At 62.6% G+C, this 56,347-nt stretch carries 54 protein-coding genes (1 of these 54 cut by a window edge); 39 read left to right on the top strand and 15 right to left on the bottom strand.

Annotated elements, in window-relative coordinates:
- The 3 genes in view from C8348_RS06565 to C8348_RS06555 are tightly spaced (at most 26 nt apart) and all read left to right on the top strand, a layout consistent with a single transcriptional unit that may run on beyond the window.
- Positions 1–647: the 3' portion of a Gfo/Idh/MocA family protein gene (locus C8348_RS06565; RefSeq protein WP_106752516.1), read on the top strand. The gene continues 394 nt to the left of window position 1, outside the view; only the last 647 of its 1,041 coding nucleotides appear in the window; its start codon lies beyond the left edge, outside the window; the stop codon is at positions 645–647.
- A 10-nt stretch (positions 648–657) separates the two neighbouring features.
- Positions 658–1,422, top strand: a complete 765-nt coding sequence (locus C8348_RS06560) for an HpcH/HpaI aldolase family protein (RefSeq protein WP_106752515.1) — start codon at positions 658–660, stop codon at positions 1,420–1,422.
- 26 nt (positions 1,423–1,448) lie between these two features.
- Positions 1,449–3,329, top strand: coding sequence for a bifunctional sugar phosphate isomerase/epimerase/4-hydroxyphenylpyruvate dioxygenase family protein (locus C8348_RS06555; RefSeq protein WP_106752514.1), 1,881 nt, complete (start codon positions 1,449–1,451; stop codon positions 3,327–3,329).
- Positions 3,330–3,359: 30 nt separating this feature from the next.
- Here the strand turns inward: C8348_RS06555 and C8348_RS06550 are convergent, their stop codons facing one another.
- From C8348_RS06550 to C8348_RS06540, 3 genes are all read right to left on the bottom strand, one after another.
- Positions 3,360–4,406 (bottom strand): YeeE/YedE family protein, encoded by a 1,047-nt coding sequence (locus tag C8348_RS06550; RefSeq protein WP_106752513.1) that lies wholly within the window; start codon positions 4,404–4,406, stop codon positions 3,360–3,362.
- Between the two features lie 61 nt (positions 4,407–4,467).
- The gene (locus tag C8348_RS06545) at positions 4,468–4,809 is read right to left on the bottom strand and encodes an ArsR/SmtB family transcription factor (protein WP_244293949.1); all 342 of its coding nucleotides are present in this window, start codon (positions 4,807–4,809) and stop codon (positions 4,468–4,470) included.
- A 114-nt stretch (positions 4,810–4,923) separates the two neighbouring features.
- Complete coding sequence (locus C8348_RS06540; protein WP_106752512.1) at positions 4,924–5,280, bottom strand: thioredoxin domain-containing protein; 357 nt, start codon at positions 5,278–5,280, stop codon at positions 4,924–4,926.
- A 77-nt stretch (positions 5,281–5,357) separates the two neighbouring features.
- Here C8348_RS06540 and C8348_RS06535 point away from each other — a divergent pair, with 77 nt between their 5' ends.
- The 12 genes from C8348_RS06535 (at position 5,358) to C8348_RS06480 (ending at position 16,220) form a co-directional block, all read left to right on the top strand.
- Positions 5,358–6,095, top strand: a complete 738-nt coding sequence (locus C8348_RS06535) for a cytochrome c biogenesis CcdA family protein (RefSeq protein ID WP_106752511.1) — start codon at positions 5,358–5,360, stop codon at positions 6,093–6,095.
- Between the two features lie 15 nt (positions 6,096–6,110).
- Entirely contained in the window at positions 6,111–6,671 is a 561-nt protein-coding gene (locus C8348_RS06530; RefSeq protein ID WP_106752508.1) for a thioredoxin family protein, read from the top strand.
- Positions 6,672–6,799: 128 nt separating this feature from the next.
- On the top strand, positions 6,800–7,273 hold the full coding sequence (gene soxX, locus C8348_RS06525; protein ID WP_106752507.1) for a sulfur oxidation c-type cytochrome SoxX: 474 nt from the start codon (positions 6,800–6,802) through the stop codon (positions 7,271–7,273).
- A 28-nt stretch (positions 7,274–7,301) separates the two neighbouring features.
- Entirely contained in the window at positions 7,302–7,721 is a 420-nt protein-coding gene (soxY, locus tag C8348_RS06520; protein WP_106752842.1) for a thiosulfate oxidation carrier protein SoxY, read from the top strand.
- A gap of 16 nt (positions 7,722–7,737) precedes the next feature.
- Entirely contained in the window at positions 7,738–8,067 is a 330-nt protein-coding gene (gene soxZ / locus C8348_RS06515; protein WP_106752506.1) for a thiosulfate oxidation carrier complex protein SoxZ, read from the top strand.
- A gap of 35 nt (positions 8,068–8,102) precedes the next feature.
- Complete coding sequence (gene soxA, locus C8348_RS06510; protein WP_106752503.1) at positions 8,103–8,972, top strand: sulfur oxidation c-type cytochrome SoxA; 870 nt, start codon at positions 8,103–8,105, stop codon at positions 8,970–8,972.
- Between the two features lie 120 nt (positions 8,973–9,092).
- Positions 9,093–10,784: a thiosulfohydrolase SoxB gene (soxB, locus tag C8348_RS06505; protein WP_106752502.1), complete on the top strand. Its 1,692-nt coding sequence runs from the start codon at positions 9,093–9,095 to the stop codon at positions 10,782–10,784.
- 22 nt (positions 10,785–10,806) lie between these two features.
- Positions 10,807–12,075 (top strand): sulfite dehydrogenase, encoded by a 1,269-nt coding sequence (gene soxC / locus C8348_RS06500; protein WP_106752500.1) that lies wholly within the window; start codon positions 10,807–10,809, stop codon positions 12,073–12,075.
- Entirely contained in the window at positions 12,059–13,210 is a 1,152-nt protein-coding gene (locus C8348_RS06495; protein WP_106752498.1) for a c-type cytochrome, read from the top strand. The genes soxC and C8348_RS06495 overlap by 17 nt, the downstream gene beginning before the upstream one ends.
- 3 nt (positions 13,211–13,213) lie before the next feature.
- Positions 13,214–13,921: a c-type cytochrome gene (locus C8348_RS06490; RefSeq protein WP_106752496.1), complete on the top strand. Its 708-nt coding sequence runs from the start codon at positions 13,214–13,216 to the stop codon at positions 13,919–13,921.
- Positions 13,922–13,983: 62 nt separating this feature from the next.
- Entirely contained in the window at positions 13,984–15,246 is a 1,263-nt protein-coding gene (locus C8348_RS06485) for an NAD(P)/FAD-dependent oxidoreductase (RefSeq protein ID WP_106752841.1), read from the top strand.
- Between the two features lie 62 nt (positions 15,247–15,308).
- A complete protein-coding gene (locus tag C8348_RS06480) occupies positions 15,309–16,220 on the top strand; it encodes an MBL fold metallo-hydrolase (RefSeq protein ID WP_106752495.1) in 912 nt (303 codons plus the stop codon).
- 27 nt (positions 16,221–16,247) lie between these two features.
- Here the strand turns inward: C8348_RS06480 and C8348_RS06475 are convergent, their stop codons facing one another.
- Positions 16,248–17,321 carry a YeeE/YedE family protein gene (locus C8348_RS06475; RefSeq protein WP_106752493.1) on the bottom strand — a complete coding sequence of 358 codons (1,074 nt, stop codon included), beginning with the start codon at positions 17,319–17,321 and terminating at the stop codon, positions 16,248–16,250.
- Between the two features lie 148 nt (positions 17,322–17,469).
- Between C8348_RS06475 and C8348_RS06470 the strand changes: the two genes are divergently transcribed.
- The gene (locus tag C8348_RS06470) at positions 17,470–18,858 is read left to right on the top strand and encodes an HD-GYP domain-containing protein (protein WP_106752492.1); all 1,389 of its coding nucleotides are present in this window, start codon (positions 17,470–17,472) and stop codon (positions 18,856–18,858) included.
- A gap of 73 nt (positions 18,859–18,931) precedes the next feature.
- Here C8348_RS06470 and C8348_RS06465 read toward each other — a convergent pair whose 3' ends face one another.
- Complete coding sequence (locus C8348_RS06465) at positions 18,932–19,939, bottom strand: LacI family DNA-binding transcriptional regulator (protein ID WP_106752840.1); 1,008 nt, start codon at positions 19,937–19,939, stop codon at positions 18,932–18,934.
- A 131-nt stretch (positions 19,940–20,070) separates the two neighbouring features.
- On the opposite strand from C8348_RS06465, the gene C8348_RS06460 reads away from it, so the two are divergent.
- The 5 genes from C8348_RS06460 (at position 20,071) to C8348_RS06440 (ending at position 24,932) form a co-directional block, all read left to right on the top strand.
- Complete coding sequence (locus tag C8348_RS06460) at positions 20,071–21,105, top strand: ABC transporter ATP-binding protein (protein ID WP_106752490.1); 1,035 nt, start codon at positions 20,071–20,073, stop codon at positions 21,103–21,105.
- Between the two features lie 33 nt (positions 21,106–21,138).
- Entirely contained in the window at positions 21,139–22,272 is a 1,134-nt protein-coding gene (locus C8348_RS06455) for an ABC transporter substrate-binding protein (protein WP_106752488.1), read from the top strand.
- 104 nt (positions 22,273–22,376) lie between these two features.
- Positions 22,377–23,279 carry an ABC transporter permease gene (locus C8348_RS06450; protein WP_106752487.1) on the top strand — a complete coding sequence of 301 codons (903 nt, stop codon included), beginning with the start codon at positions 22,377–22,379 and terminating at the stop codon, positions 23,277–23,279.
- A complete protein-coding gene (locus C8348_RS06445) occupies positions 23,276–24,103 on the top strand; it encodes an ABC transporter permease (protein WP_106752485.1) in 828 nt (275 codons plus the stop codon). The genes C8348_RS06450 and C8348_RS06445 overlap by 4 nt, the downstream gene beginning before the upstream one ends.
- A gap of 19 nt (positions 24,104–24,122) precedes the next feature.
- The gene (locus tag C8348_RS06440) at positions 24,123–24,932 is read left to right on the top strand and encodes a metallophosphoesterase (protein ID WP_157950395.1); all 810 of its coding nucleotides are present in this window, start codon (positions 24,123–24,125) and stop codon (positions 24,930–24,932) included.
- Between the two features lie 39 nt (positions 24,933–24,971).
- Here the strand turns inward: C8348_RS06440 and C8348_RS06435 are convergent, their stop codons facing one another.
- On the bottom strand, positions 24,972–25,643 hold the full coding sequence (locus C8348_RS06435) for a helix-turn-helix domain-containing protein (RefSeq protein WP_106752483.1): 672 nt from the start codon (positions 25,641–25,643) through the stop codon (positions 24,972–24,974).
- A gap of 276 nt (positions 25,644–25,919) precedes the next feature.
- Between C8348_RS06435 and C8348_RS06430 the strand changes: the two genes are divergently transcribed.
- The 6 genes from C8348_RS06430 (at position 25,920) to C8348_RS06405 (ending at position 33,219) form a co-directional block, all read left to right on the top strand.
- Positions 25,920–27,512: an ABC transporter substrate-binding protein gene (locus C8348_RS06430; RefSeq protein ID WP_106752481.1), complete on the top strand. Its 1,593-nt coding sequence runs from the start codon at positions 25,920–25,922 to the stop codon at positions 27,510–27,512.
- Positions 27,513–27,593: 81 nt separating this feature from the next.
- Positions 27,594–28,535 carry an ABC transporter permease gene (locus C8348_RS06425; RefSeq protein WP_106752480.1) on the top strand — a complete coding sequence of 314 codons (942 nt, stop codon included), beginning with the start codon at positions 27,594–27,596 and terminating at the stop codon, positions 28,533–28,535.
- On the top strand, positions 28,532–29,410 hold the full coding sequence (locus C8348_RS06420) for an ABC transporter permease (protein WP_106752477.1): 879 nt from the start codon (positions 28,532–28,534) through the stop codon (positions 29,408–29,410). Before C8348_RS06425 ends, C8348_RS06420 begins: the two co-directional genes overlap by 4 nt.
- 2 nt (positions 29,411–29,412) lie before the next feature.
- Complete coding sequence (locus C8348_RS06415) at positions 29,413–30,414, top strand: ABC transporter ATP-binding protein (RefSeq protein ID WP_208983605.1); 1,002 nt, start codon at positions 29,413–29,415, stop codon at positions 30,412–30,414.
- Positions 30,411–31,412 carry an ABC transporter ATP-binding protein gene (locus tag C8348_RS06410; RefSeq protein ID WP_106752474.1) on the top strand — a complete coding sequence of 334 codons (1,002 nt, stop codon included), beginning with the start codon at positions 30,411–30,413 and terminating at the stop codon, positions 31,410–31,412. The genes C8348_RS06415 and C8348_RS06410 overlap by 4 nt, the downstream gene beginning before the upstream one ends.
- Entirely contained in the window at positions 31,399–33,219 is a 1,821-nt protein-coding gene (locus C8348_RS06405) for an aminopeptidase P family protein (protein WP_106752473.1), read from the top strand. Before C8348_RS06410 ends, C8348_RS06405 begins: the two co-directional genes overlap by 14 nt.
- Before the next feature lie 93 nt (positions 33,220–33,312).
- On the opposite strand, the gene C8348_RS06400 is transcribed toward C8348_RS06405, so the two are convergent.
- From C8348_RS06400 to C8348_RS06360, 9 genes are all read right to left on the bottom strand, one after another.
- A complete protein-coding gene (locus tag C8348_RS06400; protein ID WP_106752472.1) occupies positions 33,313–34,761 on the bottom strand; it encodes an alkaline phosphatase family protein in 1,449 nt (482 codons plus the stop codon).
- Positions 34,758–35,714, bottom strand: coding sequence for a sugar phosphate isomerase/epimerase family protein (locus C8348_RS06395; RefSeq protein WP_106752471.1), 957 nt, complete (start codon positions 35,712–35,714; stop codon positions 34,758–34,760). The genes C8348_RS06400 and C8348_RS06395 overlap by 4 nt, the downstream gene beginning before the upstream one ends.
- On the bottom strand, positions 35,711–36,658 hold the full coding sequence (locus C8348_RS06390; protein ID WP_106752470.1) for a sugar phosphate isomerase/epimerase family protein: 948 nt from the start codon (positions 36,656–36,658) through the stop codon (positions 35,711–35,713). Before C8348_RS06390 ends, C8348_RS06395 begins: the two co-directional genes overlap by 4 nt.
- A 3-nt stretch (positions 36,659–36,661) precedes the next feature.
- Entirely contained in the window at positions 36,662–37,537 is an 876-nt protein-coding gene (locus C8348_RS06385) for an ABC transporter permease (RefSeq protein ID WP_106752469.1), read from the bottom strand.
- On the bottom strand, positions 37,534–38,487 hold the full coding sequence (locus C8348_RS06380) for an ABC transporter permease (protein WP_208983635.1): 954 nt from the start codon (positions 38,485–38,487) through the stop codon (positions 37,534–37,536). Before C8348_RS06380 ends, C8348_RS06385 begins: the two co-directional genes overlap by 4 nt.
- Positions 38,484–39,497: an ABC transporter ATP-binding protein gene (locus C8348_RS06375; RefSeq protein ID WP_106752467.1), complete on the bottom strand. Its 1,014-nt coding sequence runs from the start codon at positions 39,495–39,497 to the stop codon at positions 38,484–38,486. The genes C8348_RS06380 and C8348_RS06375 overlap by 4 nt, the downstream gene beginning before the upstream one ends.
- A complete protein-coding gene (locus C8348_RS06370; RefSeq protein ID WP_198646951.1) occupies positions 39,494–40,474 on the bottom strand; it encodes an ABC transporter ATP-binding protein in 981 nt (326 codons plus the stop codon). Before C8348_RS06370 ends, C8348_RS06375 begins: the two co-directional genes overlap by 4 nt.
- A 63-nt stretch (positions 40,475–40,537) precedes the next feature.
- Positions 40,538–42,115: an ABC transporter substrate-binding protein gene (locus C8348_RS06365; protein WP_106752465.1), complete on the bottom strand. Its 1,578-nt coding sequence runs from the start codon at positions 42,113–42,115 to the stop codon at positions 40,538–40,540.
- A 600-nt stretch (positions 42,116–42,715) separates the two neighbouring features.
- On the bottom strand, positions 42,716–43,798 hold the full coding sequence (locus C8348_RS06360; RefSeq protein ID WP_244293948.1) for a nuclear transport factor 2 family protein: 1,083 nt from the start codon (positions 43,796–43,798) through the stop codon (positions 42,716–42,718).
- 227 nt (positions 43,799–44,025) lie between these two features.
- Between C8348_RS06360 and C8348_RS06355 the strand changes: the two genes are divergently transcribed.
- From C8348_RS06355 to C8348_RS06300, 12 genes are all read left to right on the top strand, one after another.
- Positions 44,026–45,282 carry an ABC transporter substrate-binding protein gene (locus C8348_RS06355; protein WP_106752464.1) on the top strand — a complete coding sequence of 419 codons (1,257 nt, stop codon included), beginning with the start codon at positions 44,026–44,028 and terminating at the stop codon, positions 45,280–45,282.
- A 156-nt stretch (positions 45,283–45,438) separates the two neighbouring features.
- The gene (locus C8348_RS06350; protein WP_106752463.1) at positions 45,439–46,467 is read left to right on the top strand and encodes a carbohydrate ABC transporter permease; all 1,029 of its coding nucleotides are present in this window, start codon (positions 45,439–45,441) and stop codon (positions 46,465–46,467) included.
- Complete coding sequence (locus C8348_RS06345; protein ID WP_106752462.1) at positions 46,464–47,348, top strand: carbohydrate ABC transporter permease; 885 nt, start codon at positions 46,464–46,466, stop codon at positions 47,346–47,348. Before C8348_RS06350 ends, C8348_RS06345 begins: the two co-directional genes overlap by 4 nt.
- A gap of 4 nt (positions 47,349–47,352) precedes the next feature.
- Complete coding sequence (locus C8348_RS06340) at positions 47,353–48,399, top strand: ABC transporter ATP-binding protein (protein ID WP_106752461.1); 1,047 nt, start codon at positions 47,353–47,355, stop codon at positions 48,397–48,399.
- A gap of 39 nt (positions 48,400–48,438) precedes the next feature.
- On the top strand, positions 48,439–49,749 hold the full coding sequence (gene hisD / locus C8348_RS06335) for a histidinol dehydrogenase (RefSeq protein WP_106752460.1): 1,311 nt from the start codon (positions 48,439–48,441) through the stop codon (positions 49,747–49,749).
- Between the two features lie 4 nt (positions 49,750–49,753).
- Entirely contained in the window at positions 49,754–50,797 is a 1,044-nt protein-coding gene (locus C8348_RS06330) for an ester cyclase (RefSeq protein ID WP_106752459.1), read from the top strand.
- Positions 50,794–51,561: an SDR family NAD(P)-dependent oxidoreductase gene (locus C8348_RS06325; protein WP_208983604.1), complete on the top strand. Its 768-nt coding sequence runs from the start codon at positions 50,794–50,796 to the stop codon at positions 51,559–51,561. Before C8348_RS06330 ends, C8348_RS06325 begins: the two co-directional genes overlap by 4 nt.
- On the top strand, positions 51,558–52,583 hold the full coding sequence (locus C8348_RS06320; RefSeq protein ID WP_106752458.1) for a LacI family DNA-binding transcriptional regulator: 1,026 nt from the start codon (positions 51,558–51,560) through the stop codon (positions 52,581–52,583). Before C8348_RS06325 ends, C8348_RS06320 begins: the two co-directional genes overlap by 4 nt.
- Positions 52,580–53,554: a nuclear transport factor 2 family protein gene (locus C8348_RS06315; RefSeq protein WP_106752457.1), complete on the top strand. Its 975-nt coding sequence runs from the start codon at positions 52,580–52,582 to the stop codon at positions 53,552–53,554. The genes C8348_RS06320 and C8348_RS06315 overlap by 4 nt, the downstream gene beginning before the upstream one ends.
- A 42-nt stretch (positions 53,555–53,596) precedes the next feature.
- The gene (locus C8348_RS06310; RefSeq protein WP_106752456.1) at positions 53,597–54,565 is read left to right on the top strand and encodes a cupin domain-containing protein; all 969 of its coding nucleotides are present in this window, start codon (positions 53,597–53,599) and stop codon (positions 54,563–54,565) included.
- A gap of 26 nt (positions 54,566–54,591) precedes the next feature.
- Positions 54,592–55,290 carry an alpha/beta fold hydrolase gene (locus C8348_RS06305; RefSeq protein ID WP_106752455.1) on the top strand — a complete coding sequence of 233 codons (699 nt, stop codon included), beginning with the start codon at positions 54,592–54,594 and terminating at the stop codon, positions 55,288–55,290.
- Entirely contained in the window at positions 55,290–55,982 is a 693-nt protein-coding gene (locus tag C8348_RS06300; RefSeq protein WP_106752837.1) for an RraA family protein, read from the top strand. Before C8348_RS06305 ends, C8348_RS06300 begins: the two co-directional genes overlap by 1 nt.
- The last annotated feature ends 365 nt before the right edge of the window (positions 55,983–56,347 follow it).

Raw genomic sequence — 56,347 nt, 5'->3', positions numbered from 1 at the left:
CGAAGCGCCTCATTCAAGAAGGTGCTCTCGGCCGTCCCGTGTCGGCGCACGGGATGTTCTGGCTCGCCAAGCCGGACGATTATTTCGACGTGCCCTGGCGCCGCGAGCCCGGGGCTGGCCCCATCCTGACCAATCTGATCCATGACATCGACCTGATGCGTTTCCTGCTTGGAGACGTTGTCTCGGTCCAGGCCGTCCTGACCAATGCCGTTCGCGGTCACGCGGTCGAGGATGCCTGTTCTGTTGTCATGGAATTCGCCTCCGGGCTGCTCGCGACCATGAGCGCAGCCGATTGTGTTCCGGCTCCCTGGAGCTGGGAGTTCGCATCAGGTGAAAACCCCGCTTATCCGCCAGCGGGAGCAGCCTGTTACATGATCGGTGGCACGGAAGCATCTCTGGAACTGCCGTCGCTCCGCCTTTGGCGGCATGAGGGCAAGCGCAGCTGGTGGTCGCCCTTGTCGGCGACCGTGCCGCCACGCCCACAGGGCGATCCACTGGTCTTGCAGGTCGAGCAGTTCGCCCGCGTCATCCGGGGCGAGGAAGCGCCGTTGGTCTCCGGGCGCGAGGGGCTCAACACGCTCGCAGTCACCGAAGCCATTCGGCAGGCAGCGCTGGAAAACCGGCGGGTGTCTGTCGCCATTCATTGAGGAGACTGAAATGGAACTGCCGCGCAATCCGTTCAAGGCTGCTTTGAAAGAGGGCCGCCAGCAGATCGGGATCTGGTGTTCGATCCCCGAACCCGGTCATGCCGAAGCGCTGGCTGGCTGCGGCTTCGACTGGATGCTGATCGACAGCGAGCATTCGACGGTCAGCCTGGGCACGGTGCAATCGATGCTGCAGGCAGCCGAACCCTATCCGACCCATGCCATCGTCCGGCCTGGCTGGAACGATGCCGTCGAGATCAAGCGCATCCTGGATGCGGGGGCGCAGAGCATTCTGGTGCCCTATGTGCAGTCGGCGGCAGAGGCAAAAAAGGCGGTTGAAGCGGTGCTCTATCCGCCGAAAGGACGTCGGGGCGTGGCCGGAATCACCCGGGCCAGCCGCTATGGACTGGTGCCGGACTACATCGCCCGGGCCAATGACGAGATCTGCCTTCTGGTGCAGGTCGAGACTGCCGAGGCTTTGACGCAAATCGAGGCAATTGCGGCGGTCGATGGCGTCGACGGCGTCTTCATCGGTCCGGCCGATCTGGCCGCCAGCATGGGGCATCCGGGCAATCCTGGCCATCCGGACGTGCGGGCCGCCGTACTTGATGGCCTGCGCCGCATCCGCGCGGCTGGACTGCCTGCAGGGCTTCTCTCGCTCGACAAGGCCTTCCTCAAGGACGCGGTTGCCGCAGGCAGCCTGTTTACCGCCGTCGATGTGGACACGGCCATTCTCTACCGCGAGGCCCGTGCGCTCGCCCGCGACTGGAAAGGCTGAAACACCCAGCCGGCCAGGAGGTCCTGATGAAGACATCGATTGCCACTGTCTCGATCTCCGGAACGCTGCCGGAAAAGCTGGCGGCCATTGCAGCTGCCGGCTTCAGCGGGATCGAGATATTTGAACAGGATTTTCTCGCCACCGATATTCCGCCTCGAGATGTCGGCCAGATGGTCCGCGACCATGGACTGGAGATCACGCTTTTCCAGCCTTTCCGCGATTTCGAGGGCCTTCCGGAACCGCTCCGGGCCAGGGCTTTTGCCAGAGCTCGGCGGAAGTTCCAGCTCATGAACCAGCTTGGAACCGATCTCGTTCTGGTTTGTTCCTCTGTTCATCCCGCCTGTCTCGGTGGCATCGACCGCATGGCTACCGACTTTCATGCCCTCGGCGATGTGGCTGCGGAATACGGCGTCCGCGTCGGCTTCGAGGCGCTTGCCTGGGGCCGGCATGTCAATGACCACCGGGACGCATGGGAAGTGGTGCGCCGCGCGGATCATGCGCGGATCGGGCTAACTCTCGACAGCTTCCATACGCTTGGGCGCGGCATTGCGCCCGATACGATCCGCTCCATACCCGGTGACCGCATTTTCTTCATCCAGCTCGCTGATGCGCCGGCCATTCCGATGGATCCTCTCTATTGGTCGCGTCACTTCCGAAACATGCCGGGGGAAGGGGATCTCGATGTGGTTGGCTTCATGCGCGCGGTTGTGGCAACAGGCTATGATGGTCCCTTGTCGCTGGAGATCTTCAACGATCACTTCCGCTCCGGGCTTCCGCGCCTCGTGGCGCAGGACGGCTATCGCAGCCTCATCGATCTGATGGACCGGGTTCGGCGCACTGAGCCGTGCTTGCCCAGCCCACTGCCGGATTTCCCTGCACCGTCAGAAGTGGAAGGGGTCGAGTTTGTCGAGATCGTCTCGTCACCGTCCGAGGCACCGGAACTTGAAATGTTCCTGTCATCCGCCGGCTTTGCGCCCGTTCAACATCATGTCAGCAAGCAGGTTACGCGCTGGGCGCAAGGCTCGATCAACATTTTGGTCAACACAGAGCTGAAGGGCTTTGCGCATAGCGTCTATTCGGCGAAGGGAACATCCGTTTCCGAAATTGCGTTGATGCTTGACGATGCAAAGGCGGCGGCCGCACGCGCAAAGGGGATCGGCGTCTCGGGTTTTGCCGAAAGTCCTGGCCCCGGAGAACTGGCCATTCCCGCCATCCGGGGTGTCGGTGGCAGTCTCTTGCGCTTCCTTGATGCAAGGACAGATCTCGGCCGCCTTTGGAGCATCGATTTTACCGGCGAGGCAGTTCCGAACGAGGGAGTTGGGCTGACGCGGATCGATCATATCGCGCAGACGATGGCCTATGACGAGATGCTGAGCTGGTCCCTGTTCTATCATGCGCTGTTTGACGCCCGGAAAGCGCCGATGGTCGACGTGGCGGATCCGGACGGGCTGGTCCAGAGCCAGGCGATCGAGGCAGGTGCATTGCGCGTCACACTGAACGGATCGCAGGCGCGACGCACTTTGGCCGGGCGCTTCGTCGAGGCGAATTTCGGCTCGTCGGTCCAGCACATCGCCTTTGCGACGGACGACATATTCCTCACCGCTGATCGGCTTGCGGCGAGAGATTTTCCGGTCTTGAAGATCGGTACGAACTACTATGACGACGTGGAGGCCCGTTTTGGCCTGCCTGAGGATCTGGTGGCAAGGATGCGCAGCCTGAACATCCTCTATGACGAAGACGCGGGCGGTGCCTTCTTCCAGCTCTATTCGCGGACCCGGTCGGAAGGTCTGTTCTTCGAGATCATCCAGCGGAGCGCGTCCTACCGGGGTTATGGCGCACCGAACGCGCCCTTCCGCATTGCCGCACAGAAACGCCTGAGCCGTCCGAGTGGAATGCCGGAACGATAGGCCGGAACGATAGGTTGGTGCTTCAGCGGCTCACTCGACCTGATAGCCGCCAATCAGTTGCCGCAGCCCAAGAAGGCAGCCGGCGCTGATGGCCAAGAGCGTGACAGGCCCGGACCAGGACAGGGTGGCAAAGGCCGTGACGCCCTGTCCGACGGAACAGCCCATGGCGACAACACCGCCGACGCCCATCAACATGGCTCCGACAATGGCGCGGCCCAGTTCGCGGGGATCTTCACACGCCTCCCACTGGAACAGGCCCCGCACCATCGAGCCAATAAAACCGCCGAGGATCACACCAACAACGATACCGACCGAGAAGGAAATTCCGCCTGCTGTCGATGTCATGAGAAACAACAGCGCCCTGCCAACCGGTGCGGTAAAGGACGGACCTTCGACGTCGATTGCGCCAAGACTGGTGTCAGAAAGCCAGGACGTTCCGGCAAGGCATCCGGCAACCGCAAGCCCGGCAGCGACGCCCCAGAACAGCATGTGCGGTTCGCGGCGCAGCGGGCTGTAGGACAGGCCCCAGAAGCCGAGGCCACAGGCAATGACGGAAATGACCAGCGCGGGCGGCAGTCCGGCGTAGGTTTGCAGGTCGTGCAGGATGCCCTGCGGGCCGCTGGCGTCCTCTTGCGGAAACAGGGCTATGCGAAGGGGCGCAAGCGGGCCGGACAGGGTCACATAGGCGGCAATGGCGATAACCACCACGATCACCAACGCGCGGATGTCGCCGCCGCCCATGCGGGTCAGCGCGCCAAATCCGCAGTTGCCGGACATCGCCATGCCATAACCGAACATCAGGCCACCAACGATCGATGCCACCGGGTTCCAGGCCAGTTCGTGGTAGAATGTCATATCGAGATGGACATAGCCGGCCAGCGCGCCGAATTGCGTCGCCAGAACGGCCACCGCCAGCACGATGCCCCACAGCCGAAGCTTGCGCGCGTCCTTGCCGTAGACGGCCATCTCGAGTGCAGAAACCGTACAAAAATTTCCGAGCCGCCCGGCCAGTCCCAGCACGGTTCCACCGGCAAGGCCAATCAAAGCTGCGAGGAGGCCATAGGGCATGGCATCCATAGTGTTCTCCTCCCGTCTAGTCGCGCATCGGCCCAGTCGGCGACCAGTTCCGCGGCAGATCTCAGGCCTGCCTGCCGAACAGTCTCGCAAGGACTTCGATCATCGGGCTGACTCGAGGGTCCAGCAGCGAATAGTAGATCGTTTGTCCATCGCGCCGTGCGCTCACCATTCCCTCGAGCCTGAGGCGTGCGAGTTGCTGGCTGACGACAGCCTGACGCGATGAGAGCAGGTTTTCAAGCTCGGTGACACTCTTGGGGCCACTGGAAAGATGGGCGAGTATGGTCAGGCGCCCATCGTGACCCATCGCCTTTAGAAAGGCAGCAGCCTCGTTCGACTGCTCGACCAGTCCGGAAAGTTCGGATGATGGTGACCGGCCATCAATGTTTTCCTCGATTGCGGACACGTGGCGACCCCGATGCTTGAGCGCCCTAGATAAAACGTCAGCTTCGCACCTGCAACGCAAACCCCGCAGTTTCCCTGTTGAAGTTTGTTTTGCAGGGCTTTCCGGCCACTCGCGTTAGGGCACCTTCGCCTTTTCGATCAGTTCTGCCAGCATCGGCCAAAAGAAATCTTCGCCAGGGTATCCTTCGATCCGTCCCATCTCCCGCCCGTTGCGGAGGAGAACAAAGGTCGGGGTAAAGGCTGCTCGCGAGACGAGGTGAATATCCTCAGGCAGGGGAGACCGCAGTTGCAGGAGGCGCAGCGGCGCCGCCTTGCCCTCGTCGGTGAGTGCGAATTTCGGTCCGATCTCCTCGTGCCAGCGCAGGCAGTAAACGCAGCCTGGCTGCTCAAACATCAGCAGTTCCAGGCCATTGGCCAGCGCAGGGCGCAGAAGGCCGACAAGGAGGAGGAGACTGAGAAGCAGGCGGATCATGTTGACAGGCCTATATTTACATAGGAATATCCTAATGTATTAAAATAAAAGGCGCAAGCGAGCTCAGGGAGGAGCGGATGCTTGAAGTCAGCTTTGGAGGCGCGGCGCTGGCTGGCCTCCTGTCGTTCCTGTCTCCCTGTGTCCTGCCGATGGTGCCTTTCTACCTGTCCTACATGGCCGGGCAGTCGATCAACGAGATTGCAGGCGATGGGGAAGTGAGAAGGGGCGCGCGCCACCGGCTTGTCGTCCAGGCGATTGCGTTTGCCTTCGGTGTCACCACGATCTTTGTCCTGCTCGGCATGGGGGCGACGGCCCTGGGCGGGCTTTTTCTGCAGTGGAAAGAGGTTCTGAGCTGGGTTGCCGGGGCTGTGCTCGTCCTGTTTGGCCTGCACTTTCTCGGCGTGCTGCGGATCGGATTGCTGTACCGCGAGGCCAGGGTGCAAAGTAACGCGGCGGCGACGTCCCTGGCCGGTTCCTATGTGCTGGGGCTCGCCTTCGGTTTTGGCTGGACGCCCTGTGTCGGCCCGGCTCTCGCGGCAATCCTGTTTGTCGCAAGCGGCATGGGCGAAGTCTGGCGTGGCGGCGCCCTGCTTCTGGTCTATGGCATTGCCATGACGTTTCCCTTCGTGATCGCGGCCATGTTCGCCGGACCGTTCCTGGGCTTCTTCAGCCGTCACCGGCAGGCCATGCGCCATATCGAGAAGGTCATGGGTGTGATGCTGATCATCTTCGGCCTCCTGATTGCAACCAATTCGGTCAACCTCATTGCTGAATGGATGATCCAGAATTTTGATTGGTCCGCGACCGTTCTTTGACCAAGGGGAGACATCATGAGACGCATTCTGATCGTGATTGCAGCCATCCTGTTCAGTGGCCTTTCAAGTGCCGCGGCACAATTGGGGGATGACGGCCTGCATAAGCCGGACTGGCTGCGCGAGACCTTCAAGGATCTGCGCGAAGACCTTGCGGAAGCCACCGCGCAATCCAAGCGCCTGCTGATCATGATTGAGCAGCGGGGCTGCATTTATTGCACCAAGATGCATGAGGAGGTGCTGGTTGACCCGACCATCGACCGGTTGATCCGGGACCATTATTTCGTCGTTCAGATCAATCTCTTCGGTGATGTCGAAGTCACTGATCTGGATGGAACGGTGTTGCCGGAAAAGGCCATGGTCACCCGCTGGGGCGTGATGTTCACGCCGACATTGGTCTTCCTGCCGGAACAGGTCGAGCCCGGTATCTCCGTTAGCAAGGCTGCAGTTGCCCAGATGCCCGGTGCTTTCGGAAAGGGCACGACCGAAGCACTGCTGACCTGGGTCAGAGACCATGGCTACGAGAATGGCGAACACTTCCAGAAGTTTCTCGCCAGCCGGGTCAACAGCCAGCCCTAACGGCGACGGGATGATAAGTCTCTGATTGTACTCATAAATTAAAATATTCAAAAATACATATTCTTATATTGCATGAAGGATGAAATTGGGTCTATCGTTGCGATGAGGAAGCACTCTGGGAGGAGAGCATGACACGTCGGCTATTGCTGGCGGCAGCGGTGACTATGGTCACGGTGATGCCTGCCATGTCAGAAACAGCGCCCAAGGACCTTGTCTTCGACGGGGGCGCGATCGCGACATCCTTGTCGGGTGTTCCCGGGGATCCAAAGAACGGCGTGAAGGTCATGACGACCAACGCGCTTGGAAATTGTGTCGCCTGCCACATGATCGAGGCCCTGCCCGATGTGCAGTTTCCAGGCACAATTGCTCCCCCGCTGGACGGCGTTGCGGACCGCTACTCCGAGCCGGAACTGCGCGGGATCGTCGCCAACGCCAAAATGACCTTCGAGGGCAGCTTCATGCCTGCCTTCTACAAGACCGACGGCTTCATTCGCCCGGGTGACGGCTATTCTGGCAAGGCCGCTAGTGGCGAGTTGCCGCCAGTCCTGACGGCGCAACAAATCGAAGATGTCGTCGCCTACCTGATGACTCTGAAGGACTGAGGCTCTGCCTGGTCGCATGGAGATGAAGATGGAACTCTCAAGACGTGACGCACTCTTGTTCGGGCTCGGTGGGCTGGTGGTAATTGCGCTGCCCGGCGCAGCTCTGGCAGCCAACGCTGAGGAACTAGCGGCAGCTTTCGCCGGTGGCGTCGCTCCACAGACCGGCGGCATTACGCTGACGGCACCCGAGATTGCGGAAAACGGCAACACCGTGCCGATCGAGTTCGACGCCCCGGGTGCTGTTGCCGTGATGCTCCTGGCTGCCGGGAACCCCGAGCCTTCAGTTGCAACCTTCAAGTTTGGCCCCGCCGCCGGTTCGCATCGGGCCGCCACGCGCATCCGGCTGGCAAAGACGCAGGATGTCATCGCTCTGGCCAAGATGGCGGATGGCTCGGTCCGGCAGGCACAGGCAACGGTAAAGGTCACCATCGGCGGCTGTGGCGGCTGACGCAAGGAGAAGCAAGATGGCAAAAGATGCAAAGCCCCGCGTGAAGGTTCCGAAGTCGGCCAACGCTGGCGAAGTGGTCACGATCAAGGCACTGATCAGTCACACCATGGAATCCGGCCAGCGCAAGGACAAGGATGGCAAGCTCATCCCGCGGTCCATCATCAACCGGTTTACTTGCGATCTGAACGGCGAGAACATCGTCGATGTGACAATCGAGCCGGCAGTATCGACCAACCCCTATTTCGAGTTTGACGCCAAGGTTGCGGCAGCCGGTGAGTTCAAGTTCACCTGGTATGATGATGACGGTGCGGTCTACGAGGACGTGAAGCCGATCGCCATCGCCTGATCGCGACGCGCCACAGAACTCTGGGAGGAGAGCTTATGCAGCCGCGCAAGATCACTGTACTGGCCGCGACGGCCGTCCTTGGGCTTACAGTCCTCGGCACCGCGCTGGCAGATCCTGTCGATGACAAACTGACCGTCGAGACGGAGGAGGGCGTCATGGAGTTCGTTACGACGGCTCCAGCCCCTGAGCATCTCAAGGGTTCGGTGGATACTATCTATTCCGGGTGGCTTTTCCGCGAAACCGAAACCCGCGATCTCCAGAAGGACGATTTCGACAACCCGGCCATGGTCTTCGTCGACCGTGGGACGGATGCCTGGAACCAGGCCATGGGCAAGAACGGCGAGTCTTGTGCTGGCTGTCACCAGGGGCCGGAGTCCATGGCAGGTCTGCGCGCCGTGACGCCGCGGGTTGACGAGAAGTCCGGGAAGCTGATGCTGGTCGAGGACTACATCAATGGCTGCGTGACAGAGCGCATGGGCCTTGAAGCCTGGGGCATGACGTCGGACAAGATGAAGGACATGCTCAGCCTCATCTCGATGCAGTCCCGAGGCCATGTCGTCAACATTGCGATCGATGGGCTGGCCCAGTCGTTCTGGGAAAAGGGCAAGGAAATCTACTACACCCGCTATGGTCAGCTTGAGATGTCCTGTGCGAACTGCCACGAAGACAACTATGGACGGATGATCCGCGCCGACCACTTGTCTCAGGGGCAGGTCAACGGGTTTCCGACCTATCGTCTGAAGGATGCTGGCATGCTGAGTGCCCAGCAGCGCTTTGTCGGTTGCGTCAGGGATACAAGGGCCGAGACCTTCAAGGCTGGGTCTGACGAGTTCAAGGCTCTCGAGCTCTATGTCGCCTCGCGCGGCAACGGGCTCTCGGTCGAAGGCGTTTCGGTCCGCCACTAAGACAGCGTGGCTGCCATGTTAGCGGCAGCCATCGCAACCATACCACACTGATTAATGCGGGAGCCTGCTCACGCGCTGCGGCGCGATGGTATCGCCTTGCCCGCAAACCTGGAGATCGGGATGATCACCCGCCGAGAATTCCTGCAGGCCTCCATGGCCCTCGCTGCGATCACGGGAACCGACGCCTTTGGTTCCTGGTCGCGTCTTGCTGCGCAACAGACGCTGACACAGGACGATCTCCTGCGTTTCGATGACTTCGGCAATGTGACTCTGATCCACGTCACCGACATCCATGCCCAGCTCAAGCCGATCTGGTTCCGCGAACCGGAGATCAACATCGGTGTCGGTGAGGCAAAGGGCGTCGTGCCGCATCTGACTGGAACGGACTTCCTGTCGAAGTTCGGCATCTCAAAAGGGTCAGCCGATGCCTACGCGCTGACCTATGACGACTATGTCGCCCTGGCCCGCAGCTATGGGCGCATGGGCGGCATGGACCGGGTTGCGACGGTCGTGAAATCCATCCGCGCCGCGCGTCCGGACTCCCTGCTGCTGGACGGCGGCGATACCTGGCACGGGTCCATGACCAGCTTCCTGACCAAGGGCCAGGACATGGTCAATGTCATGAACGCGCTGGGCGTTGAGGCCATGACCAGCCACTGGGAATGGACCTACGGCACCGACCGGGTGAAGGAAATCGTCGAAACGCTGCCGTTCCCGTTCCTCGGCGCGAACATCTTTGATGTCGAGTGGGATGAACCGGCGTTCGAGCCCTACAAGATCTTTGAACGCGGCGGGGTGACGGTGGCCGTCATCGGGCAAGCTTTCCCATACATGCCGATTGCCAATCCGAGATGGATGTTCCCGGAATACTCCTTCGGCATCCGCGAGGAGCGCATGCAGGAAGTGGTCAACGAGGTCCGGGCTGCTGGCGCCGACCTGGTCGTCTGTTTGTCGCACAACGGGTTCGATGTCGACCGCAAGATGGCGAGCCGCGTCAAGGGTATCGATGTCGTCCTGACAGGCCACACCCACGACGCGGTGCCGGAGCCGGTCCTGATCGGTGAAACAATCCTGATCGCCTCGGGATCGAACGGCAAGTTCGTCTCCCGCATCGACCTCGACGTGCGCGACGGCCGCATGATGGGATACCGCCACAAGCTCATCCCGATCTTCTCCGATGTCATCAAGCCGGATGCCGACATGGCGGCCCTGATCGACAAGGAGCGCGAGCCCTTCAAGGCGCAGCTGGAAGAGAAAATCGGCACCACAGACAGCCTTCTGTACCGGCGCGGCAACTTCAACGGCACCTGGGACGACCTGATCTGCGATGCCATCCGCTCCGAGCGGGACGCGCAGATCGCCATGTCGCCTGGCGTACGCTGGGGCACAACGCTGCTGCCGGGCGACGCCATCACGCGTGAGGACATCCACAACGTCACCTCGATGACCTATGGCGCCTGCTACCGCACAGAGATGTCTGGCGAGACGATCAAGACGATCCTGGAGGATGTCGCCGACAACATCTTCAATCCGGATCCCTATTACCAGCAGGGCGGCGACATGGTTCGAGTGGGCGGGCTTGCCTATGCGGTCGACGTGTCGAAGCCGATTGGCGAACGCATCTCCAGCATTGCTCTTGCGGACAGCGGCGAGGCCATCGAAGCGGGCAAGACCTACACGGTGGCCGGCTGGGCGAGTGTCAACGAAGGCACGGAAGGGCCGCAGATCTGGGACGTGATCGAAACCCACGTGCGCAAGATCGGCACCGTGCAGCTGAAACCCAATACATCGGTCACCGTGACCGGCATCTGAGATGACCCAAGGAGAGTTCGCCATGACCGACGAACCTGTCAGCCAATCGCGCCGCGGCTTTCTGCGTTCAACGGCTCTCGCCGGCGCAGGACTTGTCGCCGGGGCCGCGTCCGCCCGTGCCGCAGGGCCGGATCCCAAGATCACGGAAGTCCAGGACTGGGCATCAAGCTTTGGCGATGCTGTTGATGCCGCGCCGTATGGTTCGCCGATCCGGTTTGAATCACACGTCGTCCGCCGCAACGTCGAATGGCTGACGGAAAGCCCGGTCTCGTCGATCAACTTCACGCCCATCCATGCGCTGGAAGGCACGATCACACCACAGGGCTGTGCCTTTGAACGGCATCACTCCGGCGCGATCGAACTGAGCAAGCAGGACTTCCGGCTGATGATCAACGGGCTGGTCGAAAAGCCGCTCGTCTTCACCTTCGAGGATCTGCTGCGCTTCCCTCGCAGCGTGACCACCGCCTTCTGCGAATGCGCTGCCAATGGCGGCATGGAGTGGGGTGGGGCACAGCTGGAGGGCTGCCAGTACACCCAGGGCATGATCCACAACATGGAATACACCGGCGTCCCGCTCCGGCTTCTGCTCGAGGAAGCGGGCGTCAAGCCGGAAGGCAAGTGGGTCTATGCCGAAGGCGCGGACGCCAGCTCCAATGGCCGTTCGATGCCGCTGGAAAAGGCCATGGATGACGTGATGGTCGCCTTCTTCGCCAACGGCGAGGCGCTGCGCAAGGAACATGGCTATCCGGCCCGTCTGGTTGTTCCCGGCTGGGAGGGCAACATGTGGGTCAAGTGGCTGCGCCGCATCGCGGTCTACGACCAGGCTGTCGAAAGCCGCGAGGAGACCTCGAAATACACCGACCTGATGCCAGACGGCCGGGCCCGCAAGTGGACCTGGGTCATGGACGCAAAGTCCGTCATCACCTCGCCCTCACCGCAGGTGCCAGTCCGTCATGGCAAGGGGCCTTTGGTCATCACCGGCCTCGCTTGGTCCGGCAACGGCCGCATTACCCGCGTGGATGTCTCGCTGGACGGTGGGGTGAACTGGCAGCCGGCGCGCATATCGGGCGATGCAAAGCCGAAGGCGTTGACCCGTTTCCACCTCGATATCGACTGGAACGGCGAGGAAATGCTGCTTCAGTCTCGGGCCATGGATGACACCGGATACCTCCAGCCGACCAAGGACGAGCTGCGCAAGATCCGGGGGCTGAACAACGTCTATCACAACAACGGTATCCAGACCTGGTGGGTCAAGGCTGATGGGGAGGTCGAGAATGTCGAAGTTGCCTGAGTTCCGCCTGACCGCAGCGCTGGTTGCTTCGGGCCTCATGCTCGGCAGCCTTGTCACCCCGGCCATCGCCGGCAAGCTGGGCCTTGGCCGCGAGGCCTTGCCCGAGGAAATTGCGGCCTGGGACCTCTCCGTTCTGCCGGACGGGACGGGACTTCGGCCCGGTTCCGGCGATGTCGCCACCGGTGAGGAGGTATTCGCCGAAAAATGCGCCGCGTGCCATGGCGAGTTCGCCGAGGGTCTCGACAGTTGGCCCGTGCTGGCCGGCGGTGAGGGCAGTCTGACAGACCGCCGCCCGGTCAAGACCATCGGCAGCTACTGGCCTTATCTCTCGACTGTCTGGGATTACGTCCACCGGTCGATGCCCTTTGGTGCTGCGCAGACGGTCTCCATCGATGAAACCTACGCGATCACCGCGTTCCTGCTCTATTCGAACGGGCTCGTCGAAGATGATTTTGTCCTGTCGCATGAGAACTTCACCGACGTGAAGCTGCCGAATGCCGACGGTTTCTATCCCGACGACCGGCCACAGACCGAGTATCCGCTGTTCACCAAAGAGCCCTGCATGTCCAACTGTGTGGCTCCAGTGAAAGTCACCAAGCGGGCCATCGAGCTGAACGTCACCCCCCAAGACCCGGACGGACGCCCGGCTGGCAGCCTGCCGCCCATCGGAGCGCAGCCTGACAGGGCGCAAGCGCCAGCTGTTGTTCCCCCTCCCGCGGAAACTCAGGTTGCTGCGGCTTCACCCGCTCCTGCCGCCGCGCCAGCAGAAGCCCCGGCCGCACCGTCTGCACCGGCCGCCGTCGCCACGGCTGATCCGGCCCTGATCGAAAAAGGCAAGACCGTCTTCAAGAAATGCGCCGCCTGTCACAAGGTCGGCGAGGGAGCCAAGAATGGTACCGGACCGCTGCTGAACGGCGTTGTCGGGGCAAAGGCCGGCATTGTCGAGGGTTTCAAGTACTCCAAGGTGCTTCTGGATGCCGGGGCGGGTGGCATGGTCTGGGATGCCTCAACGCTGGATGCCTACCTGACCGATCCCAAGGGCTTCCTGCCCAAGAACAAGATGGCCTTTGCCGGGATCAAGAAGGAAGACGAGCGTGCGGCGGTGATTGCCTATCTGGCAAGTGTAGGAAAGTAAGCGATGAAGCCGCGCCTTCTCCTCACGCTTGCGACGGTTCTTGGTTTTTCGGCCGGGACCGTCCAGGCGGACACAATCGGAGATCCGGTTCGTGGGGAGCAGTTGTTCAAGCGCGATTGCGCTGCCTGTCACCAACTGGGGGAGGGCGCGGTCAACCGGGTCGGGCCGCAACTGAATGGCGTGTTCGACCGAAGGGCAGGATCCCTGGCGAGTTTCTCCTACTCCAAAGGCATGTCTCGGATGGGGGCGGATGGCCTGACCTGGACACTCGAGACCCTGGACGCCTATCTGGCCAATCCGCGCAGCCTCGTATCGGGCACGCGCATGAGCTATCGCGGCATGAAGGAGCAGCAGGACCGATCCGCCTTGATGGCTTATTTGCGGACCTGGTCGGACAAGCCGCAGAACATCCCGGAGGCATCGCCAACGGCCCGGCCGACGGTCCCGGAACTCGACCCGAAGATCCTCGCGATCCAGGGCGATCCTGCCTATGGCGAATACCTGTCCTCGGAATGCACCACCTGCCATCAGCGCGACGGTTCGGATCAGGGCATTCCCGCCATCACCCGCTGGCCACAGGATGATTTCGTGGCCGCGATGCACGCCTACAAACAGAAACTCAGGCCCCATCCGGTCATGCAGATGATGGCAAGCCGGCTAACAGACGAGGAAATCGCGTCGCTGGCAGCCTATTTCGCGGCGCTGGACTGAGCACAAGGCGAGGCGCGGAGAGCACCGCGCCCGGAATGGAACAAAACCCGGAGGAACAGCCCATGACACTGAATCGCAGAAGCTTTCTTGCATCGAGTGTGGCCGCAGCCGGGGTGCTCTATGCGCCCATGGTGTTCGGTCAGGCAAAGCCGAAGGTTGTCATCATCGGCGGTGGTGCCGGAGGCGCAACCGCCGCCCGCTATCTCGCGAAGGACAGCAAGGGCGCCATCGACGTCACGCTGGTCGAAGCCAATCCGATCTACACAACCTGCTTCTTTTCCAACCTCTACATCGGCGGGTTCCGGGATTTCGAAAGCCTCCAGCATGGCTACGACAAGCTGGCGGGTGGCGGCGTGACTGTCATCAACGACCGTGCAACGGCCGTCGACAGAGACGCCCGCACCGTCACCCTGGCCGGCGGCACGGTGCTCTCCTATGACAAGCTCGTTCTGTCGCCTGGGATCGACTTCAAGGAAGGTGCCGTTCCTGGCTGGAGCGTTGCCGACGCCGAGGTCATACCGCATGCCTACAAGGCCGGCCCGCAGACGCAGTTGCTGAAAAAGATGATCGAGGCAATGCCAGCCGGCGGCACCTTCGCAATGGTGGCCCCGCCGAACCCGTATCGTTGCCCTCCTGGCCCCTATGAGCGCATCAGCATGGTGGCTCATCTCTTGTCGCAGAAGAACCCGACCGCCAAGATCCTGATCTTCGACCCCAAGGACAAGTACTCGAAGCAGGCCCTGTTCGAGGAAGGCTGGGCAAAGCACTATGACGGCATGGTCCAATGGATCGGACCGGAGTTCGGCGGCGACAAGGTCGAGGTGCGGCCGAAGACCATGGAGGTCGTCGTTGACGGTGAAGTCCAGAAGGTCGACGTCTGCAACGTGATCCCCGCCCAGATGGCCGGTGCCATCGCCAAGGTGGCAGGCGTCACCAATGACGCTGGCTGGGCGCCTGTCGATCCCGCGACGATGCAGTCCAAAATGGACAAGAACATCTGGGTGCTGGGCGACAGTACGGCCCAGGGCGACATGCCCAAGTCCGGCTTCTCGGCCAACTCGCAGGCCAAGGTCGCATCGATGGTCATCCGCGCCGAGCTGACTGGCTCGAAGGTCTTCCCGGCCAAATACTCCAACACCTGCTGGTCGCTGATCGCGCCTGACGATGGCGTCAAGGTTGGTGCTTCCTACGAACCGACGCCGGAAAAGATCGCCTCGGTGACGAGCTTCATCAGCCAGACCGGCGAGGATGCCGCTCTGCGCAAGGCAACCTACGAGGAGTCGCTTGGCTGGTATGCGGGCATCACCGCCGACATGTTCGGCTGACCGTTCCTCCCCACTGCCGGGCACCCTCGCAAAGGTGCCCGGTTTCTTTTTTGGAGTTCCAGATGCTGACTCGCCGCCACTTCATCCTGTCTGCCACAGCGTCCTGCCTGTCGCTGCCCGCCTGGAGAACTTGGGCGACCACGACCTTGAAGGCCGGCAACATCACGCTCGACACGGTTTCTGACGGAAATCTGGTTCTCCCCCAGGGCTTCATCTTCTCAGAACTGCCTGCCGCCGACGTTGAAAGGCTCAAGAAAGAGTTCAACCTCGCTGGCGACACGCTTGCACCGCCCTGCAACGTCACCCTGCTGCGCGATGGAACCAACACTGTTCTGTTCGATGTCGGAGCCGGGCAGGACTTCCAGTCGACGGCCGGCAAGCTGCCGGAAGCGCTCGGAACGCTTGGCCTGTCTGTCGAGGACGTCACCCACGTGGTGTTCACGCATGGCCATCCCGATCATCTGTGGGGGCTGCTCGATGAGTTCGATGAACCGCTGTTCCCCAATGCCAACTTCCTGATGGGCGAACAGGAATTCGCCTACTGGACCAATCCCGAGACGGTGAACAGCATCGGCGCAGAGCGCAGCACGTTCGCAGTTGGTGCCGCGCGCCGCCTCGCCGTCATCGCCGACAGCATCAAGCTGCTTGGCAACGACGACAAGCCGGTCGACGGCGTGACCGCCCGGCTCACCCCAGGACACACGCCCGGCCACCTTGCCTTCGAGATCGACACGCCGGAGGGCCCGGTGCTGGTCGTCGGTGATGCCATCGGCAACCATCACATGGCCTTTGCTTTTCCCGGCAGCCTGTCCGGCTCGGATCAGGATCCGGCGCTGGCGGCAAAAACACGCCTTGCTCTGATGGATCAGCTTGCCTCGGCGAACACCCGGCTCATCGGCTTCCACCTTCCGGAGGGCGGGATTGGCCGCGTCGTCCGGGACGGGGCTGCCTATCGCTTTGAACCACAGGCCTGACCACAGGCGGTCAACCGCAACGCCAGCCTATTGCGCGGCGACGCCAGCTTGCCGGATCGCACGTTGATCGACCAGCGCATCGGTGATCACGGCACCGACCCACATGGCGGTCAGCGCCAGCCAGGCGGTGGCCACGAAGATTGAGCCGCCCGTCACGCCTGCCCCGATGGCGCAACCGCCTGCGAGCATCGCGCCAAAGCCCATCAGCGCTGCTCCGGTCAGGGAGCGGCGCATCTGGCTCTCGCCCTCGAAGCCCTGGAACTGGAACTGCCGCCCGACGAGCGAGGACAGGAAGGCCCCGATGAAGACGCCGGGCACCAGTCCGACGTCGAACCCCAAGACAGAGGAATCCTCCAGGAAGAACATCAGCGTATTGGCCGAAGGACCGGAGAATGTCGCAGATGTCACGGTTTGCGGTTCGAATGAAACCTGTGCCAGCGAATAGGTCAGCACCCAGCCAAGCGCGATGGCAAAGCCGATGATGGGCGCAAACAGGAGGTTGGCCCAGCCGAGACTGTTCTGTCGGGCAATGCGCAAGGCGATGATGGCCGTGACGCCGCCAAGTGCCAGTCCGCTCCAGGAGGGCAGGGACAGGCTTGCCAGCAAATCGACATTCTGCCCCCCGGGCGTTACCCACAATCCGGCCAGCCATTGCCGCAGCGGGGCAAGCAGTCCAAACAGCGACATTTGCGCGACCACGGCAAAAACCAGACCGGACACCAGCGAACGAAGATTGCCCGTTGCGGCCAGAACCAGCAGGCGTCCGGAACAGCCGCGCGCCAGCACCATGCCCGCACCGAACAACAGCCCGCCAATGATCGCGCCGGACCAGGAACCGGTCACCGCCATCATGCGCGCCTCGCCGCTGTCGAACAGGCCCAGCATCTCGGCTCCCTGAACCAGGACCAGGGCTGCCGAAAAGGTCAGGAGCCAGACCGCCATGCGTGGTCCGAGTTGCCCGCGGGCGAATTCGACGGTCGCGGCACGCAGGCAAAATGAAGACCTTTGTGCAGCAACGCCGAAGGTCAGTCCGGTGACAAGTCCGAACAGGGCTGCAAGCCGGCCCTCGTCCAGGTATTCGAGCAACAGGGTGACGTCCATGGGTGGCCTCCACAGCTGCCAATATCTCCTTGCGGCAGGCGATGCCTTGATTTGTATCAGACGTGCCGCAAGGAAACACCATGCCCAGCTGCCAGTTCACCTGACTTTAAAGGCCGATTGGTAAAAGCAACCACAAAAGGTGGGTGTCATGGTCAACAGTCATTATCTGCAACAGGTCAACGCGGCGCGTCCGCAAACCTTTGCCCTGGCCGAACTGCTGGGATCGCTCAGCTACGCCCTCGACATGACGGAAGGCCAGCCGGAGGGGCATTGCATCCGCTGCTGCTACATCGGCATGGCGGTGGGGGCCCAGCTCGGCCTGTCGCAGGACGCACTGGCGGATCTCTATTACACGCTGCTCCTGAAAGACCTCGGGTGCAGTAGCAATGCCGCGCGCATCTGCGAGCTCTACCTGGCCGATGACATCAGCTTCAAGCGCGATTTCAAGATCATCGATGGCTCTCTCAGCTCTGCGCTGCGCTTTGTGTTCCGCAAGACCGGATTGAAATCCGGCCTGTCGGAGCGGATCCGGGCCATCGTCCATATCCTGCAGAATGGCGGCGAGATCGTCCGCGATCTGATCGAGACGCGGTGCCATCGCGGTGCTGACATCGCTGCCAAGATGCGTTTCTCCGCCGCTGTCCAGGACGGTATCCGCAGCCTCGACGAGCATCATGACGGGGCGGGCAAGCCGCTGGGCCTGAAGGGCGATCAGGTGCCGGTCGCCTCGGCCATTGCCCTTCTGGCGCAGGTCGCCGATGTCTTCCAGCTGGAGCAGGGCCGTGATGCGGCCTTGCGGGAAATCGAGGCGCGGTCGGGATCGTGGTTTGCCCCTGCCATCGCCGCGGCTTTCGCCAAGGCCAGTGAGGACCCGCAATTCTGGCAAGACCTCAACCGGACCGACCTGCCGGAGCTGGTGTTTGCGATGGAGCCGGCCCGCCGGTCGCAGCCGGTGGATGCCGACTACCTTGATGAAATCGCCGAAGCCTTTTCGGATGTCGTCGACGCCAAGAGCCCCTACACCTCCGATCATTCCAACCGCGTCACGCTCTACACCGATCTGATCGCCGAAGAGCTTGGGCTGGGGGCCGATCACCGGCGCTGGCTGCGCCGCGCCGCGCTCCTGCATGATCTCGGCAAGCTCGGCGTCAGCAACCAGGTGCTCGACAAGCCCGGCAAGCTCGACGATGCCGAATGGAGCGCCGTGCGTGCGCATCCGCAGGCAAGCGAGACCATTCTGGCCCGCGTGTCCGCCTTTGCGGATATTGCCTCGGTCGCTGGCGCACACCACGAACGTCTCGATGGCAAGGGCTATCCGCGCGGCCTGAAGGGCGACGAAGTCTGTCTCGAGGCCCGGATCCTGACGGTCGCGGATGTGTTCGATGCCCTGACCGCAGCGCGGCCCTATCGCGGCCCGATGCCAATCGCCGAAGCGCTTGCGATCCTCGACAGGGAGGCCGGATCTGCTTTCGACCCTGCCTGCATCGCAGCGCTGAAGTCGGGCCTTGCCCGTCTCGACGCGGCGGTTGCTGCCTGAGGACCGACCGCGCGGAGAAGGCGATGCGAGCCGGTTCATGTCACGCAAGGGGCGCGGGCGTCCGAGAACAAGCTCACGCGCTCTGGCGAATAACCAGTTCCGGTGCGAGGCGGACGATTTCTGCTGTGCGGGCGGGGACGTCGGACGATGAGGCCACGTCATTTTGAATGCGTTTTGTCAGCAGGCGCAGGGCTTCGCGTGACGTTTCGAGGACCGGATTGCGGATAGTCGTCAACTGGTACGGTTCCCAGGCGGCGGCCGGGATGTCGTCGAAACCGGCAATGGCAACATCCCTTGGGACGGTCAGGCCAAGGCGCCGCGCGGCTGCGATGGCACCGAGGGCCATTGCGTCATTGCCACACAGGATCGCATCCGGCTTGTCCGGTGCAGTCAGCAGCGCAAGCGCTTGCGCAAGGCCGCTGTCGACAGAATAGTCGCCGGTCCGCGCCGCGAGCAGGTTCAGCCCGCGTCGATCAAGGGCCTCCATCAGACCGTTCTGCCGCTCGATGTTGGAGAAAGTGTCCGGGGTTCCGCCAATCCAGGCGAGCCGTTTGCGGCCGGACCGCGTCAGATGATCGACCAAAAGTTCGAGGCCCAACCGGTTGTCGCAGCACACTGCATCGGTATCATCGCCAGGAAGCACGCGGCCGACCATGACGATCGGGGCGCCGGAAGAGCGGCATCGTTCGGCCAGTGCCGGGCTGACGGACCCGGCCGCGACAATGGCTCCATCCACCTGATAGGCAAGAGCATCCTCGAGGGCGTTGTTTAGTTCGTCACCCGGCTGAACCTGCAGCAGCAGCGGCCAGTAGCGTGCCGTCCGGATTTCGCGGCTCAGCGTTTCCAGCAGCCAGGCTTCATAGGGGCGGGAGACTGCGCCAACGACGAGGGCAATCAGACCCGTCTGGCTTCCGGTGAGGCCACGGGCGATGCGGTTGGGCCTGTAGCCCAGTGTCGCGGCGACAGCCAGTACATGCGCGCGCTTGCGGGCGGCGATGGGGGCGCCTTCGGTGAAGGCGCGTGACACCATCGCGCGGGAGACACCCGCCGCTTCCGCAACATCATCGGCTGTGACGCGCATCATTTCTCCGCCAGGTTTGAAATCGCGTGCGGCTTCTGCATCGCACAAAAACCGGCTGAATGCAAAAGTCTTTGACATGAAACTGTCATCCATCGAACATAGATTGCACGCGCGTTCAATCGGAGGAAGTCATGGGAACGGAAGCGCTGTCGCTGGAAGGGGTGTCCATTCGCCTTGGAAAGACCCTTGTACTCGACCGCATCTCGCTGGAGGTGCCGGCCGGCAGCTTCACCTGTCTGCTCGGGCCCTCGGGCTGTGGCAAGACCACCCTGCTGCGCTCGATTGCCGGGTTCGCTCCGCTTGCGGCGGGCGACATCAAGGTGGGAGGGAACTCGATCGCAACGCTGGCGCCAGAGGCCCGTCAAACGGCGATGGTGTTCCAGTCCTATGCCCTGTGGCCACATATGAGCGTAGCGGGGAACCTGACCTATCCGCTCAAGTTGCGTGGTCTCCCGAAGGCCGAACGGGAGAAACGCGCAAATGCCATCCTGTCGCTTCTGGGGCTTGAGGGTTATGGCCCGCGTGCGGTGACCAGCCTGTCGGGCGGGCAGCGCCAGCGCGTGGCGCTTGGCCGCGCCCTGATCATCGATCCGCCTTTGCTGCTTCTGGATGAGCCGCTGTCTAATCTCGATGCCTCGATCCGCCGCAGCCTGCGCGGCGAACTGCGTCGCCTGCAGCAGAAAGTCGGCATCACCACCATCATGGTGACCCATGACCAGGACGAGGCGCTCGCCATGGCCGACCGTATCGTCCTGATGCGAGATGGCCAGATTGTTCAGGTGGCCGGCCCGGAAGATCTTTACAGCGCGCCGGCAGACCTCGGTGCAGCGCAGTTTCTCGGGGTCGACAATGTCCTGGCCGTCGCGCCGGATGATCCGGCAGCCCAAGGGGCGACCCTGGTCGGGTTCCGCACCGAAGATGCACGCGTGTTCACTGACGATATGGAGCATCCGGATGCTCCGGCACTTGCCCGGAAGGGCAAGGTCACGACCTGTGCCTACGCCGGCGGTGGCTATCAGGTCGGCATCGACGTTGCAGGCGAAAGCCTCTCGGCCTGCTCGGCGCGTCCCGTTTCGCCTGGCGACGATGCCCTTCTTTCCGTTCCGGCGTCGATGCTGATGAGCTTCGACGCCAACACCCGCCTGCTCCAGGGGATCAGGCACTAACTCTCCAGCACTTGGACCTAAGGGAAGACAGTCATGAATATCAGGATAGCATTTGCCAGCCTGCTGGCAGCCTCGGCCCTTGCCACCAGCGTCTCTGCCCAGACCCTGAACGTGGTCACCGCCGGCGACACCAACATGGTGGACTATATCAACGACTACCTCGGTCCGAAGTTCGAGGAAGCTCATCCTGGCGTCACCGTCCGTGCGGTTGGCACTGGCCCCGGCGACGGCGGCAGCCAGGCTATCTTTGAAAAGATCAACGCCCAGAAGGACAAGGGGGTCTGGGACGTGGATGTTGCCGTCGTGCATCAGCGCATGGCCGGGCAGATGGTTCAGGATGGTTTGCTGGCAAATTACCGTGACGGACTGGCCACGTCCAAGCTGGTCACCCGCGAGACGGCGGAAAACGCACTCGGCGTGAACGTGTCCGGCTATGTCATGCCGATGTTCCACAGCCAGATTGCGATCGCCTACAATCCGGATGTCATCGCAACCCCGCCGCAGTCCTATGAAGAACTGGCCAAGTGGGTGAAAGAGAACCCGGGCAAGTTCGGTTACAACGGCATCACCGGTGGCATGGCCGGCGTTGGCTTCGTGTTCGGCTGGATGTATGCCTTCTCCGATATGGCCGACGAAATCCGCAATGGACCGTGGGTGGACGGCGCTGCCGATAAATGGACGCCGGCTTTGGCGTCGCTGCGCGACTTCAACCAGAGCGTCGTGATGACCCCGGGCAATGCCGGCACGCTGGATGCCATGAACCGCGGTGAAATCGCCATGGGTCCGGTGTGGATGGACATGTTCTACACCTGGGTTGCCGACGGCCGCCTGAACCCCAACCTGAAGCTGATGATCCTGTCACCGGGCATGCCGGGCCAGCCGATGTACTATGCGGTGCCGGCCAAGGCTGCACAGGCTGACCTTGCAAAGGAATTCATCGCCTTCGCAACCAGCCCGGCTGTGCAGGCCGAAGGCATTGTCCGCCGCTTCAACTGGTTCCCGGGCATTGACCCGCAGAACGTGAAGTCGGAACTTACCGACGCCGAGTGGAACCGTCTGTTCGCGGACGTCGCGCCGGAAACCTTGGCCGAGCGTGGCTGGTCCATGCCGCAGGCGAAATATTTCGCAGCGATCCTCGAAGCCTACGAAAAGAACGTCGCCAAGTAAGGCGTAAACCACCCGGTCCGGCCAGTTGCCGGACTGGGTTCTTGCTGTCGATGACAGGCCGGCCGCCAGGGTTTGGAGGCGCCGGCAAACAGGACAATACGGACATGACTGCAACGACGTCCGCCGATGCCCGGCAGACCCCTCCGGATCCTGTGCCGGGATCCGCCAGTCGCCGCCTTTCGGGCATGCTCCCGGGGCTGCTGCTCGTCGCGCCGGCGCTGACGGCCATCGGTCTACTCTATGCCGCCCCGCTTGTGCGGTCGCTTGTGACGGCATTCGTCGGAGCAGACGGCACTTTTACCTTCGCCAATCTGGAGAAGGCGCTGGAGTTTTACGGCGCTGACATTCTCTTCTCGATCCTTGTCACGCTGGCATCTCTGGCGCTGATCGCCGCGACCTCCATTGCCATTGCCGGCTATCTGACGCTCGGCCAGAGCCGATGGGCGGTGCCGCTGTTGCGCTGGATGTACCGCTGGCCGTTGTTCATTCCCTTTATCGTTGCCGGTCAGACGGCGCGCTCGTTCCTGGCCCGCAACGGCATGCTGAACACGCTTCTGGCCGATGCGGGGGTTCTCGACGCTGCTGCTGCACAAAGCCTGCTGGACTGGCGCGGACTGGTGCTGACCTTCGCCTGGAAGCAGGTGCCCTTCGTCACCCTGCTGCTGGCCGGGGCGATGGCCTCGCTTGATCGTTCCACCATTGAAGCTGCCCGAAACCTGGGTGCCAGCCGCCTGCGGTGCCTGTTCGAAATCGTGTTGCCGCAGGTGCGTCCGCAATTGTTCGTGGCGCTGGTCCTGTCGCTGGTGACCCTTCTGTCGGTTCTCTCTGTCCCTGTGATGCTGATCTCAGGCAATCCGACGATGATGACCGCGATGATGGCGCACAGGGTCACCTATTACGGAGACTATGCCGTCGCCAATGCGCTCGGATTGTTCTCCTATTTGCTGACCGCTGCGGCTGCCTGGGCTTACCTTCGCATGAGCCTGAAAGAGAAGGCGAACCCATGAGCAACCTGTCTGCAACTCTACGCAGCGCCGGCTCGGCCATGGGCCTTGCAATCGCAATGGGCCTTGTCGCCTTTGTTGTCTTCGGACCGCTGGCCAATCTCGTCATCTGGGCCTTTGCCGAGCAATGGTTCTATCCAAACCAGTGGCCGACCCGCTGGGGCTTCGAGTTCTGGGGCCGGGTTTTCCGGCCGCGCGCCGGGGCATGGGAGTCCTTGTGGAACTCGGTCTCGATCGCGGTTGCGACGGTTGGCCTGTCGATGGCGCTGTCGGTGCCTGCCGGCTATGCGCTGGCGCGGCTGGCCTTGCCGGCCCGCAGTCTGATCATGCTGATCTTTCTGCTTCCCCAGGCCTTCCCGTCGCTGCCGATTTTCGTCAACATTGCCGCCATTTTCTACAACTTCGGGCTCAACGGCACGCTGTTCGGTGTCGTGCTGGTGCACTCGCTGCCAGGCCTTGTTTATGCGGTCTGGATTGCGACGGCGGCGTTTTCGGCCGTTGATCGCAGCATGGAGGAAGCCGCACGCAACCTGGGTGCCGGCCCCTTGCGCACCTTCCGCGACATCACGCTGCCGCAGGCGTTTCCCGGGCTGATGGCCGCGTCGATCTTCGTCTTTCTCGACAGTATCGACGAGTTCACCGGCACCTATTTCGTCGGTGCGCCGGACATCGCAACCCTGCCGATCCTGATGTTCAATGCCAGCATGGGCGGCAATTACCAGATCGCGGCGATTACCGCGCTGATCCTGCTGATCCCCTCAGTCGGATTCATGCTGGTCATCGAGCGGTTCTTGAAGGCCGATGTCCTCTCCCGCATTGGCCGCTGACAAGAAGATACCCCCACATATGTACATCCTCCACTTTTCCGACTTTCATCTTTTCGCGGGCGAAAAGGAAAGCACCCATCCACGCCAAGACACCGTTGCGGCCGTGGAACGTGTCCTGGCAGATGCTGCGCGTCTGACGCCGCAGCCGGATCTCGTGCTGATTTCCGGTGATCTGACAGACTGCGGCACGGCGGAAGACTATGCGCTAGCGAAAGAGATGCTGACGCGGTTCTCGGCTCCGGTTCTTGTCGTCCCGGGCAATCATGATCGCCGTGCGCCGATGCGGGCGGCCTTCGCGGATAGCATTCCCTTTGCTGAAGGCCCGTTCCTCAACTTCGACCTGATCCACAAGGGCATCCGCGTCATCGGTCTCGATACGATCATTCCTGGTGCTGTCGAGGGCGAACTATGTGCTGCCCGGCTCGACTGGCTCGCCGATCGGCTGGCCGACGAGACTGCCCGGGCACAGACGGACAGTGCCGTCACCTTCCTGATGCTGCATCACCCGCCTTTTGATCTGGCGAGCCCGTCCTGGGATGCCATGACCTTGCTGACAGGGCGGCAGGAGTTCACGCGGCTGATTTCAGGGTTCAAGGGACATCTGCGCCTGCTCACAGGCCATGTGCATCGGCCCCTGATCACGACGCACGCCGGACATTTCGCCGCCGTCGCCGGCAGTCCGGCATTCCAGTATGCTCCCGGCCTTGGCTGGACCGGCGAGCCGCCGCTGTCGGCTGAGCCTTACGTCTACTGGCTTCACCACATCACGGCGCCGGGGACAGTCATCACCAGCCCGCGGATGATCGACCTCAGCGCTGTTCCGGCCTGAGGCGCGCCGGACCGCTCAAGCGGCTGGCACAATAGGGGCTTATCGGCCCTTCTTGTCGGGGGATCTGGGCGTCCTGGGCCTATCTTTTGCGGGGTCCCGGCGCGGCTGTGAAGGCGGGGCCGGGCGATTGGGACGTGAACTGACCCAAAGCTCGACGGAATCCGTGTCGCCGAGCACGCGTGAATAATGCAGCGTGCGCGTGTCGTGGTGAATGCTGTCGCCGGGCCCGAGGATGTAGACCTGGTCGCCAAGGTGGTACTCGAGCTGTCCGTCCAGAAGATACAGGAAGGCCTCGCCGTCATGGCACATCTTTTCGGAGACATGGCCGGGGACACGATGAATGATGCTGGGATAGTTCAACGCGCCCGCAAATCCGGGCCCGAGTTTTTCGTAGAGCTTTCCTGCCTCCCCCAGCCGATAGGTTGAGCGTCCTTCCCGCGGGGAGAACTCGCAAAAGGGCTCGGGCATGCTCAGCAGCTCTTCCATCGTCGTCTGGAGCGCCGACGCGATGCGCATGAAGGAGGAGAGCGAGGGGCTGCTGACCCCGCGTTCGACCTGCGACAAGAAACCGATGGTCAGCTGCGTTTCCTGCGCGACAGCCTCCAGTGTCTTTCCAAGCGCCTTGCGACGCTTACGGATCGTTTTCCCGAACTCCGGCCCTGTCCCTGGCTGAGTTAGGTGCGGGGCAGGAGGGTGAGGTGGCAACGTCATTTGTCCTCTCGAACTGGAAAGTACCGGTTGTTCGATCTGGTTCCGGTATAGGCCGATTGTTTGGCTGCCGCAAACGCTGTTCAGGCCTTGTCGATCGAGCGGCCCGGGGAAAAGATTATAAAAAACATATAGATAAATCCTATGTCTTGCGCCGGTCCTGCGTGGAGATGGGGTATTTTATATATTTGAAGCCTGACTATAATTTTCACTTCAATTTTCGGCAGCACTCACCTAGTGTTCCCCTCGTCTCGACGAGACACTCTGGGAGGAGAACACATGAAGAAAACTATGTTTGCGGCTGCGGTTGCGGCAACGCTCGCGCTCGCCCTGACGGGACCGCTGGCGGCGCAAGAGCGTGGCGGCACTCTGAAGTTTGCGCGTTACGACGGCTCAAAGCTGGTCGATCCGATTTATGCCGAACGCAATCCGGACATCTGGATGGTCGGCAGCCTGTACAGCACGCTCTTGGAGCGCGCGCGGGACGGATCCGGCCTCACGGGTGCACTGGCGACAAGCTTCAGCCAGTCCAGCGATGGCAAGACGATCGACATCACCTTGCGCGATGGCATTCGTTTTTCGGATGGAAGCCCGGTCACCGCTGCCGATGTGGTGTTCTCGCTGGATCGGGCCCGCAATCCAGACCTTTCGCCCTGGGCCGGGCTGCTCGGCGCGATCTCCGGCGTGACCGGGGAGGGGGCCAAGGTGACGATCACCCTGTCGCGGCCGGACCCGACAATCCTGTCGATGCTGGCCACCTTCAACACGGCCATCGTCTCGCGCGCAGCCTTTGAAAAGGCCCCCGGCGCAACCGATCAGGAGAAGTCGGCGGCGCTGTTTGCAGCCGGTGGTCCGGGGGCGGGATCAGGCCCGTTCTACCTCAGCGGCTTCGAGCAGGGCGCCTCGATGTCGTTCAAGGCCAATCCCTACTACTGGAAGTCCGGCGCGGACGGGAAGCCTTTGCCCTATCTTGAAGGCGTCGAGTTCCAGATCATCCCGGACGACGCCACCCGCATCCTCAAGCTTCAGGCCGGCGAAGTGGACATCGCGGAGTTCATCCCCTTCGCCCGCATTGCCGAGCTTGGCACCGATCCCAACCTGAAGATGGAGCTGTTCCCCTCCACCCGCATCATCTATTCGCCGATCAACACCCGGGCCACGCGGGCTGACGGGACGCCCAATCCGCTGGCCGACAAGCGGGTGCGGCAGGCGCTGAATTACGCGACCAACAAGGAAGCGCTGGTCAGTCTCGTCCTGCATGGTGCGGGCGCGCCGATGACGTCGCCGCTGATGTCCTCCTCAACCCCCATGGCCGTTAAGACCGACCCGCTCTACGGCTATGACCCGGTCAAGGCGATGGAACTGATGCAGGAGGCCGGCTTTGCCGCTGGCACCAAGATCAAGCTCACCACGCTTGCCGGCTCGGCGGATGATGCCACCGTGTTCGCCGCCCTGCAGCAGATGTGGACCGCCGTTGGCGTCGAGCTTGTCGCCGAACAGGTCGACAGCCCGACGCGCGGCGCCAAGAACCGCTCCGGCGAGTTCGACATCCACACCTACGGCTGGGTGGATGACATTGCCGACCCGAGCCAGGTCGTTGGCTGGCTTGGCCATACGCCCACGGCAAAGGCGGTCGGCACGGGCTGGGAAAACAAGGAGTTCAACGAACTCTATGACACGGCGGCCGCCGAGATGGATCCCGAACGCCGCGCCGCGCACTTCCGTCGCATGCAGGAAATCTACGCGGAAGAGGCACCGCTCCTGTTCATGTACGAGACGCCCTTTGCCGTCGCCCTGTCGGCGAAAGTGACCGGCTACGTGCAGACGCCGCTCGGGGCCAATGTCTTCGAGGAAGCATCCCTGCAGCGCTGAGGGTCCGGCTTGCACCCGGCCGGTCCCGGTCCGCCGGACCCGGCCGGGTGCCCCTCGTCCGACCCCATCCATGGAACGTCAATGGCTCCCCTTCGATATCTCCTGAACCGGCTTCTGCTGCTGGTGCCGACCTTTCTTCTGGTCATGGTCATCATTTTCCTGCTGGTCCGGCTCTTGCCGGGCGATCCGGCGATTGCCTTGCTCGGCGATAAGGCCTCCGATGCCGAGCTGGCAGCTTTCCGGGAACGGCTCGGCCTCAACGCGCCGCTGGCCACACAGTTCATGTTGTTCGTCAGCTCGGTCCTCAGCGGCAATCTCGGCACCTCCCTGATGCTGCGGGCTCCGGTCTGGGACGTGATCCTGTCGCGCCTTCCGGCAACGATCTTTCTCACGGTCTATTCCGTGTCGCTGGCCGTGCTGATCGCCGGACCGCTCGCCTTCGTCGCCGCCCTCAATCGCGGCCGCTGGCCCGACACCGTCATCCGCGCCGTGTTCCAGGTCGGGCTGTCGATGCCGGTGTTCTACATCGGCCTGTTGCTGCTGACGTTTCTGGCCGCGCAGCTGCGGCTCTTTCCGGTCGGCGGCTATGGCAAGGGGCTGGCCGACAACCTCTATCACCTGTTCCTGCCAGCCATGACCGTGGCGCTCTACACCTCCGCGATCCTTATGCGGAACCTGCGCGCCGCCATCATCGAGGTGCTCGATGCGGAATACGTGCAATTCGCCCGTGCCAAGGGCCTGCCGCTGCGTCTTGTCCTTGGGCGTCACGTACTGCGCAACGCCCTCATCTCCACGATCACGCTGCTGGGCCTTTCCATCGGCAACCTGATGAGCGGAACGCTTGTCACGGAGACTGTCTTCGGCGTCCCGGGCGTCGGGCGGCTGATGCTCGATGCCATATTTGGCCGCGACTATGCCTTGATCCAGGGCCTCACCCTTACCTTCGCCGTGCTGGTCACGCTGGTCTTCCTGATGACCGACCTGATCCAGAGCTGGCTTGATCCGAGACTCCGCCTGTCATGACACCGGCTTCCCCTGTTTCCGCTCCCGTTCCGCCGACACGATCAAGCCGCAGCCGCGAACTTCTGCGCGCTGCCCTCGCCAAACCCGGGCTGATGGTCGGCGTGGGCATCATTGCCCTGTCGACGCTGTTGGCGCTGTTCCCCGGCTTCTTTGCTCCGCATGATCCCAACACGATCAATGTCGCGGCCATGCGCCAGCCGCCGAGCCTCGCGCATCCCTTCGGAACCGACATGCTCGGCCGTGATGCCTTCTCGCGCGTGATCTGGGCCTATTCGGTCAACATGCAGATGGCGGTGCTCGCCACCGTCTTTGCGCTCGTCATTGGCGTCGTGGTCGGGGCGCTGGTCGGCTATTACCGCGGCCTGGCCGACATCATCTTCGGCCGGTTTGTCGATGCGATCATCACATTCCCGTTCCTCGTCCTTGTCATTGCCGTGGTCGCGGTGCTGGGGCCTGGCCTCGTCAACATGTACATCGCCATCACGCTGGTCGGCTGGGTCTACTATGCCCGGCTGATGCGGGCCGAAATCATCTCGCAGAAGACCAGCGACTACGCCGCAGCCGGCATCGTCATGGGCTATTCCGACCTGCGCATCATCTTCCGCCACCTGCTTCCCAACGCGATCACCCCTGTCATCGTCTACTGGATGACCGACATGGCGCTCGCCATCCTGCTTGGCAGCTCCCTCGGCTATCTCGGTCTTGGCGCGCAGCCGCCACAGGCCGAATGGGGCGTGCTGATTGCCGAGGGGCGCAACTTCGTCACCACCGCCTGGTGGCTCAGCCTGATGCCGGGCATTGCCATCGTGCTGACAGGCTTCGGCTTTTCCCTCATCGGCGATGGACTTGCCGATCTTCTGCGGCCGCGGGGATGACCATGACACACGATGCAACACCCCGGCTTGAGGTCTCCAACCTCTCGGTCACGTTCCCGGTCGGGGCCGCCACGCTGCCCGCCGTGCGCGATGTCAGCTTCTCCCTGGCCCCCGGCGAGGTGCTCGGTCTGGTCGGCGAAAGCGGCTCCGGCAAGAGCGTGACGCTGCGCTCGATCCTGGGTCTCACCCGCCGCTATGGCCAGATCGAGGGGTCGGTCCGCTGGAAGGGACTGGATCTTCTTGCGTTGAATGAACCTGCCTTGCGCCGCGTGCGGGGCAGGGAGATCGCCATGATCTTCCAGGAACCGATGACCGCGCTCAACCCGCTGCTGCCGGTCGGCCTGCAGATCACGGAAAGCCTCAAGGCTCACACGTCCCTGTCGCGCAGCGAGCGCAAGGCGCGGGCGATCGAGATGCTGGACATGGTCGGCATCCCGGCGGCGGCATCCCGCCTCGACAACTACCCGCATCAGTTTTCCGGCGGCATGCGGCAGCGGGTGATGATCGCGATTGCCCTTGCCGCAGGTCCACGCCTGCTGCTCGCCGACGAGCCGACGACCGCGCTTGACGTGACCATTCAGGCCCAGATCCTCGACCTCATTCTGGCGCTTGCCCGTGATTTCGACATGGGCGTCATTCTGGTCACCCATGATCTTGGCGTTGTGGCGCAGACCTGCGACCGGGTCGCGGTCATGTATGCCGGCCGGGTGGTGGAGGAGGGCAGCGTGCGCGATGTTCTGCGGGCGCCGCTCCATCCCTACACCATTGGCCTGATGCGCTCGGTGCCGCAGGACGTTGCACCACGCAGCCGGCTTTACACGATCCCCGGAACCCCGCCCGGCCTGTTGCACCTGCCGCCGGGCTGCGCCTTCGAGCCGCGTTGCCCGGTCCGCGAAGCGTCCTGCGCCGCCAGCCGCCCGGACCTTGCCAGCTTCGGCGATGGCCGCAGGGCTGCCTGTTTCCGCTGTGAAATCCGTCCGGCCGAGGGAGCGACTGCGGCATGAGTGATCCCGTGCTTGAAATCCGCGACCTGCGCCTGTCGTTTCCCGTCGCGCGCAGCCTTGTCGATCTCATCCGGCGTGCGCCTGTCCGTCAGGTCAACGCCCTCAACGGCGTCACGCTGACCCTGCGGCGCGGGGAAACGCTTGGCGTCGTGGGCGAATCCGGGTGTGGCAAGTCGACACTGGGGCGCTGCATCGTCCGGCTCAACGCGCCGACCGGCGGCTCGATCCATTTTCACGGCCAGGACATCTTTGCCCCGGACCAGCGTCATGACCGGCGCTTCAACCGCCGTGTCCAGATGATGTTCCAGGACCCGTATTCGTCCCTCAACCCGCGCATGACCACCGGCGAGATCCTGGCCGAAGCGCTGCGGGTGCACCGGATCTGCCCGGCAGGCGATGTCCCCGCCCGTGTGGCCGAGCTTCTCGATCTCGTCCGCCTGCCGCAGGATGCCGCCCACAAGCTGCCGCATGCGTTTTCTGGCGGCCAGCGCCAGCGGATCGCCATTGCCCGCGCCCTTGCCGTCGAGCCCGAGATCCTGATCGCCGACGAACTCGTCTCGGCGCTGGATGTCTCGGTCCAGGCGCAGATCGTCAACCTGCTTCTGGACCTGCAGGCGCGGCTCGACCTGACGATCCTGTTCGTGGCGCATGACCTGCGTCTGGTGCGCCATATCTCGCACCGGGTGGCGGTGATCTATCTCGGCCGGATCGTCGAGATTGGTGACAGCGAGACGCTGTTCAAGGATCCGGTGCATCCCTATTCCCGCGCGCTGCTGTCGGCGGCCCCGTCGCTCGATCCCGCCGAGCGCGGCAACCGCACCCAGCTTGAAGGAGAGCTCCCTTCGCCGCTGGACGTGCCCGGCGGCTGTGCCTTCCACGTCCGCTGCCCGCACCGCTCGCCCCGGTGTTCCGCCGAAGTGCCGGCGCTGCGACCGCTTGCCGCCGGCGGTGCGGCCGCCTGTCATCACATCGAAGAGATTGCAAATGAACGTCTTTGACTTGCCCTCCATTGCCGCCCGCCTTGCCGCCCTGCGCCAGGAGATGACCAATTGCGGGCTCGATGCCTTGATCGTGCCCCGCTTCGATGCGCACCAGGGCGAATACATCGCCCCGCATGACGAGCGGCTGGCCTACCTGACCGGCTTTACCGGATCGGCCGGCGTTGCCATCCTGACGCATGACCGGACGGCCTTGTTCGTCGATGGCCGCTACACCGTCCAGGCCGCGCGGCAATGCGGCGGCCACGGCATCGAACGCCTGCATCTGCACACCCAGCCACCGGAACACTGGCTGGCGGAGATCGCGTTGCCCGGCTGGCGTGTCGGCTATGATGCCATGCTGCTGCCGCCCGCCTGGCTGGCCCGCTATGACGCCGCGCTGATACCCGTCGCCGTCCGGATGGTCATGACCGAGGGCAATCTCGTTGACAGGATCTGGACCCATCAGCCGGCACCGCCGCAGGGCCGCATTTCGAGCTTTCCACTGCAGTTCGCCGGCCGCTCGACCCTGGAAAAGCGCGACTGGCTGCTGGGCGAAATGGCCCGGATCGGCGCCAGTCATCACGTTGAGACCCAGCCGGACAACATCGCCTGGTTCCTCAACGTCCGCGGTGACGACGTCCGCTTCAATCCCATGCCGCAGTCCTTCCTGACGCTTGGCCGGGACGGCATGGCCAACTGGTTCGTCGACCGGACGAAGTTCGAGGAAGGTCTTGCCGACAGTCTCCCGGACTGGGTCCATGTGCATCCAATGCCGGCATTTCTGCCGCTCCTGCGCGAGCGCTTTAGCTCCGCAGACCGGATTGCCATTGACCCAGACTTCTCGCCGGTCGCCGTCTCGCTCCTGATCAACGAGGCCGGCGCGAGCGTGATCGCACGGCCCAGCGCCATGACCCTGGAAAAGGCCGTCAAGAACCGGACCGAACTGGAGGGCCTGCGCGATTGTCACGTCGCCGATGGGGCGGCCTGGGTCGAGTTCGGCGCCTGGCTGTCCAGGATGGTGCCGGAGCGGGCAAAGGCCGGCCATCCGATCACGGAACTGGAGGCAGAAGACGCCATCCTCGCCTTCCGTCAGCAGCAGCCGGGATTTCTCTCCGAGAGCTTCCGCACGATTTCCGCTGCAGGCAGCAATGCCGCCATGTGCCACTATTCCGCCGATCCGGCCACTCAGGGACGCATCGCGCCGGAGGGGACGTACCTGCTTGATAGCGGCGGCCAGTATCTGACCGGAACAACTGACGCTACCCGCAGCTATGCCTTTGGCCCGGTCTCGCCTCAGTACCGCCGTGCCTATACCGCCGTGTTCCAGGCGTTTCATGCACTCGCCACGGCCCGATTTCCCAGGGGCACGCAGGGGCATCATCTCGACGCGATCTGCCGCCGGCCGCTCTGGGACCTCGGTCTCGACTACGACCACGGCACTGGCCATGGCATCGGTCATCGCCTGTCCGTGCATGAACAGCCGCAGCGCATCGGCCGGCCCTACAATCCGGTCGACCTGCAGCCGGGCATGGTCCTGTCCATAGAGCCAGGGCACTACGTGGCTGGTGAATATGGCATCCGCATCGAGAACCTCTTCGAGATCCGCGAGGCCGAGGACGGCTTTCTCGAGTTCCAGACCCTGACCCTTGCTCCGATCCAGACCGACATGTTCGATCTCTCCAGCCTGACCCGGACAGAGATCGACTGGCTCGACACCTATCATGCCAGGGTCCGGTCAACCCTCGAAGCGCGGGTCAGCAAGGACGCACGCGCGTGGTTGTTGGCAGCCTGTTCCGGGGTTTCGGCCGAGGCACCGCCCCGATAGGGAGCGGTGCTGCTGCAGGCGCAGGTGCCAGAGGTTCATCCGGTTCCATGCAAACGTCACGGCGTTGAGCTGGCCCCACACGTGTGCAACCGTTTATGCGCGCCCGCCGTGATCCAGCACCCAGGCGCCAGCTGTTCGCCGCCGTTCCAGTACCTGCGCAAAGTCGCCGCTTACGGCTGTCTGCCGGTCAACCTCGATCGCGGACAGCGATCCATCGAGCGTCAGAGGATGTCCGGACATCGCTCCTTTCGGCAGTCCCAGCAAGTCAAGGATGGTTGGCGCAATGTCCGGCAAGGCACATGGCTGATCGTCGCGAACCCCGGCAGGCCCTCCGGGCAGGCGCAGGTTCAGGACCGTTGCCATCTCGTGGCGATTGAGGCCGCCATGCATGCCACCGCCCACTGCAACTCCGCCCGTCATCAAACCGCGCCCCGGCAGACCGAACCGATCCGGGCCTGTATCCGACGACATCACGTAGAACAGCGAAGGAGCCCGGGCATGATCAAGGTTCACCAGGGAGAGCGGAAAGGCGCCGGCAACAATGGGCAGCAGATTGTCGCGCGCAAACACCATGCCGATCTCCGGGCGCTGCATGAGCCATTTGGCCAGTTCCGGCGCGATGGTCGCCTCTTCCCGCAGGCAGCGCAGTTCGCCGCTGTTGCCAAGTGTGAGGGCAACAGCGGTGTCGGTCTCGGGACGTACCCGCGCGTCGAAGCCGTCTTCGCGCAACAAGGCCTCGATCTCGAACAGGCCGGTCGTGGTGATCTGGCCATGGTCGGACACGGCCATCACCGCCGTAGCCGTGCCGCGCGGTCCTTGGGTTGCCGCATCAAGGATGCGGGAGAAGGCAGCATCAGCTGACGCCAGCACCGCGTTGGCCTCATCTGACCCCAGACCGTGACTGTGCCAGGTGCTGTCGGGTTCGCAAAGCCAGACCACCAGGACATCCGGACTGTCGGCGGTATTCAGGCTGGTCAAAGCAACTTCGGCAGCATAGGCCAGCTGGTCATGTTTGGGGGTGCCGCCTTTCGGCAGCGGACCATGCAGGTTCTGTGCCTTGTCAACGGCATCGGGGGTTTGCGTGTGGCCGGTGCCGTGGATCGAGAAGGTCCAGTGGCCTTTGTTTGCCGTGACTTCCGGGTTGCAGAGATAGGCAGATCCGGATGATCCTGAGTGGACAACGGCCATCTTCCTGCCTGCCGCTGCCAACGCTTCGCCAAGGGTCTGCGGAGCGACGACCCGTCCCCAGGCCTCCCGCGCAAGGGTGAGATGTTCGAAGCCGGATGTGTCCAGGGCCCGGCCCTGGATCACCTGTGGCTGATGCATCGAATTGCCGACAATTCCATGCATGCGCGGCCAATGGCCGGAGCCGATCGAACTTGTCGCCACGCGCGTGACCGAAGGAAACACAGACCTTGCGCCCGTGAACACCACGCCCGATTGTCCGAACGCCTCCAGCACAGGCATTCTTCCCGCGATCATGTCGGGACGGAGCCCGTCGAAGACGACGACCACCACGCGGTCTGCGGTCCCGGTTGTCATGCGCTTGCCCCGGTCTTGATAGTGGCATTTGCCTTCATCTGACGGGCATTGACGGCGGCGGCAAACCCCTGCGCTGCGGCAAGGGTTGAGGCTTCGCTATGGACTTTGAAGTTTGACTTGATCTCGATCACGATGCGCGTGTCGGGCAGGACGGTCAGTTGAGCCTCCAGCGCCGCAAAATCCACAAGGCCGAAGCCGGGGGGCGCGTGCATGTCACCCAGGCCGAAGAAATGCGCCTCGCCCATGTGGCGGCTTGCGATGGTTGCGGGCCAGCCAGTGCTGTCGGAATAGTGGATGTGGCCGATATGCGGCGCCAGCCGCAGGCAGGCTGCGATCATGTCGAAGCCCCAGAGCGTTGCCCCCTGCTGCGCATGACTGATGTCCAGGCAGGCCACCACAGCAGGATGGTTCAGCGCTTCCAGTTGCTCGGCCAGTTGCGCGGGATCAAGCGAATAGGATGTTTCCAGACCGTCGATCACTCGGGCGTTGGGAGAAATATTCTCATAGGCGATGCGCACGCCGAGGGCTTGCGCCCGGTCGGCGACTTCTGCCAGCAACTCGCGCTCGAAGGCCAGAAGCTCCGCGCGCCGGTTTACCCAGTCGAGCGGGGTGCAGCGGCCCGGATGCAGGACCACCACCCGTGCGCCGATCTCCGCAGCAAGCTCCATTGAAACCAGCGCGGCGCGGCGCTGCAGGTCACGGTGTGCTTCATCCATCAGGTTGATGGCGATCGGGGCATGCATCGAATACGCGAGATCGTGCAAGGCCATGGCCGCGCGCACGGCGGCGACTTGCGACGGGATCAGGCGGCAGGCCACCACGGCATCCAGACCCGTTGCCGTGATTTCGGCACCGGTTGCGCCTATTTCGGCCAGATGAGCGAGTTTGGTTGCAAGCGTGGCTACAGAACCCGCTGCGTCGCCCGTGTTGAAACCAGTGGCGATGATTGTCATTTGAAAGCGTCCCTGTAGGGGTTCAAGAGCTCTGCCCCGGTATTGACGTGGGCTGCGATTGCGTAGGCGGTTGAAACCACTGTTGCCGCTTCGCTCCGGAAGCGTCCGTTCAGTTCAATTCCGCCAAAGGTCTGCGGCCTAAACCGCATTTTCGGCAGCAATTTCGCCCAGGGGATGGACCCCATGAACATCGGGGCGTGCATGTCTCCAAGGCCGAGTGTTGCATCGTCACCCGGATCGCCGGTGTTGCCGCGGCGACCGAAGTTGTCGTGCAGATGCAGATGCCAGACGAAGGGGGACAGGGTTTCCAGGGCGGCGAGGTAGTCGAAGCCCATTGCATGGGACGACAGCCAGCCATGCCCGAAATCAAGACAGGCTCCGACATGGTCATGGGCGACGGCGTCGAGCTGGGTCGCAAGCATCACCGGATCGGCGCTATAGGCGACCCAGGGCGTTTCCGGCCCGCCGATCAGGTTCTCCATCGCCAGTCTGACCCCGGCCTTGCCGGCCAGGTCGCCGAGCCGCCGCAGGCGATCCCGCTCCAGCGTGCGTCGGGCCTCACCTTCTGCGATATGCAGATCGCGCGGCAATACGCCCGGGTGCAACACCATCGAGCCGGCTCCCAGCCGTTCACAGGCAGCGATCGAGGCCGCTGCCGCCGCCTCGTGCAGATCCGCGTCAACCGGATGCATCAGGTTGATTGCGTGGTTGGCATGCAGCACGGGGACAAGACCGGCCTCTGCCACGATGGCTGCAACTTTCTCTGTCCGGGGGACGTTCAGCCGTCCGCCGACAACGAAGTCCAGCCGGCGCGCAGTCAACTCCACGTGGCTGCAGCCGATCTCCCGGTACCAGTTCAAGATGCCGGCAAGCTGGTCGATGTTGCCCGGAACCATGTCCGTCAGGTTCAACCCCACGCCGTCGATGATGGGTTCAGAAGTCATGTCCTATCCTTGCGAAGTGGGATCGAGACGGGCGCGCAGGTGGTCGCCCAGAATGGAGATCGACAGGGTGGTGAAGAAGATCACCAGCCCCGGTATGACGGCCAGCCACCAGGCGTTGATGAGGTAGTCGCGCCCGTCGCCCAGCAATTGTCCGAGCGAGGTCAGTGGCGGGCGGATGCCGAGCCCGATGAAGGACAGCGAGGTTTCAAACAGGATGGTCTCGGGGAAGTTGATCGTGATCTGGATGATCAACGGTCCCATGATGTTCGGCAGGACATGGCGCGCGTAGATGCGGGCAGGGCTGCCGCCAAGGGCATGGACAGCCAGCGCATACCCCTCCTGGCGCGCGGACAGGACTAGGCCACGTGTTATGCGGGCGTAGCGTTCCCAGCCGTAAATCCCCATCAGGAACAGGAACACGAGCATGGAATTGCCAAGAAATGCCAGTACGGCCAGCGCGATGATGAAATAGGGCATGGACGCGCCGAAATCGACGAGCGCGCTGATTATCTCATCCACCCAGCCGCCATAGTGGGCGGCCAGGAAGCCCAGCCCCGTTCCAAGCACCGCCCCGAAGATCGTTCCCAAGAGCGCCAGAGCGATGGACGTCTGTGTGGCGACCAAAAGGCGTGACAGCAGATCCCGGCCCAACCTGTCGGTGCCCAGCAAATGGTCGGCCGAATACCCTTCAAGTGGAAACGGCGGCTTCATTCGATCCAGCAGGCTTATTTGCTCGAAAGCATAGGGCTGGATTGCCTGGGCAAAGAGCGTGATGAAGAGGATCAGCATCAGGAAGCCGGATGCCAGTGCGACACCAATTTGCAGGCTGGGACGCTTGCGGATGCTTCGGATCCGCGCCTTTTCAGAAAGGACGGTCATGCTCTTGCCTCCTGACGGGGGTCGCTTGCTCGTCTTTGGTCGCGGGCCCTGGGGTCGAGCCAGCCATACAGAAGGTCGACAACGAGGTTCGTCGCGATCATGGTGGCGGCCAGAAGGATCAGAATTGTCTGTACGACTGCCAGATCGCGGTTGGCCACCGCGACGGTAACGAGCCGACCGAGTCCCGGCCAGGCAAAGACTGTCTCCGTTACCACCGCCCCGCCGATCAATTCGCCGATCTTCAGGCCGACGATGGTGACGATCGGGGCGACCGCATTGGGAAAGGCATGGGAAACCACCTGCCGCAGTCGCCCGGCTCCTTTGGAGCGGGCGGTGCGCATGTAGGGGCGGTTGGAGACATCGATCATGGCCGAGCGGGTGAAACGCGCGATCTGCGCGGCAAATGCCGTGCCGAGGGTGAAGGCCGGCATCACCAGCTGTGCCCATGTGCCGGACCCTGAGGACGGGAGCCAGCGCAGATGCAAGGAAAACGCGAGGATGAGGATGATCCCCAGGAAGAAGTTGGGCATCGAGAAGCCGAAGACGGCAAAGCTCATCACGCCACGGTCGATGGCGGTGCCTTTGTACCGTGCGGCGATCACGCCGAGCGGGATGCCGATGAACAGTGCCATCCCCAGACCGCATACCCCGAGGAGCAGTGTCTTCGGCGCCCGTTCCATTACCATGTCCCATGCGGGCATGCCGGAGCGCAGGGACATGCCGAAGTCGCCTGTCAACAACGACTGCCAGTAGGCCAGGTATTGTTGCCAGAGGGATTTGTCCAAGCCCCACTTGGCCCGGTAAAAGTCGCGTACCGCCTGCGTGACATCGTCCGGCAGCAGAATGTCCGTCGGGTCACCCGAGATCCGCAACACCACGAAGACGAAGGTGATGACTAGCCAAAGGGTGAGGGCGGCTCGCAGCAGTTTCACGGCAACGAAGCGCATCAGGCAAACTCCCGCTTTGCCGCAATGTGCCGGGGGACAAGCGCGACTGGGTTGATGTCTTCGGACCTGTGGCAGGCCACTTCATGCTCTCCCAGTCTGCGCAGCACCGGCGGCTCTGCGGCGCACCGTGCGATGGCGTGGGGACAGCGCGGATGGAACCGGCACCCGGTTGGCGGAGCCAGCGGGCTTGGCAGATCCCCTGTGATAACTGCGCGCTTGGGTAAAGCTTCTGGATCAGCGGCTGGAATGGCTGCCAGAAGCGCGGCACTGTAGGGGTGGCGTGGATTGGCAAAAAAGTCCGCCTTGGGGGCATGCTCGACCACCTGCCCCAGATACATGACATAAACCCGGTCGGCGATATGGCGCACCACACCGAGGTCATGACTGACGAAGACGTATGCAAGTCCGAGTTCTTCCTGCAGGTCTTTCAGCAGATTTACGATCTGCGCCTGGATGGAAACGTCCAGCGCAGAGACTGGTTCGTCCAGTACCAGCAGATCGGGTCCCAGGGCCAGGGCCCGCGCCAGGATCACGCGTTGGACCTGGCCGCCTGACAGTTCATGCGGGTAACGATCCCAAAGATGCGCGCCAAGGCGCACCATCTCCAGCACGGCCTGCGTTCGTGCGGCCGGGTCGGGGCGGCGATGTATCGCCAGCGGTTCGCGCACCTGGGTCCGGATTGTGAGGCGCGGGTCAAGCGAGGCGCCGGTATCCTGGAAGACGCATTGCATTCTCGCCCTGAGGGCGCGCCACTCTGCGGTGCTCAGACCTGAAAGATCGATGTCGTCAAACGTCACAGTTCCGGTTTCGGTGCGGGCCAGAGCCAGCAGCAACCGGGCCAGAGTGGATTTTCCGCAACCACTTTCACCAACGATTCCAACAGTTTCCCCGCGATTTACATGCAGAGACACACCGTCGACAGCGCGAAACCTCGGAACGCGGCGAAACCAGCCCGCCCGACCCGCAACATAGCTGCGGGACACGTCTTTGGCTGACAGGAGAGGCGAGGTCATGCCGCAATCCTCACGGCGCCCGGCTTGTGGCAGGCAAGGAACCGACCTGACCCATCTCCCGCCACCTGTGGGTCCTGGCGTTCACAAGTCGCGTCGGCATGCGGACAACGCGGCGCGAAGGCGCAACCGGATGGAATGGCGTTGAGCGGCGGGACGACGCCGTCAATCGTGACGAGGCGCGCGGCGTCGCGATCGATCCGTGGACGCGCACCCAGCAGTCCCTGGGTGTAGGGATGGCGCGGATCTGCAAACAGCCGCCGCACGGGCGCACGTTCGACCACACGTCCCGCGTACATCACTGCGACATCGTCGGCCGCCCGGGCCACGACGCCCAGATCATGGGTTACCAGCAGGACCGCCATGCCCATCTCGGCCTGCAGGTCCGCGATCAGATCGAGGATCTGCGCCTGGATAGTCACGTCCAGCGCGGTCGTCGCTTCGTCGGCGATCAGTAGCCGCGGACGCCCCGCGATCGCCAGCGCGATCATCGCCCTCTGGTTCATGCCGCCGGAAAAGCGGTGGGGATAGTCACGGGCCCTGGCCTCCGGGCTGGGGATGCCGACGCGGCCCAAAAGGCGCACCGCTTCGGTCCAGGCTTCGGCCTGTGTGACGCCCCGGCGCAGACGCAATGCCTCGGCGATTTGCCAGCCGATGGTCCGGACAGGGTTCAGGCTTCCGGTGGCATCCTGAAACACGCTTGCAATGTTGCGGCGGCGCAATTCAAAGGCGGCCGCACTCGACAGGCTGAAGACGTCGGTACCCTCGAAGCGAAAGCTGCCGCCGCTGATACGGGTGCGGTGCGGCAACAGGCCGGCCACCGCCAGACAGGTCATCGACTTGCCGCATCCACTTTCACCCACCAGGGCCAGGGTCCGGCCGGTGTCCAGGCTCAGCGAAACTTCGCGCACTGGCTGAACCTCGGTTCCATCCCTGCCCAGGATGCTGACGCGCAATTGGTCGAGTTCAATGATTGGCATTGTTGGCCTCCTCAAATGCAGGGCGGGCGGCCTCATTCGTTGCCGCCCGCTTGTTTGATTGGCTCAGTTGGATGCGTTGCCGAAGGTCAGGTTGTAGGGACGGAAGTCCATGTAGTAGAGGCCGTAGGGCTTCCAGTTGATGGACTTCTTCATCGCGTAGCTTTCCAGCGGGTTGTAGAGGATCGTGCCCGGAGCCTCGTCATTCCAGATATCAAGCGCTTCCCGATAGGCCGTCTTGCGCTCTGCCCAGTCCATTGAGGTCACAAGCACATCCTGCAACTCGTTGAAGCGTGCCGGCGCAGCCCAGGACCGTTCCGGTGCCTTGGCATTCTTCTGGATCGACGAGTTCTTGCCCCATTGCGGCACGAAGCTGCCCAGCGGATCAGGGAAGCGGTGCGTGTTGGACCAGGGCAGGATGTGGACGCCCTTTTCCTCGGCCTGGGTGAAGTTCTCGACCGGCTGCAGTGAGACGTTCAGCCCGATAGCGGCCCACATCTGCTGCATGGCCTGCGCGGCTTCGAGGCTGAGAAGGTAGTAGTTCAGCGGCAGGCGATAGACGATTTCCTCGCCGGCGTAACCTGCTTCGGCCAAAAGGGCCTTTGCGCGTTCCGGGTCGTAGGCGAAGTCCGGGAACTCTTCGATCCACATGTCATAAGAGCGCAACTGGTGACCGTTCGGCGTGTAGTTGGCATTCTCCCACAGGGCCTCGCGCAGCAAGGCGCGATCGATGCCAAGGCTCAGCGCCTGGCGGACGCGCTTGTCGGCGAGCGGGCCGTAGGGGAAGAACCGGAGGACATGGGAGTTGTCGAGGACGATACGCTCGACCTTCAGGTCGTCGTAGCCGCGGATCACTGGAACCTGGTCCGGCGGAATGTTGACAGCGATATCATACTCGCCGGAGACCAGCCCAGCGATGCGGGCCGATACCTCAGGAACCACACGGTAGGTGATCGAGGCAGCGGTCGGCTTGCCGCCGAAGTAGTCGTCATGGGCAACGAGGCGGAGGAATTCGCCATCCACCCATTCCTCGACCTTGTAGGGGCCGGTGCCGACAGGCTTGCGCGCATAGTCGGCCGCGCCACGGGTCAGGTATTCGCGGGCGTTGACGATCCAGAACGAGTAGCCTGCGATACGCTGCTCCATCAGGATGTCGGGCTTCTTCGACACGATGCGCACGCTGTAACGGTCGAGCGGGATCACATGACTGATGGAGTTCATGTAGGTCTTGGCTTCGCCGAACAACGGGCTTTGTCCAAGGCCGCGCCCCGGGACCAGCGAGAAGGCGACGTCATCCGACGTCATTTCATCGCCGTTGTGGAACTTCACCCCTTCGCGAAGCTTGAAGTCCATGGTCCGGTCGTCGACACGAACCCAGCTTTCCGCAAGGCCCGGGACCAGAGCTGCAGAGGTGCCGCTGCCATCGGAGAGAAAGTCGCGGCGGATCAGGCTGTCGAACAGTGTGTAGGTGATGCGGACGGCTACATTGCCCTGTTCCTCGATTGACTCAAGGCTTGCCGGCAATGTGTTCACAGCAACAGTCAGGTTGGGTCGATCATCGGCCAGGGCGGGCAGGCTGATCAGAGACGCGATGATTGCGCCTCGCAGCAGTCTGGCGGTTTGTAACAGTAGTGTTGTGGGCATGAGAGCATCCTTTCCCGAGACATTTCGTCCCGGGAACTTCACTCATTCGAATGACGTGCGAGATTCCTTTTGTTGAATTTTTCGCGATTAAAATATGAAAGATAAATGTATTTTAGGTGGCTTACTGTGAGTCTTTGCCGTTAAGGGGTAAGTCATATTAAGTATATTTTTCAAAGTATTAATAATTCAAGGCTGTCAATTCGGAGGTCGCGCGCATGGCTCCGATTTCACAAGATAAGGGTTATTTCGAATTATAGCGGGTTTTCCGTTTCGTGCCTTGTTTCAACATTTCGGTATCTGGGTGCAGGCTTTCAGTTTTTGTAAATTTAGGTTAAGTTGATACCCTGGAAAGTGTATGAAAGCCTTGGTTGTCTTCGGGCGCCCGACTGGACAGGAGCCTGCGGGGGCTGACACGCGAAAGAAAAGCACTGGTGACGGCCAGGGTCTATGGGCAGCTCAGGACCTTGGAACAGAAGAAGCTTCTCATATCAAGTGACCCATCCTGAACAGTCTTGAGGACACCATTCATCATTGGCTGTCCACGTTCTGACGCATGCTGCACAACAGGCACACAATTTTTCAGTATGTTCTAGAGGCTGCCTAGATCTGCTGGCGCATGCGCTCCAGCAGGTCGACACCCATCTGCCGGAAGAGGTCCAGCATGTCGAGCGGCACCCAGTTTTCGCGGATAAGCTGTTCGTTGTGCAAGTAGAAATCCATCACGCGCATGAACACCGGCTTGCCCGACGGTGGCATGCCGCAAAAGCCGCCGCCGACATGCTGGGCATAGACCGAAGGCCAGCCGCCGGTCACGGAATAAGGGCCGTCGCCGATGCGGATGTAGTGACCGGCTCCATGGCGGGCGCGCTCGGCCGTGACCTCCTCGAATGTACCCTGCGGCCGGGCAAATGCGATGCGGAAAGGAAGCTGGTGACCGGTGACGAAGCCGTCGAGGCCGCGCGTCGTGCCGATTGCGGCCGGGCCGTACCACATCATTTTCGGATGCCAGTGATCCTTCTGCGGCATGGCAATGAGGGCCTCGCGGGACAGCATTCCTTGATCATCGAACTCGGCCAATGTCTTGTGCATGGCGAGCGTCTGGGCAAGGCTGGCCCGGCCAAGGGCGGGATCGGACGGTGACAGACGCACACCATCGGCCGTGATTGGCCCCGGCCATGCTTCTTCAACGCCCATCGATGGCCCCAGGGGCCAGACGCCAGCCTGCCGCATGACATCCAGCACATCCCACAACAAATTGGCCTGGACCACGCGGCCATCGGCGTCCAACTGCCAGACCTCGCCATAGCGAAGATAGATCGTGCGTCCGGTCGCCGGTATGCCGAGCCAGTCGCCACGCATCGTGCCGCAGTAGCCACCCGTTGCGGCGAAGAACGTCTTGCCCAGGTAGCTTCCGGCAAGGAAGATCGTGTCGCGTCGCTCCAGATCCGGGAAGGCCTGCTTCAACGGCTGCCAGATCCGGGCAAGCGCGGCGGCAGTGCTGCTGACTTCGTTCATCGGATGGGCGGCACGCCACTGGCAATCCGGCGCGGCAAGGGCCGCAAGCTCGGTCTGAAGCCTGTCGACAGGGCTCTCCGCGATCCGCAGGAGAGCGGCATGGAGCGCTCGGCGCATCGATGCCCCTGGTGTCGCGCTTGCGTCAAAGCCTTCGGTCAGTTCCAGCATCTTTCAAGCTCTCCCCCTTGCAAGCACGGCTGATTTCGCGGGCATGGTTGCGGCCATGCAGCCACTGCGTTTCCGCCGGTCACGCAGTCAAAATGCCCTGCTTGACCAAATTTTGCAAACGTATGCAATTTTGATGTTGCATACGTTTGCAAAGCTTGCAATCGTGAAGTGGCAGCCGCGCTGAAAAACAGAAAACTGGGGCAGTGCGGGCAACACGGAGGAGAACGATGACCATTTCCATCCAGCGCCTTGCGCAGACTGTTCTGTTGAGTGCTACGGCGCTCGCCTGCACCGTCGGGATTGCAAATGCTGACTGCGGTATCAAGTCGGGCCGCGTTTCAATTGTTGGCAACGAGTTCCCGGCGATCAAGACGGTGGCGGCAAACGCCGCGACCTGTGCCACTTCGGCCGTTGAAGTGAAGTCGAACCTGACCGCTGACCATCAGAAGATCAACCTGGCCGGCATGAGCGGCAATCCCGCAGAGTATACGTCCGCCGTGATCGCGACGTCTTCCATCGTGGCCTTGTTGAACGAAGGCGTCATTCGCCCGCTCGATGAACTGGTTGCAGCCCATGGTCAGGATATTCCGAAGAACCGCCTTGTCACGATCGATGGCAAGGTGATGGCCGTCGCCTTCATGGCAAACGCGCAGCATCAGGTTTATCGCAAGGACGTGCTGGAGAAGGTTGGTGTCCAGCCGCCGAAGTCCTACGAAGAGATGCTTGCGGCTGCCGAGAAGATCCGCGCGGCCGGAATCATGCAGTACCCGGTGGGTGGCGCCTATGCCGCCGGCTGGAACCTGGGCCAGGAATTCGTCAACATGTACATCGGGATGGGCGGCGAATTCTTCAAACCCGGAACGGCGGAAGTTGCGGTGAACAATGACCAGGGCGTGGCTGCGCTGGAAATGATGAAGAAGCTGACCGGCTACATGAACCCGGACTATCTCACCCACGATTCCAACGCCACGTCGGCGGAATGGGAGGCCGGCAACGTCGCGCTGATGAACATGTGGGGCTCGCGCACTGGCGTGCTGGTCGATACCGAGGGCTCCAAGCCGGAAGTTTACGAGAACACCATGGTCGGCGCGCCGATGACCGTCGGCGGAGGGGCAATTCCTGCGACGACGCTGTGGTGGGACGGCTGGACCGTCGCCAAGAACATCTCCGACGCAGATGCCGAGGCAACTTTCATTGCGATGAAGCGCGGTTCGGGCCCTGAAATCCTCAATGATGCCACGATGCGGGAAGCTGTCTGGATGATTGAAGGCTACAAGCCGGCTCCGATCAATGAAGGCGTCATGCAGACGATGACCATGGGGGCCAAGCCTTACCCGATGCTGCCCTATATGGGGCTGCTGCACACGGCGCTGGGGGACAATATCGCCGACTTCCTGACCGGCAAGGAGGACGCCAAGACAACCCTCGCCGACATCGAAGCCGCCTATACGGCTGCGGCCCGCGAAAAGGGCTTCCTGAAGTAACAGGCAGGGTACCGGCCAGGTCACTTGCCCCTGGCGCTGCCCGTTCGACCCATCTGCTCTCCTCCGGAAGACGCGAGGGCGTTCCGGCCGCTGCCTTTGGCACGGTCGGGACGCGCAGCTGGGATCCTTTTCCGTCCGGATCGAGAGGCGGCCTCAATGAAGCATCGCACTTTTTTCTGGTTTTTTCTGCCCTCTGCGGCAGCCATGTTCCTCTTCATTGCCCTGCCGATCGTTTCTGTGCTGATGCAGTCTGTCTTTGCGCCGCATCAGCAGGTTGTTCGGGAGGTTGAAAATTGCTCGGTGTTTGGCTGCACCAAGACCACGACAGTTGATCTCGCTGCAACCGCAGCGTTGCGGGAAGCCGAGCCGCTTGGCCGCTTTGTCGGCGGGAGCATCTACACGGACCGGAACCATCTGGCCTTCTCCGAGGTGGCAGTGCTGGCGTCGACCGCTGACGGAATATCCACCTTCCTGGATGGTCTGCTGAACCTGCCCTTCTATGGTGCCTTGCTGTTCACGCTGACCTACACCCTGGTCGTGACGCCGCTGTCGATCCTGCTCGGCTTTGTCGTCGCCCTCGCAGTCAATGCCGTGCCGAGGTTCCTGCGCGGACCGATGATATTTGTCTCGCTGCTGCCGATGATCATCACACCGCTTGTGGGCGCCCTGATCCTGTTCTGGATGGTTGATGCCCGCGGCGTGTTGGGCGCTCTGATCCAGTCTCTGGCCGGTGATCCCAACCTGTCGGTCAAGGCCTCGACGCCGCTGATGTGGGCAATGCTCATGGTCTATGGCATCTGGTCGTCGGCGCCCTTTGCCTTCGTCGTCTATTATGCCGGCCTGCAAACCGTTCCGCAGGACACGCTTGAATCCGCGATGATTGACGGTGCGAGCCGCTGGGAGCGGATCCGCTATGTGATCGTCCCGCACCTTCTCCCGCTGACGACCTTCATGGCGCTGATCAAGATCATGGACAATTTCCGCGTCTTCGAGCCGATCGTCAGCTTCAACGCATCGGCCCACGCCCAGAGCCTCAGCTACTTCATCTACTCCGACCTCGGCGGCGAAACCCGCCTGCTGTCTTCGGCGGCGGCTACGTCCGTGCTGACCATTCTGGGTGTGGTCGTGTTGTTGTCACCGGTTCTCGTCCGCACCTGGAAAACCTATGGGAGGGGCGCAGCATGACAACCCGTATCGCCGACCGGCGTCCACCGGCGCTGCTGATTGCGCTCAACGGCTTTCTGGTCGTCTGGCTTGTGATTGCTGCCTTTCCGTTCCTGTGGACGTTCTGGGGCAGCTTCAAGGTCGAAGGCGATTTCTTCTCCAAGGCCGACTGGATGAATGCCATCACCGGTCCCCTGACGACAGCGGAGACCGGCAGCAGCTTTACCGCAACCGGGTATGTCGGCGCCTGGGTACAGGAGGAGTTCTGGCGTGCTGCTCTGAACTCCGCCATCGTGGTCGTCAGTGTGGTTTGTATCTCGCTGACCTTCGGGACGCTCGGCGGTTACGCCCTGGCCCGTTCGTCCTACCGGTATGCCTTCTGGCTGCTTCTCGTGGCGCTGGTATTCCGCGCCATGCCGCCGGTGACGCTGGTGTCCGGCTATCTGCTGCCCTTCTTCGAGTGGAACCTGTGGGGCCACCTGCCGACCGCGATCATTGTCCTTGTCGCGATCAACCAGCCCTTCACCCTTTGGATGCTGACGAGCTTTTTCCGCAATATTCCAAAGGACCTCGACGAGAGCGCCATGGTCGATGGCTGTTCCCGGTTCCAGGCCTTTCGCTATGTGATCATTCCGGTCATGTGGCCCGGCGTCATCACCACCGGCCTGTTCTCTTTCCTGCTTGCCTACAATGACTTCGCGGTGACCGCGATGCTGCTGTCGAAGGAAAACCAGACCATGATCCCGAAGATCGCCTCGTTCCTTGGCACGACGCAGACCAAGGGAAATGTGATGTTTGCCGTTTCCTCCGTTGTCTCCGTCACGGCACCGCTGTTCGTGCTGGTGATGTTCTTCCAGCGCCAGATCGTCAGCGGCCTGACCGCCGGCGCGGTGAAAGGATAAGCCGATGGCCAATATCGAACTTCGCAACCTGTCCAAGCGCTGGGGCAGCTTCACGGGCGTCCAGACACTGGACCTGACGATATCAGATGGCGAGTTCCTGGTTCTGCTTGGCCCCTCGGGCTGCGGCAAGACCACGACCATGCGGATGATCGCAGGTCTCGAGGATGCCACCGACGGTGACATCCTGATCGGTGGCCGCCGGGTCAATGATCTGGAACCAAAGGATCGCGACATTGCGATGGTGTTCCAGTCCTACGGTCTCTACCCGACCATGAGCGTCTACGAGAACATCCGCTTTCCGTTGAAGGTGCGGCGGATCCCGGAGGCCGAGCATCATGACCGTGTGATGCGCGCAGCCGAAACCGTGGAACTGACAGAGTTTCTTCAGCGCAAGCCGGCAGCCCTCTCCGGGGGACAGCGCCAGCGCGTGGCGCTTGCCCGCGCCATCGTCCGCAAGCCGAAGGTGTTTCTGATGGACGAGCCGTTGTCGAACCTGGACGCGAAGTTGCGCGTGTCGACAAGAGCCCAGATCAAGAACCTGCATCATGAACTGAAGACCACGACGATCTACGTCACCCATGACCAGATCGAGGCGATGACGCTCGCCGATCGGGTTGTCGTGATGCGGCGCGGCGAGGTCCAGCAGGTTGGCACGCCGCTTGAGATATATGATCGCCCGGCTAACACCTTTGTGGCGAGCTTTATCGGCAGCCCGGCGATGAACCTGATCGAAGGTGTTGTCACCGCAGGTATCTTTGAAGCGCCGCATGTGCGCATTCCCGGGTTGCAGGCCCCCGATGGGCCGGTCACGCTCGGCTTTCGCGCCGAAGATGCTGCGCTTGCAGACGGCGGCGAGATCACTGCCCCGATCTATTCGATGGAACTGCTCGGCGACAGTTCGATGGCAACGGTACAGGTTGGCGGCACGCTGGTTGCGATCAAGGCGCCCAAGGCCTTTGCAGGCAGCATCGGTCAGCCGATTGCAGCCCATGTGCCCGCCCGCATCTGCCACTTGTTCGACGCGCGCAGCGGCGCGCGCCTCTCGGCCTGACAACAACAAGCGCCGAGCGCAATTCCAGGGAGATCATTCATGGCCATCCAGCACCTGAAGTCCGGCAAGCCCGAAGCAGCCCGTGCCGAGGACGATGCAAAGGTCCGGACCACAGTCGAGACTATCCTGAAGGACATCGAGACGCGCGGCGACACGGCGGTGCGTGAGCTTGCCCGGAAGTTTGACGGCTATGACGCACCGCGCTTCCGCCTGACCCCGTCCGAGATCGAGGCGGCGATGCAGAAGGTCAGTCCGCGCGACATGGAGGACATCCGCTTCGCCCAGGTTCAGATCCGCCGCTTTGCCGAGGCCCAGCGGGCGTCGATGACCGATATCGAGGTCGAGACCCTTCCGGGCGTCATTCTCGGCCATCGCAACATTCCGGTGCAGTCGGTCGGCTGTTACGTGCCGGGCGGCAAGTTTCCGATGGTTGCCTCGGCGCATATGTCGGTTCTGACGGCCTCGGTCGCCGGGGTTCCTCGCATCATCGCCTCTGCTCCGCCGGTGAAGGGCGAACCGCATCCGGCCATTGTCGCCGCAATGCAGCTGGGCGGCGCGCATGAGATTTATGTGCTGGGCGGTATCCAGGCGGTGGGGGCCATGGCAATCGGTACCGAGAGCATCGAGCCGGTCCACATGCTGGTGGGGCCAGGCAATGCCTTCGTGGCCGAGGCCAAGCGCCAGCTGTTCGGCCGCGTTGGCATCGATCTCTTTGCTGGGCCGACCGAGACCATGGTGATCGCCGACGATACGGTGGACGCAGAGATCTGTGCGACGGATCTGCTTGGCCAGGCCGAGCATGGCTACAATTCTCCGGCCTGCCTGATCACCAATTCCCGCCGCCTTGCCGAGGCAACAATGGAGGAGATCGACCGCCTCCTGAAGATCCTGCCAACGGCCGAGACGGCTGCGGTCAGCTGGGCCGACTATGGCGATGTCATCCTGTGCGATACCTACGACGAGATGCTGAGCGTCGCCAACGACATGGCCTACGAGCACGTGCAGGTGATGACCGACCGGGACGACTGGTTCCTGGACAAGATGCATTCCTATGGCGCGCTGTTCCTGGGTGCGCGGACCAATGTAGCCAATGGCGACAAGGTGATCGGCACGAACCATACGCTGCCGACACGCAAGGCCGGTCGCTACACGGGCGGTCTCTGGGTTGGCAAGTTCCTCAAGACCCACTCCTACCAGAAGGTCACGACCGACGCAGCGGCAGCGACCATCGGTGCCTATGGTTCGCGCCTGTGCATGCTGGAAGGTTTTGTCGGCCATGCGGAACAGTGCAACGTGCGTGTTCGCCGTTATGGCGGACGCAACGTGGCCTATGGCACCGCAGCGGAGTAAGTCCATGGCAACGCCAGCCGAACTGAAGGACGCTCTGCGCCCCTTGCGGAAGGCGCTTGAAACTCCGTCAGCGGATCGCCTTCTTCCCGTGCTTGCGGCAGCCTTTGCAGACGATGCCCGTCTCGCGCTTTGCCATCCCTTCGGCACGCTGACGGGACCGGAGGAGTTCGAGCTGCAGGCGCTCGGGCCGTTGCTGACAGCCATACCGGATCTCGAGCGGCGTGACATGATCGTCATGGCGGGTTCCAGCCCTGAGGGCGAGGACTGGGTCGGTTGCATGGGCAACTACATGGGCACATTCTTGCGCCCGTTCCTCGGCATTCGCCCGACCGGTCATCTCGTGCACATGCGTTACCACGAGTTCTTCCGGCTCAAGGAGGGGCAGATCGTCGAGATGCAGGCGATCTGGGACCTGCCGGAACTGATGATGCAGGCCGGCGTCTGGCCGATGGCGCCGCAGATGGGCGCTTTTGTCTGTACGCCAGCCCCGATGAGCGGCGATGGCCTGACCGTATCAGGTGACGGACAGGCAGCGCTGGCGCATGTGATTGCCATGCTCACGGATCTGTGCCGGCATCCGGCTGACCTCGACCCCCAGGTGATGCAGCTCGATCGTTACTGGCATCCGCGCTTCAACTGGTACGGGCCGGCCGGGATCGGCACTGGGCGTAGCATCGCCGGTTTCCGAAACTGGCATCAGATCCCGTTCCTGAGTGCCATGCCCGACCGCAAGCTCGACGCGATGGGCGATCTCATGTCGCACTGGATCGGCGAGGGCAACTACGTCTGCGAGACCGGCTGGCCCAACATGCGGCTGACACTCAGTGGTGACGGCTGGATGGGCATTGCCCCAGCAGGCCGTGAGGTGCTTTTGCGCAGTCTCGATTTCTGGCGCCTGGAAGACGGTCTGATCCGCGAGAACTGGGTACTGGTCGATCTGCTCGATCTTTATCGCCAGATTGGGGTTGATGTGTTCGCCCGGCTTGCGTCTTTCAACAAGGCAAGGAACCTTGGGCCAATCACCGTTCCAGATGGATTAACCCCATGATCGACCTGCCAAAACTTCCCAGTTTCCGCCTTGACGGCCGTCGTGCCCTAGTGACAGGTGCCAGTTCCGGTATCGGCCTAGGTGCAGCTGCCGCGCTGGCTGAGGCCGGGGCCCATGTCACCCTGGTCGCTCGCCGTGAAACGGAACTCATGGCCGTGGCAGAGGCCATTCGCGCGAGTGGCGGACTGGCTGAGACCTGCAGCCTCGACATCACCGACCGCGTTGCCGCGGCCGACTGCGTCAACCGTCTTGGGCCGTTCGATATTCTGGTCAATTCGGCCGGGCTTGCGCGGCACTCGCCGGCGCTGGAGACGGAGGAAACCGATTTCGACGCCGCACTCGCGCTGAACCTGAAAGCTGCTTACTTCCTGACCCGGGAAGTCGCGCGTGGGCTGATCGCCGCCGGGCGTCCCGGCAGTCTCATCAATGTCTCCAGCCAGATGGGTCTGGTCGGCGGGCCGGACCGGGCCGTCTATTGCGCCACAAAACACGCACTCGAGGGCATGACCAAAGCCATGGCGCTGGAGTGGGGTGCCCATGGCATTCGGGTCAACACGCTTTGCCCGACGTTCATCCGCACACCGCTGGCGGAACAGACCCTGGCCAATCCGGAGCGGCGGGCCTGGATCCTGTCGAAAATCAAGCTGGGGCGTGTCGGCGAGATCACCGACCTGATGGGGCCAATCGTTTTTCTCGCCAGTGACGCATCGGCCCTCGTGACGGGCACGCATCTTCTGGTCGATGGCGGGTGGACAGCCGAATGAACGAGACCTCCCCCAAGATCACTGCACAGGATGTCGCGCGGCTGGCGGGTGTCAGCCAGTCAGCAGTCAGCCGCGTCTTCACGCCGGGCGCTTCGGCGTCGAAAGCCACCGTCGACAAGGTCCGAGCCGCTGCCGAGACTCTCGGCTACCGGCCTGATCCGCTTGCTCGGGCCATGATTACCGGGCGAACCCGGATCATCGGTCTCGTGGTCGCCTATCTGGAAAACCAGTTCTATCCGATCGCGCTGGAACGGTTGTCACGTGCCCTGCAGGAGCGCGGCTATCACATCCTCGTTTTCATGGCCGAGAACTCGACCGAGAAGGTGGCCGAAGTGGTGCAGGAGCTTATTGACTACCGGGTCGACGGCATCATCACCGCATCGGTTTCCTTGTCGAACGATCTCACCGGCCGCCTGGCCTCATTCGGCATTCCGGTGGTCAATTTCAACCGCGGCCAGAACGATCCGCGCCTGACGGATGTGACCTCGGACAACATTGCTGGCGGACGTCGGGCGGCGGAGTTCCTGATCGCCGCGGGGCATGAACGCATCGCCCATATCATGGGCTGGCAGGGCGCCTCGACCGGCCGTGACCGGGCTGCCGGCTTCCAGTCGGCGATGGAAGAGGCCGGGTTGCCAATCGTGGCGATGGTTGATGGCATGTATTCCCGTGAGCGGGCGGCGGCCGTGGCGCGCGAACTTTGCGCCGGACCTGAACGGCCGGATGCGATCTTTGTCGGCAACGACTACATGGCCTTTGCTGTGATGGACGAACTTCGCTTCGGACTCGGCTTGTCCGTACCCGGTGATGTGTCGATCGTCGGCTACGACGATGTGCCCCTGGCTGCCTGGCCAACCTACGCACTGACCACGATCCGCCAGCCGGTCAACCGCATGGTGTCTGCGACGGTTGAGGCGATCCTTGGCCAGATCGACCAGACCACGGGGCCGCAAAAGATCCGGATCGATGGCCCGCTCGTCGTCCGCAAGTCCTCGCGAATTCCCGAAGGATATACGCCATGAAAGGCTTTGACCCGCACTGGACGGATTTCCCGCATTACATTCTCGGCATTACCAAGGAAATCTGGGAAGACCGTGGTCTTGCGACCCTGCATCGCTACTACGCGCCCGACATCATCGTGCGAACGCCAGCCTCGGTCGCGCAGGGCAACGCCGGGGTGATCGCAGCGACCATGGCGACACTCGCCGAATTCCCGGACCGCACGTTGCTCGGCGAGGATGTGATCTGGTCCGGAACGCCGGAAACCGGGATGCTGTCATCGCACCGGATTTTGTCGACGGCGACGCACATTGGATCGGGCGTCTATGGTCCGGCCACCGGCAAGCGCCTCGTCTATCGCATCATGGCCGACTGCCATGCCCGCAACAACATGATCGATGACGAGTGGTTGATCCGGGATCAGGGCGCGATCGTGCGCCAGCTCGGGCTTGACCCGAAGGACTATGCCCGCCAGCAGATCGCGCGCGAGGGCGGGCCGGAGACCTGCCTGCGGCCGCTGACGCCTGCCACCGATCTCCCTGGTCCCTATAAGGGCAGAGGAAATGACGATGCTTCAGGCGAAGCTTTGGCCGATCTGCTCGGCGGCATCATGCACGCGGACTTTGCCCGCATCGGACGCGAGTATGACCGTGCCGCACAGCTGGAGTACCCCGGCGGCGTCACGGACCATGGACCCGGGGCGGCGGACAGGTTCTGGATGGAACTGCGCGCGGCCTTCCCTTCTGCGGAATTCCGTATCGATCACGTCATCGGTCGGGACGACCCCAAGATGCCCCCACGGGCGGCGGTTCGCTGGAGCCTCTGCGGCAAGCACTCCGGCTGGGGTCGCTTCGGCGCTCCGTCCGGTGCCGAGGTCTATGTGCTCGGCATCACCCATGCCGAGTTCGGCCCCTGGGGTCTGCGCCGCGAATACACCCTGTTCGATGAAACCGCGATCTGGCGACAGATCCTGCTCCACACCGGTGATCTCTGACACCTGATGTCTGCCCCCGGACACGACCTGAGGATGACCCCCATGACCCCGCAAGAAATGGAAGCCCGTATCGTCCGCTATGGCGACTTGCGTCCCTGCAAGACCGCCTTCATCGACGCCCATACGCCCGGTTCGAACCAGAAGGAGAACTTCACCATCATCGGTGGCGGCGTGTCGGAAAGTCCGGACCAGCATGTCCATATCCGGGAGACGCCAGGCTTCAACATCGGTGCGGCCGGTCAGCCGCCGAAGTGTCGCAACTCGCTGCATTCGCATCGCACCGCTGAGGTGTTCTTTGTCCTCAAGGGCCGTTGGCGGTTCTTCTGGGGCCGCCACGGAACGGCAGGGGAGGTGGTGCTGCAAGAGGGAGATATCTTCAACATTCCGACCGGCATCTTTCGCGGCTTCGAGAACATCGGCCTCGACTACGGGATGATCATGGCCATTCTCGGCGGTGACGACGCCGGCGGCGGCGTCATCTGGGCACCGCAGGTGATTTCGGAGGCCAGCGACTACGGGCTCGTTCTGGGCGCCAATGGCAGGCTCTATGACAGCAAGAAGGGCGAGCGCCTTCCTGACGGCATCGGTCCGATGCCGCTTCTGACCGAGGAAGAACTGAAGGCGTTCCCGGAGCCGACAACCGCTGAAGTTATTCCCAATTGCATCGCACGATACTGGGACCTGATGGCTCTGTCCGACCGGCAACCGGCCAAGGTCATCGGAGCGCAGGGCAAGCTTCGGGACAGGCCGGGCTTCGACGTCGAATTCCTGTCGCGAAATTCGTTGCCGGAAACCGCCTATGCACTGGACCGGCATGAGGTGCTGATGCCGGTGCGTGGTCACTGGCGGCTGAGCTGGAGCGGTGGCTCGACCGCGCTCAATCCCGGCGACACGGCGGCCATTCCTCCCGGGCTCGAACACAGCCTGACCCCATCGATGACCGGAGAGGCGAGCCTCTACCGTATCCTCAACACCGACGATCCTGCAGGCGCAACCGGCCGTCTCCTCTAGGCATCCGACATGACCTGGAGCTGCCAATGACACCTGATCTGCCACTGCTGCTGGTTCCCGGCATGATGTGCGATGCCCGCATGTGGGGGACGGTTCCGCAGGCCCTGCAGCCGCGTGACATTCGGCACGTGGCTCCGGTGGGGGAGGACAGCATGGCCGCGCTCGCGGCGGAAGCACTCCGGCAGGCGCCACCGCGCTTTGCCCTGGCGGGCCTGTCGATGGGCGGCATCCTTGCCATGGAAATGCTGGCCCAGGCGCCCGAGCGGGTCGAGCGTCTCGCCTTGCTTGACACCAATCCACGCGCTGAAGTGCCGGAGGTCCAGGCCCGGCGCGGGCCCCAGATGGCCCGCGCCCGGGCCGGCAGCCTTGAGGATGTCCTGCGAGCGGACATGATCCCGAACTATTTTGCCTCCGGGCAGGATACCGGCCCTTTCGAGGCGCTTTGCCTCGAGATGGGGCTGTCACTGGGAACGGAGGTCTTCATCCGCCAGTCGCTGGCTTTGCGCAACCGCGCCGACCGGCAGGAGGTGCTGGCAAGGTTTCAGGGACCCGCTCTTGTGTTGATGGGCGCTGAGGATCGGCTCTGCCCGCGCGACAGGCATGACCTGATGCATGCTCTCCTGCCGCAGTCGCGGCTGGTGATTATCGATGGGGCAGGGCACTTGCCTCCCCTGGAACGTCCGCAGGACACGATTGCAGCGCTGCGGTGCTGGCTGGAGGAATGATGAACCAGGACCTTCTCGCCCTGTTGCGGCGTGTTGATACACCGACAGTCTGCAACGCCATTGAAGTGGTGCAGGGGCGGCGCGGCTTTTCAGCCTTCACGCGTGGCACCATGATCTGCACCGAGCCCGGAACGGCCGTGGTCGGCTATGCCATGACGGCGCAGATTGCCGCAGTCGCTCCGCCGACGGAGCCGGCCGATGTCATTCGGGCCAGGCGCATGGCCTATTACCGGGCCATGCATGATGCTCCCAAACCGTCCATCGCGGTCATTGAGGATCTCGACTGGCCGCATGCGATTGGTGCCTATTGGGGTGAGATCAACACCACGGTGCATAAGGGTTTCGGGATGTCCGGTGCCCTGACCAATGGCGTCGTGCGTGACCTGGGGGATCTGCCGGCCGGCTTCCCGGTCATCGCGGGCAGCGTCGGCCCGAGCCACGGTTTCGTGCATGTGCGCTCTGTCGGTGAACCGGTGCGCATTTTCGGTCTGGCTGTGAAAGCCGGGGACCTGATCCATGCCGACCGCCATGGCGCGCTGATTATTCCGCCTGAGACAGTCCCGCACCTCGCCGATGCGATCGCAAGACTTCAGGCGACCGAGCGTCTGATCCTGGACCCGGCCAGGGCTGCAGGTTTCGACTTCACTGCCTTCGAGGCAGCATGGGGCGCTTTCGAGAAGGCGCGAACCTGACGGGAACCGAATGCGGGAATTGCTGTTTGATCGGCATTTTTCAAGCCCGATGCTGAGGAACGGGCTCTGGCCCTTCTTGGCGCTGGTTGGTGGGGCGGAAAAGACGCTTGGCTCCGCGGCCGCGTACTCTGGTACTCCGTTGACCGCCGGCAAGGCGTTCAAGCGTTTCCTCGTGTCATTGGGTGGTGGCTGAGTTTGCCTGGCCTGAACGCATGGCGAAGCAGTTTCTTGCTGTCTAAGCTACTCCCCGACTCTTGGACAGATTTCCGGATGATTTAAGCTACTGCCTGCACCTGCTGATCGGTTTGGGTTGCGTTGAAGTAGACCACGGCGGGTGGTTGTCCGCCATGGGCAGTATGCGGGCG

The organism is Pannonibacter carbonis (assembly GCF_003012935.1).
Taxonomy (GTDB): domain Bacteria; phylum Pseudomonadota; class Alphaproteobacteria; order Rhizobiales; family Stappiaceae; genus Pannonibacter; species Pannonibacter carbonis.
Note: the sequence above shows the minus strand (reverse complement) of the source record. Positions and strands in the feature narration are given on the sequence as shown.

Excerpts from the sequence above, each read along its gene's own strand:
- C8348_RS06560 (WP_106752515.1), top strand. The coding sequence starts at position 658 with ATGGAACTGCCGCGCAATCCGTTCAAGGCTGCTTTGAAAGAGGGCCGC.
- C8348_RS06555 (WP_106752514.1), top strand. The coding sequence starts at position 1,449 with ATGAAGACATCGATTGCCACTGTCTCGATCTCCGGAACGCTGCCGGAA.
- C8348_RS06550 (WP_106752513.1), bottom strand. The coding sequence starts at position 4,406 with ATGGATGCCATGCCCTATGGCCTCCTCGCAGCTTTGATTGGCCTTGCC.
- C8348_RS06540 (WP_106752512.1), bottom strand. The coding sequence starts at position 5,280 with ATGATCCGCCTGCTTCTCAGTCTCCTCCTCCTTGTCGGCCTTCTGCGC.
- C8348_RS06535 (WP_106752511.1), top strand. The coding sequence starts at position 5,358 with ATGCTTGAAGTCAGCTTTGGAGGCGCGGCGCTGGCTGGCCTCCTGTCG.
- C8348_RS06530 (WP_106752508.1), top strand. The coding sequence starts at position 6,111 with ATGAGACGCATTCTGATCGTGATTGCAGCCATCCTGTTCAGTGGCCTT.
- soxX (WP_106752507.1), top strand. The coding sequence starts at position 6,800 with ATGACACGTCGGCTATTGCTGGCGGCAGCGGTGACTATGGTCACGGTG.
- soxY (WP_106752842.1), top strand. The coding sequence starts at position 7,302 with ATGGAACTCTCAAGACGTGACGCACTCTTGTTCGGGCTCGGTGGGCTG.
- soxZ (WP_106752506.1), top strand. The coding sequence starts at position 7,738 with ATGGCAAAAGATGCAAAGCCCCGCGTGAAGGTTCCGAAGTCGGCCAAC.
- soxA (WP_106752503.1), top strand. The coding sequence starts at position 8,103 with ATGCAGCCGCGCAAGATCACTGTACTGGCCGCGACGGCCGTCCTTGGG.
- soxB (WP_106752502.1), top strand. The coding sequence starts at position 9,093 with ATGATCACCCGCCGAGAATTCCTGCAGGCCTCCATGGCCCTCGCTGCG.
- soxC (WP_106752500.1), top strand. The coding sequence starts at position 10,807 with ATGACCGACGAACCTGTCAGCCAATCGCGCCGCGGCTTTCTGCGTTCA.
- C8348_RS06495 (WP_106752498.1), top strand. The coding sequence starts at position 12,059 with ATGTCGAAGTTGCCTGAGTTCCGCCTGACCGCAGCGCTGGTTGCTTCG.
- C8348_RS06490 (WP_106752496.1), top strand. The coding sequence starts at position 13,214 with ATGAAGCCGCGCCTTCTCCTCACGCTTGCGACGGTTCTTGGTTTTTCG.
- C8348_RS06485 (WP_106752841.1), top strand. The coding sequence starts at position 13,984 with ATGACACTGAATCGCAGAAGCTTTCTTGCATCGAGTGTGGCCGCAGCC.
- C8348_RS06480 (WP_106752495.1), top strand. The coding sequence starts at position 15,309 with ATGCTGACTCGCCGCCACTTCATCCTGTCTGCCACAGCGTCCTGCCTG.
- C8348_RS06475 (WP_106752493.1), bottom strand. The coding sequence starts at position 17,321 with ATGGACGTCACCCTGTTGCTCGAATACCTGGACGAGGGCCGGCTTGCA.
- C8348_RS06470 (WP_106752492.1), top strand. The coding sequence starts at position 17,470 with ATGGTCAACAGTCATTATCTGCAACAGGTCAACGCGGCGCGTCCGCAA.
- C8348_RS06465 (WP_106752840.1), bottom strand. The coding sequence starts at position 19,939 with ATGCGCGTCACAGCCGATGATGTTGCGGAAGCGGCGGGTGTCTCCCGC.
- C8348_RS06460 (WP_106752490.1), top strand. The coding sequence starts at position 20,071 with ATGGGAACGGAAGCGCTGTCGCTGGAAGGGGTGTCCATTCGCCTTGGA.
- C8348_RS06455 (WP_106752488.1), top strand. The coding sequence starts at position 21,139 with ATGAATATCAGGATAGCATTTGCCAGCCTGCTGGCAGCCTCGGCCCTT.
- C8348_RS06450 (WP_106752487.1), top strand. The coding sequence starts at position 22,377 with ATGACTGCAACGACGTCCGCCGATGCCCGGCAGACCCCTCCGGATCCT.
- C8348_RS06445 (WP_106752485.1), top strand. The coding sequence starts at position 23,276 with ATGAGCAACCTGTCTGCAACTCTACGCAGCGCCGGCTCGGCCATGGGC.
- C8348_RS06440 (WP_157950395.1), top strand. The coding sequence starts at position 24,123 with ATGTACATCCTCCACTTTTCCGACTTTCATCTTTTCGCGGGCGAAAAG.
- C8348_RS06435 (WP_106752483.1), bottom strand. The coding sequence starts at position 25,643 with ATGACGTTGCCACCTCACCCTCCTGCCCCGCACCTAACTCAGCCAGGG.
- C8348_RS06430 (WP_106752481.1), top strand. The coding sequence starts at position 25,920 with ATGAAGAAAACTATGTTTGCGGCTGCGGTTGCGGCAACGCTCGCGCTC.
- C8348_RS06425 (WP_106752480.1), top strand. The coding sequence starts at position 27,594 with ATGGCTCCCCTTCGATATCTCCTGAACCGGCTTCTGCTGCTGGTGCCG.
- C8348_RS06420 (WP_106752477.1), top strand. The coding sequence starts at position 28,532 with ATGACACCGGCTTCCCCTGTTTCCGCTCCCGTTCCGCCGACACGATCA.
- C8348_RS06415 (WP_208983605.1), top strand. The coding sequence starts at position 29,413 with ATGACACACGATGCAACACCCCGGCTTGAGGTCTCCAACCTCTCGGTC.
- C8348_RS06410 (WP_106752474.1), top strand. The coding sequence starts at position 30,411 with ATGAGTGATCCCGTGCTTGAAATCCGCGACCTGCGCCTGTCGTTTCCC.
- C8348_RS06405 (WP_106752473.1), top strand. The coding sequence starts at position 31,399 with ATGAACGTCTTTGACTTGCCCTCCATTGCCGCCCGCCTTGCCGCCCTG.
- C8348_RS06400 (WP_106752472.1), bottom strand. The coding sequence starts at position 34,761 with ATGACAACCGGGACCGCAGACCGCGTGGTGGTCGTCGTCTTCGACGGG.
- C8348_RS06395 (WP_106752471.1), bottom strand. The coding sequence starts at position 35,714 with ATGACAATCATCGCCACTGGTTTCAACACGGGCGACGCAGCGGGTTCT.
- C8348_RS06390 (WP_106752470.1), bottom strand. The coding sequence starts at position 36,658 with ATGACTTCTGAACCCATCATCGACGGCGTGGGGTTGAACCTGACGGAC.
- C8348_RS06385 (WP_106752469.1), bottom strand. The coding sequence starts at position 37,537 with ATGACCGTCCTTTCTGAAAAGGCGCGGATCCGAAGCATCCGCAAGCGT.
- C8348_RS06375 (WP_106752467.1), bottom strand. The coding sequence starts at position 39,497 with ATGACCTCGCCTCTCCTGTCAGCCAAAGACGTGTCCCGCAGCTATGTT.
- C8348_RS06370 (WP_198646951.1), bottom strand. The coding sequence starts at position 40,474 with ATGCCAATCATTGAACTCGACCAATTGCGCGTCAGCATCCTGGGCAGG.
- C8348_RS06365 (WP_106752465.1), bottom strand. The coding sequence starts at position 42,115 with ATGCCCACAACACTACTGTTACAAACCGCCAGACTGCTGCGAGGCGCA.
- C8348_RS06360 (WP_244293948.1), bottom strand. The coding sequence starts at position 43,798 with ATGCTGGAACTGACCGAAGGCTTTGACGCAAGCGCGACACCAGGGGCA.
- C8348_RS06355 (WP_106752464.1), top strand. The coding sequence starts at position 44,026 with ATGACCATTTCCATCCAGCGCCTTGCGCAGACTGTTCTGTTGAGTGCT.
- C8348_RS06350 (WP_106752463.1), top strand. The coding sequence starts at position 45,439 with ATGAAGCATCGCACTTTTTTCTGGTTTTTTCTGCCCTCTGCGGCAGCC.
- C8348_RS06345 (WP_106752462.1), top strand. The coding sequence starts at position 46,464 with ATGACAACCCGTATCGCCGACCGGCGTCCACCGGCGCTGCTGATTGCG.
- C8348_RS06340 (WP_106752461.1), top strand. The coding sequence starts at position 47,353 with ATGGCCAATATCGAACTTCGCAACCTGTCCAAGCGCTGGGGCAGCTTC.
- hisD (WP_106752460.1), top strand. The coding sequence starts at position 48,439 with ATGGCCATCCAGCACCTGAAGTCCGGCAAGCCCGAAGCAGCCCGTGCC.
- C8348_RS06330 (WP_106752459.1), top strand. The coding sequence starts at position 49,754 with ATGGCAACGCCAGCCGAACTGAAGGACGCTCTGCGCCCCTTGCGGAAG.
- C8348_RS06325 (WP_208983604.1), top strand. The coding sequence starts at position 50,794 with ATGATCGACCTGCCAAAACTTCCCAGTTTCCGCCTTGACGGCCGTCGT.
- C8348_RS06320 (WP_106752458.1), top strand. The coding sequence starts at position 51,558 with ATGAACGAGACCTCCCCCAAGATCACTGCACAGGATGTCGCGCGGCTG.
- C8348_RS06315 (WP_106752457.1), top strand. The coding sequence starts at position 52,580 with ATGAAAGGCTTTGACCCGCACTGGACGGATTTCCCGCATTACATTCTC.
- C8348_RS06310 (WP_106752456.1), top strand. The coding sequence starts at position 53,597 with ATGACCCCGCAAGAAATGGAAGCCCGTATCGTCCGCTATGGCGACTTG.
- C8348_RS06305 (WP_106752455.1), top strand. The coding sequence starts at position 54,592 with ATGACACCTGATCTGCCACTGCTGCTGGTTCCCGGCATGATGTGCGAT.
- C8348_RS06300 (WP_106752837.1), top strand. The coding sequence starts at position 55,290 with ATGAACCAGGACCTTCTCGCCCTGTTGCGGCGTGTTGATACACCGACA.